The sequence below is a fragment of the Enterobacter sp. BIDMC 26 genome (genome assembly GCF_000534435.1).
Lineage (GTDB): Bacteria > Pseudomonadota > Gammaproteobacteria > Enterobacterales > Enterobacteriaceae > Enterobacter > Enterobacter ludwigii.
In genome coordinates, this window is the sequence record NZ_KI973182.1 from 1,599,657 (window position 1) to 1,657,327 (window position 57,671).

Here is a 57,671-nt window from a genome sequence, read left to right on the forward strand (position 1 = left end):
ACGCGACTGGCTACCCGGTTTTGATTAACGGCTGAACGGCGTTCGCTGCGTGCAAGCCCGCGCTCCACAACATGCTGAATGGCAGACAACACGGTGGTAATCACCAGATACCAGACCGCACCGACCATCAGCAGCGGGATCACCTCCTGCGTGCGGTTATAGATCATCTGAATGGTATAGAAGAGTTCCGGCATCGCCAGGACATACACCATCGCCGTGCCTTTCGCGAGACTGATAATTTCATTAAATCCGGACGGCAGAATCGTGCGCAGCGCCTGCGGCAAAATGATACGCACCGTGCGACGCCAGGCTGGCAGACCGAGTGCCGCCGCCGCTTCATACTGACCATGATCCACCCCCAGAAAACCGCCGCGAATGATCTCGGCGGTATACGCGCTCTGAACCAGCGTCAGCCCCACCACGGCGGTGGAAAACTGTCCCAGCACGTTGATGGTTTCAAAGCGACCCCAGGTAATGGCGGTGAAGGGTACGCCGAGCGAGAGCGTGTCGTAGAGATAGGAAAAGTTATAGAGAATGATCAGAACCACAATCAGCGGCAACGAACGAAACAGCCAGATATACCCCCAGGCCAGGCTGCTCAGCAGCCAGGATGAAGAGAGCCTCGCCAGCGCCAGCAGGCCGCCGATGACCACGCTGAGTGCAGTGCCGATCAGGGTCAACAGCAATGTTTGCCCTACGCCTTCGAGGATAACCGGATCAAAGAACCAACGGGCAAAGACAGACCACTCCCAGCGCGGGTTAAAGGCCACGGACTGAATGACCACCGCAAGCACAAACAGCGCCACCACGGCACCGACAGTCCGCAGCGGATAACGCGCCGGGACCACCTTAATGGTTTCAACGTTGCTCATTGTCATTCCTCATGCTGTTTTACTGAACGCTTCACTGATCAGCGTTTTGGTGAAACGCAGCCGGCCATCAAACGGCGGCTGGCTGTACTCTTCCGGATCGCGGTTCAGATCGAACTGCGGCTGATAGCCCTGGCTGATATAGAGCCTGACCGCTTCCGGCTGACGAAAACCGGTGGTGAGGTAGATCTGGCTGTAACCGGCCTGTACCGCCCGACGCTCCAGCTCCTGGACGACGCGGGCCGCCAGCCCCTGTTGACGCAGCGCCTTGTGCGTCCAGATTCGTTTGATCTCAGCGGTGCGTTCATCAAACGGTTTATACGCGCCGGTGGCGATGATGTCGCCGTCACGCTCAAGGACAATAAACAGCCCCTGCGGGGCCAGGTACCACTCCGTGAGCTCCACTTCCGCGTCTTTAGAGAAGTAGTCGCCATAGCGGGCGGCATATTCACCGAATAATCCATCGATGATGGGCTGAAGATCGGCGTCTTCCGGTGACACGTCCCGAAATTGCTCGCGCATAGCGCCTCCTTAGTCACCCAGTCCTGCCGGGTTCACTTCTGATTGAGGGATACGTTCTACCCCTTCCCCCCAGCGGTTCAGCACTTTGTCGTAATCGCCGTTTTTGATGACCCCGTTAAGTGCAGTCTGTACCGGCTCGACCAGGCCGCTGCCTTTTTTCAGCGTCACCGCAATGTGCGCCGCCTTCGGCCAGCCGCCGTCGACAATCCCAACCCGTTTGGTTTTCCCGGTCAACGCCGCTTTCCATGCGCCAGTCACGTTCGGTCCAAAGAACGCATCTGCGCGGCCTGACTGGAGAGACAGGGTTTGTGATGCATCGTCTTTGGTGTAGATCGGGGTAAACGGCTTCAGGCCTTTCTTCACGTTCTGCGCATTCCACGCCAGCAGGATAGCCTCCTGGTTGGTCCCGGAACCTACGATGATGCGCAGCCCGGCGATGTCCTCCGCCTTCTGCAGCGAGGTAATCGGGCTGGTCGATTTCACATAGAAGCCGAGGGAATCTTTACGGTAAGTGGCAAAATCAAACTTCTCTTTGCGCTCTCTGGTCACGGTGATGTTGCTGATCGCCGCATCGTATTTCCCGGAGGCGACGCCGAGAGGCCAGTCCTCCCAGGAGGTTGGCACCACGTTCAGCTCCAGCCCAAGGCTGTCTGCCACCAGACGGGCAACGTCCACCTCGCTTCCGAGCAACGTTTTATTGTCGTCGGAAAAAACGGTCAGCGGCGGTGAGTTAAGCGCGGCAACCGCCACGGTGAATTTGCCCGGCACGGCGAAGCGATAATCTTTCGGCAGTTGCGCGATGGCGTCGCTGTTTTTGGCGGTGTTGACGGGCGTTTTGTTGGCTTCCAGGCTCACGCCAGTGCCATTAATGTTCACATTCTCTGCCCAGACGGCAGGGGAAAAGGCCAGCGCAAGCGCCAGAATAAGCGATGATTTCTGCATAGCGAGGTTCTCTATTATTGTTGTGTGAACTGGTTTTGCGGTTCGTCTAAACCCAGACTGTCGCGCAGCGTAGTGCCGGGATAGTCGGTGCGGAATAACCCGCGGGCCTGTAACACCGGGACAACCTGGTCAACAAAACGCGGGAACGTGTCTGGCGTTCCACCCTGAATAATGAAGCCGTCCGCGGCGAATGCCTCAAACCAGCCCTGCAGACCGTCTGCCACCTCCTCCGGCGTACCGGAAAAGCGCGGGCGCGGGGATGCCGCTTCGAGTGCAACCTGACGCAGGGTTAAGTTGCGTTCGCGAGCATTACGCTTAATTTCATCGGTCGTGCTGCGAAAACTGTTTTTACCCAGTTCACCGATGTCCGGGAACGGCTCGTCGAGCGGGTACTGGCTGAAATCGTGATGTTCGAAATAACGGCCGAGGTAATTCAGGGCATCGTTAATCGACACCAGAGCCGCGGTTGTCTGATACTGGTTCTCCACGTCCTCCGCGTCTTTGCCAACAATCACGCTGACGCCCTGAAAAATATGTAAGTCCGATGCCCTGCGGCCATTCGATTCAAGCTGGTGTTTCACGTCGCGATAAAACGCTTTGGCTTCCTCTAACGTTTCATGATGGGTAAAAATGGCGTCAGCATGTTTCGCGGCCAGTTTTTTTCCGTCATCCGATGCACCTGCCTGAAAAACAATCGGGCGTCCCTGCGGCGTGCGGCCAATATTGAGCGGACCGGCCACCTGGAAGAAATCGCCGTGGTGATCAAGCGTATGCAGTTTTGCCGGGTCAAAGAACTGCCCGCTCTCTTTGTCGCGCACAAAGGCATCTCCCTCCCAGGAATCCCAGAGTCCTTTCACCACGTCGAGGTATTCATCCGCTATCCGGTAGCGCAGCGCATGTTCAGGGTGTTTCTCGCGCGAGAAGTTTTTCGCCGACCCCTCCAGCGGTGAGGTCACCACATTCCAGCCTGCGCGTCCGTTGCTCAAATGATCCAGGCTGGCAAACTGGCGCGCCACGGTAAACGGTTCGCTGTAGGAGGTCGATAAGGTACCGACCAGACCGAGGCGCGACGTCAGACTTGCCAGTGCGGACAAGACCGTTAACGGCTCAAACCGGTTTAAGAAATGCGGAATGGATTTCTCGTTAATATAGAGGCCGTCGGCGACGAATAAAAAATCAAGCTTCCCCTCTTCGGCTTTTAACGCCGTGGCTTTTACAAAATCAAAATTAATGCTGGCATCGGCGACCGCCGCCGGATGGCGCCAGGCAGACATATTTCCGGAAGCACCATGCAAAATGGTTCCCAGCCGCAGTTGTCGGGTTGCAGACATATTCACCTCTTCAGAATTAAACGTGTTGCAGGGCTTTTTCCGCAAGCTGTGCAAAATAGCGGGCAGCGGGCTCAATTAATGCTTCATCCGGGTTGAAGGCCGGGTGATGTAAACCGAACGGACTGGCGCTGCCAATGCTGACAAACGCCCCGGGGATCTGCTGCAGATACACCGCGAAATCTTCCCCGCCCATATGCAGCTCGGCGTGCTGCGTTTCATACCCAGATTCTCTGGCGACGGCGGTGGCAAATTCGGCCCAGTGCGCGTCATTGACCAGCGCGGTAGGCCCGGCGTACCAGGTGATGTCGATCTGCGCGCTAAACGCGCTGGCAAACCCGGCGGCAATTTCGCCGACGCGTGCTTTCACATTCTGCTGCACTTCCACGCGGTGGGTGCGAAGCGTGCCTTCCAGCTCAACGCTTTCCGGCAGGACGTTCCAGGTATTGCCCCCGGTAATGCGCGTGACGCTCAGCACCACGGAATCAAGCGTGTTGACGTTGCGGCTGGCAACGCTCTGCAACGCCGTTACCAGCTGGCTCGCCAGCACGATGGCATCGTTACCTTCATGCGGACGTGCAGCATGCGCGCCTTTACCGGTAATTCGGATAACAAACCGGTCGACGTTGGCGTAGAACGGTCCACCGCGGGTGGCAAATTCCCCGACCGGCAGCCCCGGCTCGTTATGCATCCCGAAAATGGCACTGACATCACGTAAGGCACCGGCCCGCACCATACTTTTCGCGCCGCCAAAGTTCTCTTCAGCCGGCTGAAAAAGGATCCGCACGCGCCCGTTTAAAGACGCTTCACGCTCTTTAAGCTTTAACGCCGCCCCGAGGATCACACTGGTATGAATATCGTGTCCGCAGGCATGCATCACCCCCGCACGCTGTGAGCTAAACGGCACGCCGCTGCGCTCTTCAATGGGCAAGGCGTCAATATCGGCCCGCAGCGCAATCAGCTTTTTCCCCGTGCCGATTTCGGCCACCACGCCGGTCTGAAGCGCATAAGGCAGCGGCATAATGCCAGCCTTCGTCAGCCACTGACGCAGGCGAGCGGTCGTTTCGACCTCCTGGCCGGACAGCTCCGGGTTCTGGTGCAGCTCCCGGCGCCAGGCAATCAGTTGTTCGTCAAAACGCATACGGCGACCTCCTTGTTAAGCTTCGCCTGCGCCAGCAGACGCAGGGACTGTAGTCGCGTTACGCCATCCGCAACGGGGGTATCAATAATGAATTCATCAATGCCCCATTTTTCGTGCAGGGCGTTCAACTGTTCCAGCACCGATTCAGCTGTTCCCGCCAGCAGCGACTGTGCCCGACGGGCAATGCGCACCGGCTCGCTGCCCGCCTGTCGGGCAAAGGCATAGGCCTGCTCTTCGCTGGCCACGGTGACGCGCTGCCCATTTGCCAGTTCGACGCCCCAGACTTCAACCTGTTGTGCCAGTGCCTCCGCCTCAGCCTGCGACTGGGCGACGATGACCTGCACCGCCACAATCGCATCCCGGGCGCTGTGGTTACGCCAGGTGGTGATGACTTCACGCAGCAGCGCCGGATCCCCGTTCAGGTGAGCAGCAAAGACAAAATGCCAGTCAAGTTTCGCGGCCAGCAGCGCGCTTTCGGTACTGGCCCCCAGCAGGAACCCCTGCGCCGGAACCGGCGGCAGCGGCGTCGCGCGAACGGCCTCGTCCACCGACTGATTTTCCGGCTGGATCCAGTGATGAAGCTGTGTCAGCTGTTCGGCAAAACTGCCTTTTTGCTGTTGATCGAGGCCCTGCTGCAGCGCCCGGGTGGAGAGCGGCAGGCCGCCTGGGGCTTTCCCGACGCCCAGATCCACGCGCCCGGGAGCAAGCGCGGCCAGGAGGTTGAAATTTTCTGCGACTTTGTAAGGGCTGTAGTGCTGGAGCATGACGCCACCAGAGCCCACGCGGATACGCCGGGTTTGCCCGAGGATCCAGGCAATTAACAGTTCGGGTGAAGGGCTGGCCAGCTGGGGCGTGTTGTGGTGTTCGGCAATCCAGAAACGGTGATAGCCCAGATTTTCTGCCTGCTGTGCCAGCGCCAGGGTTCGCGCCAGTGCATCGGCAGCCGTTTCGTTTTCAGCGATGGGGCTTTTATCCAGAATACTGATTCGCCAGGACATGTTGCGTTCTCGTTTGACTTAACATGTCGTCATTATTAAAGGCGTATTTCACCTCTGAGAAACAATTAATTTACATTTGGTTTGCCGGAAATCAGATATATAAATCCATGCTACGCGTGTGACTTAAGCGATGAAATGAGGTTTTCCACCTCACTGCGGCGGGTAATGCGGACAAAATGAATATGGGCGTATTGCGGGTCTACCATATCGCGTGCATAACGTGCGCGGTTGCTGCGCCAGGTTTTGATTGTCCAGATAATAATGGACTCACGGCTCAAGAATGCGCGACGAAAACTCTCACAGTTTCCCGTACCGGGCCACAGTTCCTGTTTGTGCCAGGCGCGCGTGAACGCTCGGGTGACAGCCTGATACAGGGTTCGGGCGAACCCATAATCCACCCACACCACCCGATCCACGTCTCGCCATTTCACAGGACGCGTACGGTTATAGTTGCCATCAAGCACCCACTCCGCTGACGCCTTTAGCGTCGTCTCCAGTTTTTCCAGCAAGATAGCGTCCGGTGTGCCCTGCCAGTCCGGACACCAGTAAAGTCGGTCCATTTCAATGTAAGGAATATCCAGTTCTGCGGCGATACGCTTCGCCAGAGTGCTTTTTCCACTCCCGCTGGTGCCAATCACATTTACTTTCACCCTGTTGCCCCCTGTTGAAGAAAAACCCTTAAAGCATAGCGTTTTCATCTTGTTAACGAAACGCTATTTCGGCGGGTCAGTTTACGTCGAAGAGTGATCTCCCGCTTTTAATTTGCCTTATGGCGTTTATTTGCAGGGCGCCACAAAAACGCAACGATAAATATTTTCATTTTTATTACATCGGACGCATTTTAAAAATAAAAAATACTAAATGCAGGGTATTCCTGAACGCATAACTTTCGTAGAGAATATGCCGACAGTAAAAATAAAAACAAACCTTTCAATCTTGCCTGAATGTTTAACGGGCTCTTTTTTATTGATATATGACCATGGGGTTACTGATGCGGAATAACACTCCCGTTACACAAAACGAGTATTTACTTAACGAAGGTTCGACGCTTATGTCGACCACCAATACGCACAGCCATATTACCTATGCGAACTCTGCCTTTATTGACGCCAGCGGCTATAAAGAAGAGAGTCTTCTCGGTGAGCCGCATAATCTTATTCGCCACCCCGACATGCCTGCTGAGGCGTTTGGCGACATGTGGTTTACCCTGCAACAGGGTGAGACCTGGACGGGGCTGGTCAAGAACCGCCGCCAGAACGGCGATCACTACTGGGTGCGCGCCAACGTCACCCCGGTTTATCAGAATGAAACGTTAACCGGCTATATTTCTGTGCGGAATATTCCTTCGCGTGAAGAGATTACTGTCAGTGAAAAACGGTATGAGAAAGTGCGCAATAATGAATTAAAACATCATCGCTTTTATAAAGGCCTGCTTGTTCGCCACGGTCTGTTCTCTTTTACGTCGCTGTTTAAACGCCTTAGCACCAGTAAAAGGATCCATCTTGGTATTGCGATAACCGCCCTGCTCGCTTGTCTGCAGTTGTTTATATTTGCCGATCGTATTGTTGAGACTGTAGGTCTGGCTCTGCTATTTATTGCCCTGGCCGTTTATCTTCATGCGCAAATTGCAAAGCCGGTAAAATCCATTGTCCAGCAAATGCAGCGGGTGGTTTCAGGACGTAAAGCGGACTATTACCATTTTGACCGCGTCGATGAAATCGGCCTGATGATGCGCATGGTGAATCAGTCGGGTCTGAACCTCCATTCGCTGGTGGACGATGTCGGTGCACAAATCAGCGGTATAAGTACAATCAGCCAGCAGGTGGCGAAAGAAGGTATGGCGTTACAGACGCGTACCGAAGAAACCGCAGACTTTCTGCAGCAAACGGCCTCAGCCGTGGAAGAAATTGCCAGCGCGGTTCAGCAGACGGCTGAAACGGCGAAAGACGCGATCCTGATGGCAGATCGCACCCGCACCAGCGCTCACCGCGGTGAAGCAATGATGAACGAGACTATCGGCATGATGCAGTCCGTGTCGCAGGATAACAGCCAGATCGTCGACATCATCAGCGTCATCGATCGTATCGCCTTCCAGACCAATATTCTGGCACTGAACGCGGCCGTTGAAGCGGCGCGTGCGGGTGATGCCGGGCGCGGTTTTGCAGTCGTGGCGGCCGAAGTGCGCAACCTTGCCCAGCACTCTGCCACGGCGGCCAAAGAGATCAAAACGCTTATAGAGAAAAACGTTTCCAGCGTGAACGCCGGCGTGGAGAAGGTCGAGCAAACTGAATCGCAGCTCACGGTGATGATTGGCAATGTCATGGAGATGTCTTCTCTGATTAAGGAGATAGGCCACGCCACGCAGGAGCAAACGCAGGCGCTGACCCTGATTAACGCGTCCATCTCCCGCATCGGTACAATGACCCAAAACAATACCGGCATGGTGGATAACGTGACGGACGCCGCACACCATCTGACGCAGCGCACGACCCGCCTGCAACAGGCGATTGCCGTTTTTGGCGGTTGAGCAAAGGCGCTGTTATGCGCTGGTTGCTTTGCGCAATCATTAAGCGAAACTGATGATTAAAGCACCACTTCATTAATGGATTTGTCTAAAAACTCACCGCTATTCAGCGTGTTGTGATCCCCGTCTGCTCTGACCACACGATTTCCTTCGACGTGCATCACTTTCGGCACGGTTATATTTTGCGTCGCTTATGAATTGCAGGTAGGATGCCTCGCCATGTTTCGCCTTATCCATACGCAGAATGACTGGGAAGGCAACATGTGTTTGCGCAGAAGCAATCGTTTGTATTGCACTCTGCCAGGCAGGACTATCACGATAATGGTTCAGACAGGCAAACAGGTAACTCAATGAAAACAAGCAATAAAAGCGCAGCCGATCATCACGCTGCTAAACGTCGCTGGTTAAACTCCCATGAAGAGGGCTACCACAAAGCGATGGGCAACCGTCAGGTTCAAATGATCGCCATCGGCGGCGCTATCGGAACGGGTCTGTTTTTAGGTGCTGGCGCTCGTCTGCAGATGGCTGGCCCGGCTCTCGCCCTGGTCTATCTGGTGTGCGGGATCTTCTCTTTCTTCATTCTTCGTGCATTGGGCGAACTGGTACTGCATCGCCCTTCCAGCGGCAGTTTTGTCTCTTACGCCCGTGAATTCCTCGGTGAAAAAGCGGCCTACGTTGCTGGATGGATGTACTTCGTCAACTGGGCAATGACCGGTATTGTCGATATCACCGCCGTCGCGCTTTACATGCACTACTGGGGCGCGTTTGGTGATGTGCCACAATGGGTGTTTGCGCTGGGCGCACTGGCCATTGTCGGCACCATGAACATGATCGGCGTGAAGTGGTTCGCGGAGATGGAGTTCTGGTTCGCGCTGGTAAAAGTGCTGGCCATCGTGGTGTTCCTGGTCGTGGGTACGGTGTTCCTCGGTAGCGGTAAACCGCTCGATGGCAATGCCACCGGTTTCCACCTGATCACCGATAACGGCGGTTTCTTCCCGCATGGCCTGCTGCCTGCGCTGGTGCTGGTTCAGGGTGTGGTGTTCGCCTTCGCGTCCATTGAGCTGGTCGGCACCGCGGCGGGTGAATGTAAAGACCCACAGACCATGGTACCTAAAGCCATTAACAGCGTTATCTGGCGTATCGGTCTCTTTTATGTTGGTTCCGTGGTGCTGCTGGTTCTGCTGCTGCCGTGGAACGCCTATCAGGCGGGTCAAAGCCCGTTTGTGACCTTCTTCTCTAAACTGGGCGTGCCTTATGTTGGCAGCATCATGAATATCGTGGTGCTGACGGCTGCACTCTCCAGTCTGAACTCGGGTCTTTACTCCACCGGTCGTATCCTGCGCTCCATGTCGATGGGCGGCTCGGCGCCGAAATTCATGTCGAAGATGAGCCGTCAGCATGTGCCTTACGCGGGCATTCTGGCGACGCTAGTGGTGTATGTCTTCGGCGTGTTCCTGAACTACCTGGTACCGTCTCAGGTATTCGAAATCGTGCTGAACGTTGCCGCGCTCGGCATCATCGCCTCCTGGGCCTTTATCGTGGTCTGCCAGATGCGTCTGCGCAAAGCGATCAAAGAAGGCAAAGCCGCTGAAGTCAGCTTTAAGCTGCCGGGCGCACCGGTGACCTCCTGGCTCACCCTGCTGTTCCTGTTCAGCGTGCTGGTGCTGATGGCGTTTGATTACCCGAACGGTACCTACACGATCGCCACCATTCCTCTGCTGGCCGTATTGCTGATTGCTGGCTGGTTTGGCGTGCGTAAACGCGTACAAGAAATTCACAGCACGGCGCCGGTTCATCCTGATGATGCCCAACACGACGCCCCGCTGGTTGAAGAGACGTCGCGTTAATATCGACCTGCTGGTTATACAAAGGGAAGGCATTGCGCCTTCCCTTTTTCTTTATGTTGAGGAGCGAAACTTAGAGCGTGATACGAATCACGTCATCAGGCTGGGTGGCTTCCTGCTGACGGGTCGATTTTTGTTTTACCGTCACATACAGGGTTTTGCCATCCGCAGAGAGCGCCAGACTGTTCGGGTAGACCGGGGTGTCGAAGGTTTTGGTAACGTTGTAGGTTTTCGCGTCGATTACGCTCACCTTACCCGCTTCACGGTGTGTCACATACGCTTCGTTGCGCGCCGGGTTAAACAGAACGGCCAGCGATTCAGGCACGGCAATTTTCTTGATGACGCTGCCGTCCTTCAGATTCACCACCAGCACTTCCGGCTGCTTTGAGTCGGTTAAGAACGCACGCTGTCCGGCGGTATCCAGGCTCAGATTCAGGTAGAAGTGCTCCTTACCGTCGTCCTGCACTTTTTTACGGCTGAGGATTTTGTGGGTTGCCGTATCAATCGTCACCAGTTCGCCATCAGCATTGGTGGTGTAAAGACGTTTTGCCTTCGCATCCAGCGCCAGGCCGGTACTGAATTTACCGGTACTGCTGATGGTCTCTTTCAGCTTCAGCGTTGCACCATCCACCACCCAAATCGCGCTCTCCTGGCCTACGCCGGTGATGTAAACGGTGTTTGTGCTGTCATCGGCCACCAGCTGGCGCGGCTGCAGCGGTTTGACGGTTTCACTGCGCTGACGGTTATCCAGCACCAGTCGCCCTTTCACCTCACCCGTTTTGGCATCAATCGCGGTTACCGCGCCGTTGATGGTGTTACCAAACCACAGCGTCTGGGTGGCATTATCAAGGGTGGCACCGAACGGTTTGAGATCGTTATGAATGACCTGCGTCACATCCAGCGTGACCGGGTCAAGGCGATAGACAATCCCGCCTTTGTCCGTTTTGCGGCTCTGCGATGTCGCGACCCACAGCGCATTCTCCTGCTGGCTCACGGCCATTTCATATGCGCCTTTCCCGACCGCTTTGCGCAACATCTCTTCGGCAGCATGAACCTGGAAGGTTCCGGCAAACAGTAACGCCCCTGACAGCAGAGACATACTCAGGCGCGGCGAGCACAGATGACGTAAAGACATAACAATTCCTTTTTTGAACACAGGGTTTACTGCTGACATCACTTCCGGCAGGCAACGTCATGGCATTGCCGTTTTGATAATGAGAATAGTAATCATTTATGAGTTAGATGTGGAGTTTTTCTTTCCTTCCCGGCCTTTCATTAACGCAATGTGCGGTTATAGTTTTCAAAAGATTTACAAAAGATTTAACATATATGGACATGTTCCATTTGGTACGTTTTTTTCCATAACCGGTCTATTTCATGAAAATCATTTCTGCCCGTAAGGCAACGCTTCCACTGCTGCTGGTTCCTGTTATCTCTGCGCCTCTCACTGCGATGAGTGCCGATGAACAGACCATGATCGTCAGCGCCACGTCGCAAACCGTCTCGGAGCTCGATACCCCGGCGGCGGTCAGCGTCGTGAATGGCGATGATATGCGTCATGCTGCGCCACGCATTAACCTGTCTGAATCTCTTGGCAGCGTGCCGGGGCTGCAGATCCAGAACCGCCAGAATTACGCTCAGGATCTCCAGCTTTCGATGCGTGGGTTTGGTGCCCGCTCAACCTTCGGCGTGCGCGGTATCCGTATGTATGTCGACGGTATTCCGGCAACCATGCCGGATGGACAGGGACAAACCTCCAATATCGACCTCTCCAGCGTGGACAGCGTAGAAGTGCTTCGCGGCCCCTTCTCTGCCCTTTATGGCAACGCCTCTGGCGGCGTGATCAACATGACGACCCAGACCGGGCAGCAGCCGCCGACCATCGAGGCCAGCAGCTATTACGGCAGTTACGGTACCTGGCGCTATGGAATGAAAGCCACCGGCGCGATGGGTGACGGGACGCATGCCGGGGATGTGGATTACACCGTGTCCACTACCCGTTTCACGACCAAAGGTTATCGCGACCACAGCGGCGCGCGGAAGAATCTCGCCAACGCTAAACTGGGTGTTCGTATTGATGACGTGAGCAAGCTGACGCTGATTTTCAACAGCGTGGACATGAAAGCCAACGATCCGGGTGGACTGAGTGCCCAGGAGTGGCATGACAACCCTCGCCAGTCTCCGCGTGGCGATCAATACAATACGCGCAAGACCATCAAGCAGACCCAGGCTGGCCTGCGCTACGATCGTCAGCTCAGCACCCAGGACGATCTCAGCGTCATGATGTACGCCGGCGAACGTGAAATGACGCAGTACCAGTCAATTCCTTATCAGCCTCAGCTGAGACCTTCCCACTCCGGCGGCGTGATTGATATGCAGCGCCATTACCAGGGGATTGATACCCGCTGGACGCACCGTGGCGAACTGCTGGTTCCGGTCACCTTTACCACCGGTCTGAACTACGAAAACATGAGCGAAGATCGTCGCGGATACGAGAACTTCGTGATGAACAACGGCGTGCCGGAGTACGGCGTCAAGGGTGACAAACGTCGTAACGAACGTAACCTGATGTGGAACGTCGACCCGTACCTGCAAACCAGCTGGCAGTTAACGCAGAAACTCTCCGTGGATGCCGGCGTCCGTTACAGCTCGGTCTGGTTTGACTCCAACGACCATTACGTGACCCCGGGCAACGGAGACGACAGCGGTGACGCAAGCTATCACAAGTGGCTTCCGGCCGGTTCGGTGAAATATGCCGTGACCGATGCGTGGAATCTCTATGCTGCGGCAGGTCGCGGGTTTGAAACGCCAACCATCAATGAGCTCTCTTATCGTGCGGATAACCAGGGCGGCCTCAACATTGGCCTGAAACCTTCCACGAACAATACCTATGAAGTGGGCAGTAAAACCCGTATCGGTAATGGTCTGCTGACGGCAGCGCTGTTCCGCACCGATACGGATGATGAGATTGTCGTCGATGCCAGCGCTGGCGGTCGTACCAGCTATAAAAACGCCGGTAAAACCCGTCGTCAGGGGGTTGAAGTTTCCCTGGATCAGCAGTTTGCTGAGAACTGGAAGCTGAAAATGGCGTGGACCTATCTGGACGCCACCTATCGAACCAACGTGTGCAGCACCGGCGACTGTAACGGCAACCGTATGCCGGGCATTGCCCGCAACATGGGTTATGCCTCATTTGGCTGGCAGCCGGAAGAAGGCTGGTATGCGGGATCGGATGTGCGCTACATGAGCGATATCATGGCGGATGACGAGAACACGGCGAAAGCCCCGTCCTACACGGTGGTTGGGCTGAATACCGGGTATAAATTCAACTACGGTAACTGGGGAATGGACGTCTTTGGTCGCGTCGATAACCTGTTCGATAAAGAGTATGTCGGTTCGGTTATCGTGAATGAATCCAACGGGCGTTATTACGAACCTGCACCGGGCCGTAACTACGGCGTGGGTCTGTCAGTCTCTTATCGCTTCGAGTAAGCAAAAAGCATTCTTTTTTGCTGAATATTATTTTTATAAATGGAATAACGCTCCTGATGGCAATAAGCCATCAGGAGTATTTAACCAGGAATATAATTCGCGGCAGGATATAGTCGCTCTGCTAAATAATCTCTCAGTTAAAATATTGTCGCTGTAAAAGCGTGTTCGCTTCGTCAATCAACGTCTCGATCGCCTTCTGACTGCCATCAACATCTCTTCGCTCAAGCGCGGACAGGAGCTCGGCGTAGTGATAAGTCGACACCTTGATGTCGTTAAGCTCCTGATGCAGATAGTTCATGCAAGGTCCAATACGCACCCATAGCTGCTCAATTAAGGCGCTGAGTGTCGGCATTTCCGCGTACTGATAAAGCGTAAACCGAAAGATGCGGTTAGCATGCAGCGCCTGCTGAACGTGCCCGTTGCGCATGGCTTCATGGAATGTCTCTGATAGCTTGCGCAACACCTCCAGCTTATTTTCCGTCATATGCTGACAGGCGGCAGCTACCGCCATAGGCTCAAGCTGTTTTCTGATGGCGTTAATCTCGTTATAACGCTCAAGCGTGACCTCAGGAACCAGAAACGCCTGGGCTGGCGTGGCGTGTAATGCCCCAGACGACACCAGACGCAAAAGCGCCTCGCGGACCGGGGTAATACTGGTTCCTAATTTATCAGCAATTTCTTTGGTAATCAGTCGAGCGCCAGGTTTCAGTGAGCCTGTAATTAACGCGCCTTTCAAACTGAGTTCGACTTGCATGGTAAGACTGATCCTTTGCGCTTTTTCTAAATGGTCCAAATCAAGCATGTTCAATTCCTGTAGCTAATACTTAATGCTATTTTTAAACGCCGTTTTTTATAAACGACGCTGTTCCGATATATCCTGTATCGTCATGCCTGGTGATGGGAAGTCTGTAAAAATGTCAAGAAATGCAAAATTTATTTTTTTTCGTTTTCGTGCTCATCTGAACGGAAGGCGCGAAAAGCCATGTCCAGTTAATTAAAGACAATATATCGTATCTTCACAAATAAATATGGCGGGAAACCCCGCCATATTTTAGATTATTTATTGTCACCCGCGACGCGAATCACGACTTTGCCGAAGTTTTTTCCTTCAAGAAGGCCAATCAGCGCCTCAGGCGCATTCTCCAGGCCGTCTGTAACCTGCTCACGGTAGTGAATTTTGCCTTCCTGCACCCAGCGCCCCATCTCATCCTGGAACTCCTTGATGCGATGGCCGTAGTCCTGAGCGATGATAAACCCCTGCATACGAATACGTTTCTTCAGAATCGTCGCCATCAATAACGGCAAACGATCAGGCCCTTCCGGCAGACCCGTCGCATTGTAACCGCTCACCAGACCACATACCGGTACGCGCGCCGAGGTGTTCAGTAAGGGCAACACGGCGTCAAAGACTTTCCCGCCGACGTTTTCATAATAGACATCAATCCCTTTCGGGCAGGCCTTTTCCAGCTGGGCCGCGAAGTCATCGGCATGGTGATCCAGGCACTGGTCAAACCCGAGCACCTCGACGGCATGGCGGCATTTTTCTGCACCACCGGCAACGCCGATCACCCGGCAACCTTTGATTTTACCGATCTGCCCGACCGTCGCACCAACCGGCCCCGTCGCCGCCGCAACCACCAGCGTTTCACCGACTTTAGGCTGGCCGATGTCCAGTAGCCCCATATAGGCGGTAAACCCTGGCATACCCAGAATGCCCAGCGCCCACGAAGGGTGAGATATATTATCGCCCAGTTTCACCAGCCCGCTGCCGTCTGAAATTGCATACTCCTGCCAGCCGCTGTAGCCCAGCACCCACTCACCCGGCGTATAGTCCGGATGATTTGACTGCTCCACGCGGCTGACCGTTCCCCCCACCATGACCGCCCCAATTTCCACTGGCGGTGAATAGGAAGGTGCATCACTCATGCGGCCACGCATGTAAGGATCAAGCGACAGCCAGACCGTGCGCAGCAAAAGCTGTCCTGCCTGAGGTTCAGGAACAGGCTGCTCTTCCAGACGAAAATTCTCCGCGACCGGCGCACCGTGCGGACGAGAAGCCAGAACCCAGCGGCGATTTTGCGAAACAGATTGATTCATCAGGAACTCCTTCTGGTACAAATGTCATTAGAGCCTGGCTCATGATCGGCGTAAACGCTTTAACTTTACGAGCCAGACTGGTTAAGCCGCACAACCAGATAGATACAGGTTTCATTCGTCTCATTAATGAACCGGCAGTCGTTGGGCGGCCCCAGTTCCAGGCAATCACCGGCGTGCATTTCATGACGGGTATCGCCCTCCTGGAAAACCAGTTCGCCAGACTGCAGCCAGATAAGCTGGCGCGCCAGCGCATACGACGAGGCGGGCATAGGGACATCGCTTCCCGCCGGCAGCTCAACCTGAACAAGATCGATGGGCAGATCGGTGCGGGGTGAAACGTGGCGGCGGAGGTAGTGTGTCTGAGGGTCACGCCAGACGGGCTGGTTTTCCAGACGCAGCAGCTTTCCTTCCTGCATTTCTGCTCTGGCGATCAGCGTTGACATGCTGATGCCAAACGCGCCGGATAACCGCGCGAGCAAGGTCGCCGTCGGGCTGCTGTCCCCGCGCTCTATCTTGTGGATCATGGCGCGCGAGACGCCGGCCCGGTCAGCAAGCTCGCTTAATGACCATCCTCGCGACTCGCGTTCAAGGCGAATTCGCGCGCTAATCCTTTGATTCATTGTGTCTGTCATAGTATTCATGACGTCATACTATAGTGTATGAACAGCATTTCAACGCGGTTTTGATAACAAAAAAATCTGGCTTATGTCATAGCCATCCGTCTGTACAGTTGTGTAATATCGTACTCATAACGTAATACTATAGTGAACAACACACTCAGAGGTTCAAACATGATCGTTCGTCATGCCTGCAAAGAAGACTGCGCCGCTATTGGGGAGATTTACAACCACGCGGTGCTGCATACTGCCGCGATCTGGAATGATAAAACCGTCGATACGGATAACCGCATTGCCTGGTTTGAGGCGCGTGCCCTCGCAGGCTACCCGGTGCTGGTGAGTGAAGAGAATGGCGTTATCACCGGCTACGCCTCGTTTGGCGACTGGCGCGCCTTTGACGGTTTCCGGCATACGGTAGAGCATTCTGTCTACGTTCATCCGGACCATCAGGGGAAAGGTATTGGCCGCACGCTGATGAACGCGCTGATTATTGAAGCGCGGACCCTCGGCAAACACGTCATGGTGGCGGGCATTGAGGCGCAAAACCAGGCCTCTATTCATCTTCATGAGACGCTCGGTTTTGTGACCACCGGCCAGATGCCGCAGGTGGGCACCAAGTTTGGCCGCTGGCTGGATCTGACCTTTATGCAGTTGCAGCTTGATGAGCGCAGCGATCCGGACGCTATCTCATGAATCAGTCTCTGACGCTGGCTTTTCTGGTGGCGGCGGGAATTGGCCTGGTGGTGCAAAACACCTTAATGGTGCGCATCACTCAGTCCTCCTCGACCATTCTTATCGCGATGCTGCTGAATTCGCTGGTTGGCATTGTGCTGTTTGTCAGCATTCTGCTGCTAAAACAGGGCTTCGCCGGATTTAGCGAGTTGGCTTCAACGATCCGCTGGTGGACGTTGATCCCGGGGCTGTTAGGGTCGTTTTTTGTTTTTGCCAGTATCAGCGGCTATCAAAATGTTGGCGCAGCGACAACCATCGCCGTGCTGGTGGCAAGCCAGTTGATTGGCGGGCTGGTAATGGATGTACTCAGAAGCAATGGCATCCCCTTGCGCGCGCTGATTGGCCCGGTGTGCGGTGCCGTAATGCTGGTGGTCGGGGCGTGGCTGGTTGCGAGACGCCAGTTCTGACCCCCGGCTCACCGCTACAGAATCGTACCGCCTTTGGTCAGCAATTCCTGACGGGCGTCCATCTCTTCTTTATGTTGCTTACCGTGATGTGCAATCGCGGTACGCAGACGCTGCTGCTGACTGTAGCGATCTTCACGGCTTAACGCTGCGTCATCGCTCAGTTCGATCAGCAGTTCATTCATTCGGCTAATCACTCCCTCTTCGATGGCGGTATCGACACGGGCGATAACTTCATTTAAATGTGACATTGTCACTCCTTGTCAGATGCCCGGCAGGCGCGGTGCCTGCCGGGGAAAAAGTCAGTTCAGTTTCGCTTTGGAGAAATCGCTGCCCATCAGGCTCACGCTGTACCCCGTTACGTTGCTGCGGGTGGCGTAGAACGTTTTGCCGTTCGCCAGCGCAATCCACGGTGCCTGAGCATAGAAGATCTCCTGCGCCTGGCTGTAGAGTTTCGCACGCTCACCCGGGTTGCTGGTCAGTTTGGCTTTCTTGACCAGATCATCATACCCCTTATCGCACCAGCGCGCGGCGTTCGATCCGGTTTTGATGCTGTCGCATCCCAGCAGTACATCAGCAAAGTTATCCGGGTCGCCGTTATCGGACATCCAGCCAAACAGCGCGGAATCATGCTCCCCTTTACGCATACCGGAGAGATACTCGCCCCACTCGTAAGAGACAATTTTGGCCTTCACGCCGACTTTCGCCCAGTCGCTCTGAATCATCTCCGCAATACGCTTCGAGTTAGGGTTATACGGACGCTGCACAGGCATTGACCACAGCGTCACGTCCGCACCCTTCTCCAGACCGGCCTGTTTCAACAAAGCTTTCGCTTTTTCAGGATCGTAGCTGTAGTCCTTCAGATCGTTATTAAAGCCCAGCATATTCGGCGGAATGGGGGATTTCGCCACCGTACCGGAACCCATAAAGACCGCATTCACGATGGCTTTTTTGTCCGTCGCATAGTTCAGGGCCTGACGCACCAGCACGTTATCAAACGGTTTTTTCTCGGTATTGAACGCCAGATACCCCACGTTCAACGCCTCCACGGCGTGCAGCTTCAGGTCTTTATTTTTGTTAATAACATCAAACTGAACCGGTGACGGCGCCGGAATGATCTGGCATTCGTTGGTCTGCAGCTTCGCCAGACGCGTTTCTACGTTTGGCGTGATGGAGAAAATAAGGTGTTTCGTCGGAACCGCACCTTCCCAGTAGTTCGGGTTAGCGACGTAGCGGATCAGCGAATCCACTTTGTACTGTTGCAGAACATACGGCCCGGTACCAATCGGCCAGGTATCGACATTCTCAGGCGTCCCTTTTTTCAGCATCGCGTCAGCGTATTCAGCGGAAAGAATAGAGGCGAAATCCATCCCCCAGTCAGCAAGGAATGCGGCGTTTGGTTCGCTCAGCGTAAACTGCACGTGATAATCATCAACCTTTTTGACGTCCTGAATCAGCTTGTCCAGGCCTACGTCATTAAAGTATTCGTAATTACCCTGCGAGACATTGTGATAAGGATGCTTAGGGTCTTTCTGACGCATGACGGAAAAAATAACGTCATCCGCATTAAAATCACGGGTCGGCTTGAAGTATTTATTGCTGTTGAACTTGACCCCTTTACGCAGCGTAAAGGTATAAGTCTTACCGTCCGGGGAAATTGTCCAGGACTCTGCCAGCGACGGTACCGGGGTGTTTTTCACCGGGTCGAAATTGATCAGGCGGTTATACAGGACCTGAGAGCTGGCCACGAATGACGGGCCCGAGCTGGCGATCTGCGGGTTGAAAGACTCCGGTGATGCTTCAGAGCAATAAATGATGGTGTCATTATTCGCCGCCCATGCGGCACCTGCTGGTAAGAGAGTGCTCAGCGCGAGGGCGAGCAGCGTTTTCCCTGTAGACATGGTTATAACCCTGGCAGTTTTATTATATTGGACTGTAATAACAGCACAGCCGCTATAACCTGGCAAATAACGAATCACTATCAGGTTATTCTAAAGCAACGTTTTCCGCTGGTTTTACAGCCAGTGCGCCAGAGGTTGATTTGCCTTAAGTGCTATTATTCGTCAAGCACAACCGCACCTTTCTATGCCACAAGAAATCGTCCCTTTTGGCGTCTCTTCCTCCGTTTGGTTGCTTCCCGATTTCGTTAAAGTAACGGTGTGAAGAAGTATATGGGATCAAATCGTGGCAAAAACTCTTTTACGCAGCGGTAATCTGGATGACTTTCAGGCCGTTGGCGGCGGCGGACAAGCCGTTTTTGAATCAGCGTTACAAATCCGGGAAGCGCTCCGGTTACGCAAACAACAGGCGATTGTCGACTGTCTGGCTATTCCGCAGGTCAATGATGGTGGCGACCGTGTCGACTGGTATTCGCCGGTCGACGGTTGTGTAACCAGCTGGAAAGCGGCGAACGAAGACGATCGTTATCGCGCCCTGCGCTATCTGGAAAATACGCTGGCCAGCGTTGAATCGCTGAGTAAGAAGTGCCTGCAGTCGCCAAAAACAGCGCAACAGCTTTTCGGCTCCCTGCTGTCGAAAGCATTTCAGTTTCCCGGCGAAAATTTCCTTTTCCTGGTTGATGGAAAGCCGGTCATAAGCTTCTGGGGGTTTGTAAACCTCAATGAGAATGCGCGTGACGACGTACTCGACTGTTTACGTGAATCGCTGATCCCTGAGCCAGCCCCGATTGTCATTGAAGACCCTGAACCCGAGCCGGAACCGACCCCAGTCCTGACCTTTGAACAGGCCGATGAGCCGCTGATCGCCCCGGCCACGGTGGTGCGCATCACGCCGGACGAACTGTATACGCCTGAGCCTGCGCCGGTCACTGTGCCACCTGTGGAAGAACCCGAGCCAGAGCCTGCGATCGTAGCCAAAAAACGCCGCGTTCCCCTGTGGACGCTTCCGGTTGCCGCCGTGATCGTTGCCGCGATTGCCACCCCGTTGCTGTGGCCAAAACAGGCCCCTTCTGCCGAGCCAGTGGCTGTCGTTGCCCCTGAACCTGTCGCCATTGCGCCAAAGCCGATTACAGCCGTTGAGCCACTGCCGATGAAATTACCGCTGCATCAGGCAGAGGTGATCGCGAGCAAAGAAAAAGAGCCGGCACCCGTTGCCGCCCCAGCGCCTGCGCCGGTTGTGATTGCGGCGATCCCGAAAGACGCCATGGTCATGGAAGCAAACCAGGTGAAAGCGGGGTCGACGCGTTTTCTGAACGGAACATGGCGTGCGATCCTCGACGTGAAAGATCCGATTACCGGCAAACCACCGTCGCTGCGCTATCAGATCCAGAACAATAAAGGCTTCGCTCGTGTTGTTCACGGTGACAATGTTGTCTGCCGCGTGGAGGTTTTCTCCGGGCTGCACAGCAATGGCGAACTGATGATCAAGAGTCGCGGTAATGCCCGCTGCACAGACGGTTCACGCTACCCGATGCCGGAAGTTGCCTGCAAAGCAGGTACCAGCGATGTCGCTGAATGTAATGCCCGTTATGATGCCAAAACCGTCGTTCCACTGACGTTCAAGAAAGCAGGTGCCTGACCCTATGCTGGTAAATCTTTGCGACTATAAACAGAGCGTCACGCTTATTGCCAACAGCGGCGTGCAATTCCTCGATTTTGGCCTGACTCCGCAGGACACCGCCAGCAACGGGCGCTTCGTACGTAAAACCGCCAACGGTCCGCTTCTGCGTCTCGATTTCGATCTCGTCAACGGGCGTTACACGCTGCCGGGATTGAACGGCGGACAGCCTGAAGTGGTGAAACCGGAAACCACGATCCCACTGCATCAGTCCCTGACGGTGCTGGATGGCGTCTGGCTCCCCATTCCCTTCCTGCGCTTCAATCCGCCACGTACCTTTGTTGACGGGCCGGATAACTGGGCGCGCGTCCAGGTGCGTAAACTTGAAACGCCTGATGCGGCAGGCAATACGCACCGCGTCACGCTCGCTCTCGACAGCCAGATTGCAGAGCATGCTACTGCCGCGCTGTCCCCGGTTGAAAATGACATTCTCAACGGCACCCGTTTCGGACTGGCATGGCGTGACGATGAGGTGGAAAGCTTCCTCGACCAGACCTGGATTGACGGCTGGCTGCGCGAGGCGTTTACCCACTATGCGACCGACGTTGAAAACCGCGCGGAACGCGACCTGCAACAGGCAATGCGCAGCTTTGAGTACCAGGCACACTGGCTCAACCTGCTGTCCATGCTCGGTGAACAGCTCACCGTGCCGGAAGTGAAATTTGTCACCCATACCCTCAGTACGCCGGCTATTCCGGTCGACCTGATCCTCGACGTCGGAAATACCCATACCTGCGGCGTTATTATTGAAGATCACGGTGATGCGAACGACGGTCTGCGCCAGACGGCCGAACTGCAGGTGCGCTCGTTAAGCGAACCACAGTTCCTCAATGAGCCGCTGTTTACCAGTCGTCTGGAGTTTTCAGAAGCGCGTTTTGGCAAGCAGCACTTCTCGGTGGAAAGTGGGCGTGAAGATGCCTTTGTCTGGCCGTCTATTGTCCGCGTGGGCGATGAAGCCCGCAAACTGGCTACGCACCGTCTGGGCACGGAAGGTAATAGCGGTATCTCCAGCCCGCGTCGCTACCTGTGGGATGAAACCCCGGTGGTCCAGGACTGGCGCTTTAGCCAGATGAACAGCAAAACCCAGCGCGAACCGCTGGCGACCGCGTTCCCGCTGATGAACCTGATGAACGATGACGGTGAACCACTCTTTACGCTGCCGCAGGACGAGCGACTGCCGGTCTTCTCCCCGCAGTACAGCCGCAGCACGCTGATGACGCATATGCTGTGCGAACTGCTGGCACAGGCGCTGGGGCAGATCAACAGCGTTGCCACACGCCTGCGTCTGGGTTTTCCGGCCTCGCCACGCCAGCTGCGTACGCTGATCCTGACCCTGCCCTCGGCGATGCCGAAGCAGGAATGCGAGATCTTCCGTCGCCGCATGTTCGAAGCGATCGCTATCGTCTGGAAAGCGATGGGCTGGCACCCGCAGGACGACGATTTTGCCACCCGTAAGCACCAGGAAAAAAGCGTGGTGCCGGTACCTGCAATCCAGATGGAGTGGGACGAGGCCAGCTGTGGTCAACTGGTGTGGCTGTACAACGAAGCGATCTCGCATTTTGGTGGTCAGACGGAAGCGTTCTTCGCCTCCCTCGCCCGCCCGGATCGTGAACCTGAACCGGGCGTGCAGCCGGGGCGCTCGCTGCGTGTCGCCTCTATCGACATTGGCGGTGGCACAACCGACATGGCGATCACCCATTATCAGCTGGATGACGGCTCCGGTAACAACGTCAAAATCACGCCGCAGCTGCTGTTCCGTGAAGGGTTTAAAGTGGCCGGTGACGACACCCTGCTGGACGTCATCCAGCGCTATGTGTTACCCGCCCTGCAAACCCAGCTGCAGAAGTCCGGCATCGCCGATGCCTCTCTGCTGATGGCCTCGCTGTTTGGTGACTCAGGACGCATCGATACCCAGGCGGTATTGCGCCAGCAAACGGCGCTTCAGCTCTTTATGCCGATTGGTCACGCCATCCTTGCCGCGTGGGAATCCAGCGACATCGACGATCCGCTGGCAGGCTTGCATGCCACCTTTGGCGATCTGCTGTCGCAGAAACCGACCCGCAACGTGATGAATTATCTGCAACAGGCCGTCGATCATGCCTTGCCGGCAGGTTCAGAAGCCTTCGATCTGTTTGCCGTTCCGCTGCACGTGAATTTCCGTGAAATGCAGGATGCGATGCTGGCAGGCCAGTTCACGCTGGCGTCACCCCTGCATGCGGTGTGCGAGGCCATTTCACATTACAGCTGCGATATTCTGCTGATCACGGGGCGTCCGGGCTGCCTGCCTGGCGTTCAGGCGCTTATTCGCCACCTGCAGCCGGTGCCGGTTAATCGCATCGTCTGGCTGGATAAATACCAGGTTCATGAATGGTACCCGTTCAGCCAGCAAGGACGCATTGGTAATCCAAAATCGACCGCCGCCGTCGGCGCGATGCTTTGCAGCCTGGCGCTTGACCTGCGACTGCCGCGCTTTAACTTTAAAGCCGCGGATATCGGTGCATATTCAACAGTTCGCTATCTGGGCGTCCTGGATAACACCGTAAACACCCTGCGTGAAGAAAACGTCTGGTATCAGGATATCGACCTGGATAAACCGGGTGCGAAACTCGACGCCCGTCTGCACTTCCCGCTGCGCGGAAATGTGACGCTCGGTTTCCGCCAGCTGGCGAACGCGCGCTGGCCGGCAACGCCGCTCTATACGCTTAGCATCAACTCGGCCGAACTGGCCAAAGCGATTGCGGGTGACGGCGTGCTGAACGTGCGGCTCAAACTTTGCGGCGGCAATAAGCATGAAGGGCCTGAATCCTTCGCGCTGAGCGATGCCTGGTTGCAGGACGGGACGCCGGTTCCGCCTGATGCTTTAACCTTCAAACTGAATACTCTGGCCGATCGCCGTCATAGCGGCAGCCACTACTGGATCGACAGCGGGAGCGTATACCTGAAATGACTGCGACGATGACCACCACTCAGGCCTTAATCGGGTGGATAAATGAGACGCGCCTGAACGCCCCTGTGCTGGATAACGAGGCCGATGCCCTTCTTGCGCGCATCAACGCGACGCAGGCACGGGAGCAGGCCATTGACCGCGCCCTGTCCCGCCCGGGCAGTATTGGACTTTACGGTCATTCTCAGAGTGCTAAAGCGCATCTGCTTTTATCGCTGTGCGGCAGCGGTAATGGCCGCCTGAACGTTACGCCAGGCCAGCGTACATTTGACTATTTTTCGCACATTAATCCGGGACATACCCTGACCAACATGGCCGTGCGCTTCACCCGCGGAAATGCAGAGGTGATGGATGAGGCGTTCCCGCTGCGCCTGAGCCTGGTGACAGAGGCAGAGCTGGTTCAGCTGTTTATCGCCCGCACCACGCTGCAGCCGGACATCCGCGCCGTGGATAAAGCGGTCATTGAGACGCGCCTGGAGAAGTGGCGTGGCCTGCGCCAGCCGCAGGGCGTTCCCGGTATTACGGCTCAGGACGTGGGTGCCATCGCCCGCTTCTGGCAAAGCTCAGTACCTGCCGCGAAACAGCAAATTGATGATGCCCTGTGGCATCAGTTTGCACAGCTGGTCCCTTCGCTCGATCTCAGCACGCGTGCCAGCGTCTGGTCGCTGCTGTGGGGTGAGCAACAGGAGTTGACCCAGCAGTGGTTAAAGCTCGCTCATGTCCTGCATCAGACCAGCCATGCCGGAGCACTCGCCGCCCCGCTCAGCCTGCTGGTCGATAACTTCGGACTGCCGGGCGAAGGGTTCCTGACTCACGGCACCTTTACCCTTCCGGAGGCCCAGGAGACGCTGCTTCATCCGCTGAACAACGGCGAGATGCTTAACGCCATCAGTATCCCTGTCGATACGCTCGCCTTCCTGACGCGTGAGCTGGTCTTGCCGGTCGAAAGCTGCGCCCTGGATAATGTCGATATTATTGATATTCCGGTCTTTTCAGATAACAGCGCCGATACACTGAACCAGGCTAAATGCCAGTGGTTGCTGGAGCATTATCGCCAGCAGCTGCAACCGGACGTGCTTGTTATCTGCAATGCGACAGCCCAGCACGAGCAAACGGCTAAAAAAGCCCGGGTGCTGATGAACTGGGTCAAAGAGACTCAGCCGGTTGAAGAATCCGCCCTGCCGGGGCTGGTGTGGGCGATTACGCCTCACGACGCACGTTTTACCACCCGTCAGAACCTTGATGAAACGGTACAGCACCTGTTGGGCAAACCGGGTGTGCGCTGGGGGACACTGCAGGCGCTGGACAGCCACAGCATGCAGCGCGTGATCGAGTGGTTGTCTCAGGCCACGTTACCCGCTCAGCGGCAGAAGCGTCTTAGCACGCTGAAAGCAATGCTGCGCCAGGAACTCTCGGCCCTGATGAAGGGGTATCTGGCACCGCTGGTTGAGGAACCCGGCGCCAGACGAACTCAGGCCGAAAACATGGTGCGCGTTCTGCAAAGCTCCGCCGCCCGCCACGGTGAACTGCTTGAAGGTCTTCTGCCGCCGCTTAAAGCCTTTGAAACCCTGCTGGCCGTTCAGCAGCCCCGCGAGGAGCAGGTGAACGGACTGTTTACGGATACCATTGACCTGTTTGCCGAGCATGCCCAGGAGAACGCCAGCCCATTCCAGACCAAAGACAAAGCTCGCCTGGCACATAAAGTCTGGATAAACCATCTGCGCCAGTGGAGCCGCAACGATGCCACTGCCGCGCGCCTTGGGCTGGAACCCGCTGTTTTGCAGCAAATTGCCGACGTTCTGGTGGTGGCCAGCTACCGACTGAACCTGCCACAGCAGTTGCAGAACATCGTTGAAACCGACAAGAGCAGCGCTGCTCAACTGCATGCCGTAATGGGCAACTTCATTGGCTGGCTGGGCTACGATCGGACACCCGCAGAGGCACGCCCGGCGAGCCGCATCCGTAAAGGCCAGGCAATCTTTGTCACACCGGTGGTCAACAGTACCGCGCCGCGCCTGACGCGTCTGGGAGAACAACCCGTACATGCGGCAACGGTGTATGTCTATGACTGGCTGGTCGCCCTCTATAGCCGGGCAATAGAGAACATCGATTTCCACCACCCGCACGATGTACAGCCTGCCGCACGCCAGGCCTTACAAGCCCTGTTACGTTAGCGCTCCTGGCCCGCAGAGATGCGGGCTATTCTTTCAGGTCGTGGTCATACACTCTGCTAACGTCTGCGCCAGTGCCGACGGATTTTCCCAGGACATGGAGTGTCCGGCCGCTGGGATGATTTTCACTTCAACGCCCCGCTTTTGCAGAGAGTCCACATCATCATCAGGCAGGGACCACTCGCCGAAAATCAACGTCACCGGGCAGCGCAGAGACAAAAACTGAACCTCCCATTCCGGCTCTACCCCTTCCACCAGGCTGGACGCGCCACGCCACACGGCATACGGCGCATTGCTTTGCAGACTGCCCGCCCAGGGTGAGGTTTCTGCATTGAGCAGCGCATCATACCCCTGCGCCAGGAACTGTTGTTCCGTCTGTGCAGCGATAGAGCGGCTGAACATGCCACCCCCGGCGTGAAAATTGGGTTCCGACACCATCAACCCTTTTACGCGTGGCGCCATCAGTCCTGCTGCCTCGATAGCAATGCTGCCACCCATACTATGACCATATAGCCAGAAGCTATCGAGTTTGAGATAGTCCAACAGTTCAGCCACCACTCGCGCCTGCTCGCTGGTGCGATAACGATACTGCACGGGTTTGTCGCTGTAACCGCTGCCGGGGAGATCGATAAGAATGGCTCTGCGCGCACCAAACCGGGCGTCAGAGACGATACGAGGATATTCATAAGAAGAGGCGCAGCCTAACCCGTGAATAAACACCACAGGATCGCCAGAGCCGGGAAGATCGTGCCAGCGCACAACGCAGCCGGCCTGCTGCGAGTAAAAACTGTTCATAAGCACTCCTTTAACGATTCACTGTGTATTTATACAGTCTTCGTGTCTGGAATGCTATGTTCATCTTTTAAAACGGGAAGCGTGCTTCAGAAAAGCGAGATCAACAGCGCAACGGGAAAGCTCATTGGCCAGGTTGACCCCACCAGAAAAGCACTGAGCAGTCGGATACGTTTGCGGTCTTTAGAGAGGAACCAGGTAATTAATGCACAGACAGAAGCCATGATTGCGTAAAAAACCAACATCTTTTGATACAACGTCATTCTGTTTACCAGAGCCGAAAAAATAACCGCACGCAATATGCGTCATATGTTGATACAGATCAAGTTTTTTCGTTACAGAATAACCATTTGAATACTATGGATAATGTACTGAAAGGAGAGAATGCCCGGCGCTGAATGCGACCGGGCATGGGGGCTTAGTGCTTTATCATCACGTGGCGAACAACGGTATAATCTTCAAGGCCGTACACCGACATATCTTTGCCGTAGCCGGATAACTTCATCCCGCCGTGCGGCATTTCGCTCACCAGCATAAAATGGGTATTAACCCAGGTGCAGCCGTACTGCAGACGCGCGCTCATCCGGTGGGCACGCCCTACATCGCGGGTCCAGACCGATGACGCCAGGCCGTACTGCGAATCGTTCGCCCATGCCAGCACCTGCGCTTCGTCATCAAACTCGGTGACACTTACAACCGGGCCAAACACTTCACGCTGAACGATAGCATCGTCCTGTTTTGCCCCTGCCAGAAGGGTTGGCTGGAAATAGTAGCCTGCCCCCTCTTTTTTGCTGCCGCCGGTCACCACGCGAATATGGCTCAGGGCTTTAGCCTCATCAACCGCCTTACAGACGCGTGAAAGATGGGCTTCGGAACTGAGCGGGCCCAGCTCGGTGGTTTCCTCCTCCGGCGCACCCATTTTCAGGCTCGCCACCGCGGCACCCAGTTTTTCCACCAGCGCGGCACAAACGCCTTTCTGCGCATAAATACGACAGGCTGCCGTACAATCCTGCCCGGCATTGTAGAAACCGAAAGTACGTACCCCTTCAACAACCGCATCAAGATCGGCGTCGTCGAAAACGATAACCGGGGCTTTGCCGCCCAGCTCCATATGGGTGCGTTTAATCGAGGACGCCGTGTGTCCAATAATATGTTCGCCGGTGGCAATAGAACCGGTGAGCGACACCATACGCACCTTTTCGTGGCCGGTCAGCGGATCGCCGACCGTTTTTCCGCGGCCAAACAGAACGTTCAGAACGCCTGCCGGGAAGATGTCTTTCGCCAGTTCCGCCAGCTTGAGGGCCGTCAGTGGGGTAATCTCCGAAGGTTTGATCACCACACAGTTACCCGCGGCCAGCGCGGGTGCCAGCTTCCATGCCGCCATCATCAGCGGATAGTTCCATGGCGCAATGGAGGCGACCACGCCCACCGGATCGCGGCGTATCATCGATGTGTGACCGTCAAGATATTCGCCGGCAGCCAGCCCGTTCAGGCAGCGGGCGGCGCCGGCAAAGAAGCGGAAAACGTCGACCACAGCCGGAATTTCATCTCCCAACGCACAGTGCAGCGGCTTACCGCAATTGAGCGATTCGAGACGGGCAAACTCTTCGCCGTGGGCTTCAATCACGTCAGCCAGCTTCAGCAGACACTCGGCACGCGTTTTAGGCGTGGTTTGTCCCCATTCAATGAATGCGCGATCGGCGGCCTGGACCGCCGCGTCGACCTGCGCTGCTGACGCTTCAGCAATCTCCAGAAGTACCTCTCCGGTGGCAGGGTTATAGACCGGCTGTTTTTCCCCGTCTCCGGCGACCAGTTCACCATTTATCAGCAGTTGTGTTTGCATAGCATTGTCCTGTTGAAATCAATGTTATTTCCCGCTTCCGGCACTGTTTTCGCCGTCGCGGGTGAGCCACCAGGCTCCCAGAATGGGTAGGGTTGTGACCAGCATCACCAGCAGTGCAACGACGTTGGTGACCGGCACGTCGCGCGGACGCCCGAGCTGATTAAGCAACCACAGCGGTAACGTGCGCTCGTGTCCCGCGGTAAATGTTGTGACGATGATTTCGTCAAACGAGAGTGCAAACGCCAGCATCCCCCCGGCCAGCAACGCCGAACCGAGATTCGGCAGGACCACGTAACGGAAGGTTTGCCAGCCGTCGGCCCCCAGATCCATTGACGCCTCGACCAGACTCCAGGAGGTGCGTCTGAAACGGGCAATCACGTTGTTAAACACCACCACCACGCAGAACGTGGCGTGACCAACCACGATGGTGAAAAAACCCGGCTCAAGGTCAATGGTTTTAAATGCCGTCAACAGCGCCAGACCGGTGATAATCCCCGGTAACGCAATCGGCAACAGCAGCAACAGCGAGATCGCATTTGTGCCAAAAAACGCGCTTCGCCACAGCGCCGCTGCAGCAAGCGTGCCAAGCACCAGCGCGATAGCCGTCGACAGCGCAGCGATTTGAAGTGACAACGTCACTGATTCAATGATGTCGCCACGCCCCGCTGCCACGGTGAACCACTTCAAGGTCAACCCCTGCGGCGGAAAACTGAACGCGGCGTCTTCGGTGTTGAAGGCGTAGGTCGCAATAATCAGCAGCGGGAAATGAAGGAAGATAACGCCTCCCCAGGCTGCCACTTTCAGGAACAACGGTGCGCGTTCAGAGTGCATCGAATGCTCCCAGACGTTTCACGAACGCCAGATAAAGAGAGATGAGGACAATTGGCACCAGGGTGAAGGCCGCGGCCATGGGCATATTGCCGATAGCACCCTGCTGGGAATAGACCATATTGCCAATAAAGTACCCCGGCGGCCCCACCAGCTGTGGAACAATGAAATCGCCCAGCGTCAGGGAAAAAGTGAAGATTGACCCTGCCGCAATGCCCGGGATTGCCAGCGGCAAAACGACGTAACGAAAAGTCTGGCGTGGTCGCGCGCCGAGATCGGCTGAAGCCTGCAGTAACGACGCGGGCAGCCGCTCCAGCGCCGCCTGTACCGGCAGGATCATAAACGGCAGCCAGATATAGACGAACACCAGAAAACGCCCCAGCCCGGAGGTGGAAAGCGTGTTTCCGCCAATGGCCGGAAGCGTAAGGATTGCGGTCAGGATCGGCTCCAGCCCCAGGTGGCTCAGAAACCACTGCGCTACCCCGTCTTTCGCCAGCAGCAGCGTCCAGGCATAGGCTTTAACAATATAGCTGGCCCACATTGGCAGCATCACGGCGATATAGAAGAACGCCTTCCACTTGCCGCGGGTGTAACGTGCCATGTACCACGCCATCGGAAACGCGAGGATAGCGCTGGCGATGGTCACCGCAATGGCCATCATCAGCGTACGCAGAATGATGTCATAGTTTGCCGGATTAAAAAGCGCCAGGATATTAGCAAACGTCAGGTCCGGCGTGACCGCCATGGTGAAATCGTCAAAGGTATAAAACCCTTGCCATAAAAGCGTGAGAAGCGATCCCAGATAAACGATGCCAAACCACATTAGCGGCGCGAGCAGCAGCAGGAACAGACCAAGCGATGGCTTACGCCAGAACAGTGCGGTAAGGCGGCTCATGCGGCTACGGTGGGCGGGAGGCGGCGCGACACGCGTGTTCATGTCACCTCTCCTCTTGCAGGCGAACCATGGCATCACGTGACCACGACGCCATCACCGCCTGTCCCGGCGTCACGCCGTTCAGCGTTGCGGCATCGCTAAAATTGGCCTGGCTGACCAGCAGTTTTGTACCGTCAGCGAGTTTTAGCTCAAGACGCGTTGCCGCCCCCTGATACTGTACTGCCTGCACCACGCCCTCAACCTGAACCTCACCGCTCTCATTGAGGCGAATATGTTCCGGCCGTAAAGAATAGATGCCTTCCATCCCGCACACGTTGTGTGCCATACCGGCGTCAAACACGTTCGAGGTCCCGACAAAGCTCGCCACGAAGGGCGTTCCTGGACGCATATAGAGATCGCGCGGGGTGTCGACTTGCTCAATGCGGCCATTATTGAAAACCGCGACCCGGTCAGACATCGACAGGGCTTCCCCCTGATCGTGAGTGACGAAAATAAAGGTGATGCCGAGCTCCTGCTGCAGCTTTTTCAGCTCGAACTGCATCTGCTCACGCAGTTTAAGATCGAGCGCGCCGAGCGGTTCATCCAGCAGCAATACCCGGGGTTCATTGACCAGCGCCCGCGCGATGGCGACACGTTGACGTTGCCCGCCGGAAAGCTGCGAAGGCTTACGCGTGACAGCAAAGCTTAGTCCCACTTTTTCCAGCGCTTGACGCGCCTGCGCATGCCGCGTTTTCTTGTCGATACCTTTGACCATGAGCCCGTACGCGACGTTGTCGAGGATCGACATATGCGGGAACAACGCATAATCCTGGAACACGGTATTCACATCGCGTTCCCAGGGGGGAAGTGCGCTCGCCTCTTTACCGAAGATTTTGATTGCGCCGCCTGACAGCTGCTCAAAACCGGCTATCAGACGCAGGCAGGTAGTTTTGCCGGAGCCCGAAGGCCCCAGCATGGAGAAAAACTCTCCGTCATGAATAGCAATGGTGACCCCATCCACCGCCCGCACGTCACCGTACAGACGGGAAACGTCATTAAACTCTACTGCGTACGTCATGTTCTGCTCCTGCGATTAACGGCCGCCCATGATAGCGATGTAATCCTGTGTCCAGCGGCTGTAAGGAACGAATTTGCCGCCTTCTGCAATCGGGGTTTTCCAGAACATGATTTTGTCGAAATAGTTGTAGCCGTTCGTTTCGCAGCCTTTATCGCCGAGCAATGTGCTGGCTTTACACCCTTCCGGCACCACAGGCAGCGAGCCAAACCAGGCCGCCAGATCGCCCTGCACTTTAGGCGTCAGCGACCAGTTCATCCATTTGTAGGCGCACATTGGGTGCTTGGCCTGCGCGTGCAGCATGGTGGTGTCCGCCCAGCCGGTTACCCCTTCTTTCGGGAAAACAGTGGCAACAGGCTGGTTCTCCGCTTTCAGGGCATTGGCCTGATAGGGCCAGGCGCTGGAGGCCACTACGCCTTCATTTTTAAAGTCGCTCATCTGAACGGTGGTGTCATGCCAGTAGCGGTGGATCAGCGCATGCTGGTCACGCAATACCTTCAGTACGGCGGCATACTGTTTTTCTGTTAGCTGGTACGGGTCGGTGATACCCAGCTGCGGCTGCGTGGCTTTGACAAACAGCGCCGCATCGGCGATGTAAATCGGGCCATCATAGGCCTGCACGCGGCCCTGATTGGTTTTACCGTCAGGTAAATTCTGTTTCGTAAAGACGACGCTCCAGCTGTCCGGCGGCGTCGGGAACGTTTTGCTGTTGTACATCAGCAGGTTTGGCCCCCACTGATACGGCGTGCCGTAGACGTTGCCGCCGACGTTAAACCATTCACCTTTGACGATCCGCGGGTCGAGGGTTTTCCAGTTTGGGATAAGGTCGGGGTTAATCGGCTGAACGCGTTTCCCCATGATCAGGCGCAGTGAGGCATCGCCCGAGGCAGTGACCAGATCGTATCCTCCTTTCGCCATCAGGCTAACCATTTCATCCGAGGTGGCCGCGGTTTTAACGTTCACCGCGCAGCCGGTCTCTTTTTCGAACTGCGTGACCCAGTCATAATTTTTATCGGTTTGTCCCCGTTCGATGTACCCGGGCCAGGCAATAATATCCAGTCGTCCTTCCCCGTCGCCGATAGCCTTCGGTGGCTCTGCGGCGTGCGCTGTCATGAGGGTCATGCCGAGCGCGCACAGGCTGCTGCGGGCAAATTTTTTGCTCATAAGAATTACTCCTGTCGCAATGAAATTTAGCGGCAGCCGTGCCGTAAAAATATCTCCCTAATTAAACGTAGACCGCGCAAATGCGCCGCACCGTGCGGCTTAAAGAAATTTCATCAAGGTGTGACCGAGGGCGCATTCCCCGTTAACTGGATTATAGACAAGGAGTTAGCGTTGAGAGGCGGTATGCAGATTTCCTATGATGCGGTACTGCGGAATATTCGCCGTACCGCCATCAGGATAAGGAATGATTATTTTAGAAAGGTGCGGAGATTATTATTCGAGCATGCTGCTAATTAATTTCCCTAACTGAATCACAGCCTGTTCTTCCCGCTCCCCCCACGCCCAGGAGGTATTAAACCGGAAGAATGGTGTCCAGGCGTCAGAGGTCGAAAACATCTTACCGGGGGCAATACTGATGTGGTGCATTAGCGCTTTCTCACTCAGCAGCCCGGCATCCAGCTGCGCCGGGAGTTCCAGCCACAAAAAATAGCCGCTGTCGTTGTGATGAATTTTGACGCCTGCCGGCATATGGCGCAAAAGCGACTGCCACGCCTGCTGTTTGCGTTCGGCCAGCGTGCGTCGCAGGCGGCGAAGATGGGCGTCATAGCGTTTTGTCGCAAGGTAATCCACCAGCGCCAGCTGCATGGGTGAACTGGTCGATAAGGTGCTCATCAGCTGTAGCTGCTGAATGCGTCGCGCATGTTTACCTGCCGCCACCCAGCCGATGCGAAACCCCGCCACCAGACATTTCGAGAAGGACGAGCAGTGGAGCGTCATATCGTCACGATCCCAGGCTTTCGCTGGCAGGGGTTTCTCCCGGCCAAAATAGAGTTCGCTGTAGACATCATCTTCGATCAGGGTGACGTTGTGCCTGGCGAGAAGCGCGACCAGGTGCGCTTTTTTTTCTGCGCTGAGCGTGAAGCCAAGGGGATTTTGACTGTTGGTCATGAGCCAGCAGGCTTTGACAGGATACTCATTGAGCGCCTGCTCAAGCGCATTCAGATCGATCCCTTCGCGGACGTCCGTCGCCACCGACAGCGCTTTGAGTTTCAGGCGTTCCAGCGCCTGTAGCGCACCGTAGAAACAGGGGTTTTCGACAATCACCCAGTCACCAGGCTCGGTAACGGCCTGCAGGCTAAGATTCAGGGCTTCGAGTGCGCCTGCGGTAATGACAATCTCATCCGGCGAGATATTCATTCCCTGCTGCGCATAGCGGCGAGCAATGGCGTGGCGAAGGTCAACGTTACCCGGAGGCAGGTTCTCAATTACGCTCATTGCTGTGGCGGTTTTACTGACATTGGCCAGCGAACGGTTAAGTTGCTGCAACGGGAAAAGCCGGGGGTCGGGGAAGGCCGAAGCGAAAGGAACAACCGACGGGTCGCGGCTGGCCTGTAATACGTCGAAGATATAGGTGTTGATATCTACCACTTCGTCCCGCATCACCTGGGCAGGCGGCGCAGGTTGGTGTGCGGTCGGGCGCGAGGCAACGTAATAGCCCGACTGCGGCCTGGCGACGATACGCCCCTGGCTTTCCAGCATCTGATACGCGTGGCCAACGGTCATAAAACTCATGCCGCTGCTCGCGACCTGCTCTCGCAGAGAAGGCAGCTTATCGCCCGGCAACCATACGCCAAGCTCGATCTGCGAGATAATTTGTTGCGCCAGACGCTGGTATTTTTTCATCAGATTCTCCTTATGACCGACAGTGTATATCAGCAGGAGAAAAAGAGAAGATTTTGCTAACTGTTATAGTTAGCCAGATGCATTACTTACGCAGTTCGGTGACGTTACGCTGAGCGTGGCGGGCAGCGGCCAGATGATCGAGGGTAATCATCGACGATTTGCAAAAAATGCATTTTGCACCGAACGGGTTTTTCTCAGACACATCAAAAGCTGAGGTACGGTACTGCGAACCATGGCAGCATGGGCAGCGGAAATGGATATAAGAAGTCATAGGATTCTCCTGTAAACGTAAAAACGTTAATTGCTTAATGGGCCCTTCAGGCGATAGTGGTTTGAAACAAAAACTAATCGGAGTGTAGAAAAAGACCCAAGAGAGGCTGCGGAGAGGCACAACGTGATGAGAACTGCTTTATAAAACTACGTCAGATGTTTATTTGGACTCAAACCCAGAGGGCCATTAACGCATGTTGTTGATAACAAGGCAAGCTGTTTAATGCATAAATTTCATAAAAATAATTTTTTTATTCTTTCATACAAGCTATATCAGATGTGCAAAGCGTGATGTTTTCATGAACTGTTATAGGTAAATTTCGCTTTTCTGCGTCTGCTACTCGTTATTTCGCCCCTATACCATAACAGCACACCGTTTGACATTGAGGTTGTGCATGTTTGGTTTAGATGCTTTTCATCTCGCACGAATACAGTTTGCCTTTACCGTATCCTTCCACATTATTTTCCCGGCAATCACCATCGGTCTGGCGAGTTATCTCGCTGTGCTAGAAGGCCTGTGGCTGAAAACCAAAAACCCGGTCTGGCGTTCGCTGTACCATTTCTGGTCGAAGATTTTTGCCGTTAACTTCGGTATGGGCGTGGTCTCCGGGCTGGTCATGGCCTACCAGTTTGGGACCAACTGGAGTGGGTTTTCACAATTTGCCGGCAGTATTACCGGCCCGCTCCTGACCTACGAAGTGCTTACTGCCTTCTTCCTCGAGGCAGGATTCCTCGGCGTTATGCTGTTCGGCTGGAATAAAGTCGGGCCGGGTCTGCATTTCTTTGCAACCTGCATGGTGGCGCTGGGGACCGTTATCTCAACCTTCTGGATCCTCTCATCAAACAGCTGGATGCAGACGCCACAGGGCTTTGAAATCGTCAACGGACAGGTGGTGCCGGTAGACTGGTTTGCCGTGGTGTTTAACCCCTCCTTCCCGTATCGCCTGCTGCATATGTCGATAGCGGCCTTCCTGAGTAGCGCCCTGTTTGTCGGCGCATCCGCAGCCTGGCATTTGCTGCGCGGAAACAACACCCCCGCCATCCGCGCGATGTTTTCCATGGCGCTGTGGATGACCCTGATTGTGGCTCCCCTTCAGGCGATGGTGGGTGATATGCACGGGTTGAACACCCTGAAGCACCAGCCCGCTAAAATAGCAGCCATTGAAGGCCACTGGGAGAACCCACCGGGTGAACCCACCCCGCTGCTGCTGTTTGGCTGGCCGGATATGGAACAGGAGCGCACCCGCTTTGGGCTGGAGATCCCGGCGCTTGGCAGCCTTATTCTGACGCACAGCCTCGACAAACAGGTTCCGGCACTGAAAGAATTTCCAAAAGAAGACCGGCCAAATTCCACCATCGTCTTCTGGTCATTCCGCATTATGGCGGGCTTAGGCATGCTGATGCTGCTGCTTGGGGTGACGGCACTCTGGTTACGTTATAAAAAGCGCGTGTACGCTTCGCGTCCCTTCCTGTGGTTTGCCCTCCTGATGGGACCCACCGGGCTGATTGCCATCCTGGCCGGATGGGTCACTACCGAAGTGGGCCGCCAGCCTTGGGTCGTCTACGGGCTTCAGCGAACGAAGGATGCGGTTTCTGCCCATGGTGACTTGCATATGAGCGCGAGTCTGCTGGCCTTCTTCGTCGTCTACACCTCCGTATTTGGCGTGGGTTACAGCTATATGGTCCGCCTGATTAAAAAAGGACCTCAGCCTCATGAATCGTTTGCCACCGAGTCCGATGGACGTCCCGCACGCCCGCTTTCTGCCGTTACTACTGAACATAAGGAGCAACCATAATGGGTATCGATCTTTCCATTATCTGGTTTGTTATCATCGTCTTTGCCACGCTGATGTATATCGTGATGGATGGTTTTGATCTGGGGATAGGTATCCTGTTCCCGGCTACGCCTGATGCCGACGATCGCGATGTGATGGTGAACAGCGTTGCGCCGGTCTGGGACGGCAATGAAACCTGGCTGGTGCTCGGCGGTGCAGCGCTGTTTGGCGCGTTTCCGCTGGCCTATGCGGTCATTATTGATGCCCTCACTATTCCGCTGACGTTAATGCTGATCGGACTTATTTTCCGGGGTGTGGCATTTGAGTTTCGTTTTAAAGCCACGCCGGCACACCGCCCTTTCTGGGACAAAGCGTTTATCGGCGGTTCGATCCTGGCGACCTTTACCCAGGGCATGACGGTGGGCGCAGTGATCAACGGCTTTAGCGTCACCGGGCGTGCCTACAGTGGCGGACCGTTCGACTGGCTGACCGTTTTTAACCTGTTCTGCGGCGCAGGTCTGGTGGTGGCCTACGCGCTGTTAGGCTCGACATGGCTGGTGATGAAAAGCGAAAACGCGCTGCAACAGCGAATGCGACGGGTATCCAGAACGCTACTGATCCTGCTTCTGGTATTCATTGCAGCAATCAGCCTCTGGACGCCACTGGCGCAGCCGGCCATCGCCGCGCGCTGGTTTACCCTGCCGAATCTTTTCTTCCTGCTGCCCGTGCCGGCGCTGGTGGTGATCCTGAGCCTGTGTCAGTGGCGTTGCCTGAATAACCCAGAGAGCCATCATCTGCCGTTTATCCTGACGTTAGGGCTGATTTTTCTCGGCTTTAGCGGACTTGGGATCAGCATCTGGCCGCACATTATTCCCCCGTCAATCACGCTCTGGCAGGCGGCGGCTCCGACACAAAGTCAGGGCTTTATGCTGGTGGGCGCGTTGTTGATCATTCCCGTGATTCTGGTCTACACCTTCTGGAGTTACTACGTGTTTCGCGGAAAAGTACAGCATGGAGAGGGTTATCACTGATGCAACAACCTTTCTGGAAAAGAGTCATGTGGCTGGCCATTATCTGGGGCGGCAGCGTACTGGCACTGGCGGCGGTCAGTATGCTCTTTCGCATGTTAATGACGGCCGCAGGGTTTAAGTCGCACTGATCGTATTGCGGGCAACGACAACGTTGCCCGGTACCCGCCCGCACTTTCAGATAAACCCCATTAACGCACGGCAGAGTATCGTTACACTGAAAAAAAGATTCACAGTATCTATCGTCTGAGAAGAAAAATGAAAAAGCTCATTGCGTTAAGTGTTATCAGTCTTGTCCTCACCGGGTGTGTTAATCCTGGTAAAGCCTCCGTTCAGCCGGACCAACTTAAGAGCCACCGTTTTGTGCTGGAGAATGTGGACGGGAAAGCCGTTAAGGCCACGACAACGCAACCAGAGATCAGCTTCAAAGCCCTGTCTGATATCAGTCTGGTTAATAACATTAGCGTTTCCGGCGTAATGTGTAACACGTTTAACGGACAGGGGAAATTGTCCGAAGGTGAGCTCAAGGTCAAAACGCTCGCCATGACGCGCAAGCTCTGTACCGAACCACAGTTGAACGAACTGGATCAGGCCATTGGCGACATGCTGCGCAAAGGGGCGCAGGTCGACCTGACTGAAGACCAGTTAACGCTGGCGACAGCCGATAAAACGCTAATGTTTAAGCGTGCGGAGTAATCAGTAGTTTCCGCAGGATCCTACGGCAAGCGACTGTTCACTGCAGCGTTTGCCGTTTGGCAATGCGCACATCCCGATAGCTGAGCCGTCAAGCTGGCGGGCAACAGACAGCGAGCCGCCAATCATCGCGCAGTTGGCTTGTCCAGAGCTGGACATCGCCGCTTTCATCCCCGGCGTTACGTGTGCCGCCGTTGCCTGCTGAACAGGTTCACTGCTGCATGCCGATAATAATAACGCGGCACACCCGACCCAAAATGCTGAACGCATGCTCTCTCTCCCCCATTAATAATGCGAAACCTATGCATAATAGGCATCACATGCCGTGTCGTCGAGAGCGAAAGTGCGTATTTATGCGCTCCTGAAACAATTTCTCGCAATTTTTTCGCCAAAAGATTGATCTACTCATTGATGTCGAGAATACCGAGGACACAAAAGCGAAAATCGTAAAATCCGACCTTTGCTAAACTAAGGGAATAATATTCAAAGCCCGTTGTGTTTTTTTCGGGCTCCTTTTTTTGCGCAATGTAAGGGTGTTGTCCTATGCAAACTATTGACGGTAATGGTGCAGTCGCGTCCGTCGCGTTTCGCACCAGTGAAGTTATCGCCATCTACCCAATTACGCCAAGTTCTACGATGGCCGAACAGGCCGATGCCTGGGCGGGCAACGGACTGAAAAACGTCTGGGGCGACGTCCCAAGAGTCGTGGAAATGCAGTCTGAGGCTGGCGCTATCGCGACCGTCCACGGGGCGCTGCAGACCGGTGCTTTGTCGACGTCATTCACCTCGTCGCAGGGATTATTGTTGATGATCCCGACGCTCTATAAACTGGCAGGACAACTTACCCCGTTTGTGCTTCACGTTGCCGCACGAACCGTTGCGACACACGCCCTCTCCATCTTTGGCGATCACTCAGACGTGATGGCCGTTCGCCAGACCGGTTGCGCCATGCTGTGCGCCAGCAGCGTTCAGGAAGCACAGGACTTCGCGTTAATTTCGCATATGGCGACGCTGAAGAGTCGCGTGCCCTTTATTCATTTCTTTGATGGTTTTCGTACCTCTCACGAAATCAATAAAATCGTTCCGCTGGCTGACGACACGCTCCTCAATCTTCTGCCGCAGGCGGAAATCGACGCACATCGCGCCCGTGCGCTGAACCCGGAACACCCGGTGATCCGCGGGACATCGGCCAACCCGGATACCTATTTCCAGTCCCGGGAAGCAACGAACACGTGGTACAACGCCGTTTATGATCACGTTGAGCAGGCGATGGATGATTTTGCCGCGGCCACCGGACGGCAATACAAACCGTTTGAATACTACGGCCATCCGCAGGCGGAACGGGTCATTGTGCTCATGGGGTCAGCCATTGGCACCTGTGAAGAGGTGGTGGATGAACTGCTGACCCGTGGTGAAAAAATCGGCGTGCTCAAAGTGCGGCTCTACCGACCGTTTTCCGCGCGACATTTGCTCTCCGCCCTGCCGGAAAGCGCGCGCACCGTGGCGGTGCTCGATCGCACTAAAGAGCCTGGCGCCCACGCAGAACCTCTGTATCTGGACGTCATGTCCGCGCTGGCTGAAGCGTTTAATTGCGGTGAGCGCGAAACACTGCCGCGCGTGATCGGGGGTCGCTATGGGTTGTCCTCCAAAGAGTTTGGCCCGGACTGTGTGCTGGCGGTGTTTAATGAGCTGAGCGAGGCTAAACCAAAACCGCGCTTTACCGTCGGTATTTATGATGACGTGACCAACCTCTCTCTGCCCCTGCCGGAAAACACGCTGCCTTCCACCGCAAAACTTGAGGCGCTGTTTTATGGACTGGGCAGCGACGGTAGCGTCTCCGCGACCAAGAACAACATTAAGATCATCGGGAACTCCACGTCGTGGTATGCCCAGGGGTATTTTGTCTACGACTCCAAAAAAGCAGGCGGGCTGACCGTTTCCCACCTGCGCGTCAGCGAGCACCCTATCCGCTCGGCGTACCTTATCTCGCAGGCTGATTTTGTGGGCTGTCACCAGCTGCAGTTCATCGATAAGTACCAGATGGCAGAGCGCCTGAAACCGGGCGGTATTTTCCTGCTCAATACGCCATATAGCGTGGATGAAGTCTGGTCGCGGCTACCGCAGGAAGTGCAGGCGGTGCTGAACCAGAAAAAAGCCCGCTTCTACGTCATTAACGCTGCAAAAATTGCCCGCGAGTGTGGCCTTGCCGCGCGAATCAACACCGTGATGCAAATGGCCTTCTTCCACCTGACGCAGATCCTGCCGGGAGACAGCGCGCTAATGGAACTGCAGGGGGCGATTGCCAAAAGCTACAGCAGTAAAGGTCAGGAGCTGGTCGAGCGTAACTGGCAGGCGCTGGCGCTGGCGCGCGAGTCTTTATTTGAAGTACCGCTGCAAGCGGTTGATCCATCCAGCCCGAACCGTCCACCGGTGGTTTCTGACGCGGCACCGGATTTCGTGAAAACCGTGACGGCAGCCATGCTGGCCGGGCTGGGTGATGCCCTTCCCGTCTCCGCGCTGCCGCCGGATGGCACCTGGCCGATGGGCACCACGCGCTGGGAAAAACGCAACATCGCCGAAGAAATCCCCATCTGGAAAGAGGAGCTGTGTACCCAGTGCAACCACTGCGTAGCAGCCTGCCCGCACTCGGCCATTCGTGCCAAAGTGGTCTCCCCGGAAGCGATGGAAGACGCCCCGGCCAGCCTGCATTCACTTGATGTGAAATCCCGTGATATGCGCGGACAGAAGTATGTTCTGCAGGTCGCTCCGGAAGACTGCACCGGATGTAATCTGTGCGTTGAGGTCTGTCCGGCGAAAGATCGTCAGGATCCGGACATCAAAGCCATCAATATGATGTCGCGCCTCGAGCATGTCGAAGAAGAGAAGGTAAATTATGACTTCTTCCTGAACCTGCCGGAGATCGACCGCAGCACGCTGGAGCGTATTGATATTCGTACCTCGCAGCTCATTACTCCGCTGTTCGAGTATTCAGGCGCCTGCTCCGGCTGCGGTGAAACGCCGTATATCAAGCTGCTCACGCAACTGTACGGCGACAGAATGTTGATCGCTAACGCCACGGGCTGTTCATCAATCTATGGCGGTAATCTGCCTTCCACGCCGTACACCACCGACGCCCATGGCCGCGGTCCGGCATGGGCGAACTCGTTGTTTGAGGATAACGCCGAGTTTGGTCTGGGCTTCCGTCTGACCGTTGACCAGCACCGCGCACGCGTGATGCGGTTACTGGAACAGTTTGCTGGCCACATCCCGGCGGAGCTGAATGAGGCGTTGCACGCCGATGCAACGCCAGAACGTCGTCGTGAGCAGGTTGCGGAACTGCGCAACGCTCTGCAGGGCGTGGAAGGTGCCGGGCAGCTGTTGACCGACGCTGACGCGCTGGTGGAAAAATCAATCTGGCTGATCGGCGGTGACGGCTGGGCGTATGACATCGGCTTTGGCGGGCTGGATCACGTGTTAAGCCTTACCGAAAACGTCAACATTCTGGTTCTGGATACGCAGTGCTATTCCAACACCGGTGGCCAGGCGTCAAAAGCTACCCCGCTTGGCGCAGTAACTAAGTTTGGTGAACACGGCAAGCGCAAGGCGCGTAAAGATCTCGGCGTCAGCATGATGATGTACGGCCACGTGTATGTCGCGCAAATCTCGCTGGGCGCGCAGCTGAACCAGACGGTGAAAGCCATTCAGGAAGCGGAAGCCTACCCGGGTCCGTCGCTGATCATTGCCTACAGCCCGTGTGAAGAGCATGGCTACGACCTGGCACTCAGCCACGATCAGATGCGCCAGCTGACCGCAACCGGTTTCTGGCCGCTCTACCGGTTCGACCCGCGCCGCGCCGATGAAGGTAAATTGCCTCTGGCGCTGGATTCACGTCCGCCTTCCGATGCGCTGGCCGAAACGTTAATGCAGGAACAGCGCTTTCGTCGCCTCAACGCGCAACAACCAGAGGTGGCCGAGCAGTTGTGGAAAGATGCCGCCGCCGATCTGCAAAAACGGTATGATTTCCTGGCGCAAATGGCCGGAAAAGCGGAAAAACCCACCCGCGACTGACGCTCCTTCTGCCCGGCTCGTCCGGGCATTTTTTTGCCATAAAAAAAGCCCGATGTATTCACACCGGGCGAGTCCAGATAATTAATGAATATCACGTTAAATCACTAAATGACATTCACATAAATTATGGATGAAAAATCTTAAAGGCATATAACGCCGCTGAGGTTATCTGATTTAATGGGCAATTAATAATTTTTATTTAATATGATTAGCTTTAAATCATTCATAAAACCAATGACTATTTCCGCCGCATAATCCGGTTAAGAATTAACTTAACTCGTAACAATTATATTTTATTGTTCTTGGCCAGGAGTGATTTAGCATGAGACAGCTTTCTCGTGCGGAAAGTTCAATACGTAATTAAATAAAAACAACTGCAAAGGAATTCCAAAATGCAAAGAAAAGTACTGGCCCTGATGATTCCAGCGCTGTTAATGGCTGGCGCTGCGCATGCTGCAGAAATTTATAATAAAGACGGCAACAAATTAGATCTGTACGGAAAAGTAGATGGTCTGCATTACTTCTCCGACGATGCCTCTAAAGATGGCGATCAAACTTACATGCGTCTGGGCTTCAAGGGTGAAACCCAGATCAACAACATGATGACCGGTTATGCCCAGTGGGAATACAATATCCAGGCCAATAACACTGAAGGGTCTGATAACCAGTCATGGACGCGTCTGGCCTTCGCCGGTATTAAAGTCGGTGACTATGGCTCCTTCGATTACGGTCGTAACTACGGCGTTCTGTACGACGTGGAAGGCTGGACCGATATGTTGCCTGAATTCGGTGGTGACTCTTACACCAATGCAGACAACTTTATGACTGGCCGTGCCAACGGGGTCGCAACCTACCGTAACACTGACTTCTATGGTCTGGTACAGGGTCTGAACTTTGCCCTGCAGTATCAGGGTAAGAACGAAGATGCCAGCAACAACCAGGAAGGCACCAACAATGGTCGCGACACGCGCCATGAGAACGGTGACGGCTTCGGTATCTCCACCACCTATGACTTTGGCATGGGTATCAGCGCGGGTGCTGCCTATACCTCTTCTGACCGTACCAACGAGCAGGTGATGAATACCACTGCCGGTGGCGATAAAGCGGATGCCTGGACTGCAGGCCTGAAATATGACGCCAACAATATTTATCTGGCGGCAATGTATTCTGAAACCCGCAATATGACCCCTTATGGCGATAATACGGATGCCGTGGCCAATAAAACGCAAAACGTTGAAGTGACCGCGCAATATCAGTTCGACTTCGGCCTGCGCCCGGCAATTTCTTATCTGCAGTCTAAAGGTAAAGACCTGGCCAACGGTCAGGGCGATCAGGATCTGGTTAAATATGCTGACGTAGGCGCAACCTACTACTTCAACAAAAACATGTCCACCTACGTTGATTATAAAATCAACCTGTTGGATGAAGATGACAGTTTCTACAAAAATAACGGCATTAGCACGGATGATGTCGTTGCATTAGGTCTGGTTTACCAGTTCTGATCCCAAGAGCCCGCATCGTGATGCGGGCTCGTTATTTTCGTTGCGACGCCTGAAGCCAGCCCTCCTCTTCTCTCCCATCATATTTCCCTCTCTTCGCGCCTCTCGGCTCAGTGAATGTGTGAATCATCTCAAAAGGAAAATTTATGACTATGTCGTTAAGGGTAAGTTTAAAGAAACCCGTGTACACTCACCTTATAGACTTTGCTTCATTAAGGATAACTGCATTGTTTGGTCGTGTATCAGTTGCCGTACTTACCCTTCTGGCGATTATATGGATGGCGTTAATTTTTGATTTTGGTGGTGTCGTTGGGCATCTCGGCGCGCTGTTGAACCATCTGGATGGCAGTTAAGGTTTCCCCCAAACAATACGCCACCAGCAGGGCCGGTGGCGGGAAACGTATCAACGGACTATTTTTTGACCGGCTGAGGCTTTTTATCACCTGACTCAGGCGCCTCACGCGGATCGTCTTTCTCAACATACAGCATATTTCTCTCCTGTTTCGGATACCCACTCCCCACTATAGGCCGCATTGTTAAAATCTGGCCAGGCGGCAGTTATGCTTCTTTTTGACGAAAAGAGAGGTAGCCGAAAACCCCGCTGTCGCCATCCGCGGGATGATTAACGCCGTCCATCACCGCCACTTCGGCAAAATCAAAGGGGGTCACATTTTCAAAACAGGCCACATTCACGCCGTATTCGTTGGGATTTGAACGCCGCTGATGGAAGGTATAAATCCCGCAGACCGAGCAGAAGAAATGGCGGGCTGTTCCTGTGTTAAAACGATATTCCGTGAGCTTATCCGCCCCTTTTGTTACGGTAATGCCCGACAGCGGTGCCGAGACCACCACGGCGCCCCGCATCCGGCAAAAAGAGCAGCTGCAGCGCCGGGCGGTATTTAATCCGTCTGAGAGTTCAACGGTAAACGTCACCGCGCCACAATGGCACTGTGCATGACGAATATCAGCCATCGGTTACACCCCCTTTCTCACGAGCTCGGCAGCCTTAACGAAAACCTCATCTTCAACGCCATCGCCTTTCTGTCTGCCGAGTCTGACCAGTTCACTCACAATACTGTCGCGATGGATGGGTTGCTGTGCTGAAACAAGACCGATAACGGCGGCGCCAATTGCCAGTCCCACTAATCCCGTTTGTTCATCTTTGTTCTTCATGTTTGTGCTCCCTTGTACAACACAAAAAGCGTAGCAGGATTGTGGTAAAACGTGGCGTTGTCACGGATGCTATTTATGCTGTGATACAGGGCGTAACCCCTTAGCTAACAGGTGATGAGGTCGAGGTGTACGTGTCAGAATCGCGGCGCGAGGCCGTATTTGGGCGCATTAATGTTCGCGGCCCAGACCTTGATGTCGTTTTGAAGAAGTAAGGTGAAATCCGATTTCAGATGGTTAACCATGCCGTTAACGCTCTGCGCATCTTTCACCGAAAAATGCTCTATCCGGTTCTGCCCGACCTGAACACAATAATACGTGGCCGGAAGCACTTTGCCATTCACGTTAAGTTCTTGTCGGGTCCCGCCACAGCGCCCTTCGGTGATATAGGAGACCAGCAAATTTGCTGATTTCCGCTCAGGCTGAGAGATGCTCAACATGACCGGGAAACCGTCTGAAGTCTGGGTCATATCGTAAAGAACAGCATTTTTTATATACCAGGTATTATATTCCCGTTCCTGAAAAGCTGACCTCGAAGGCGCAGAAACGACCACCAGCATTGCCAGTGTAATAGTTTGAATTTTCATGAGATGTTGTCATCCGTGTCGTTGCACACATTATTCAGATCGTGCAAAAAACAGCAACACCTTAAGAATATTCCTACTACTATTGGCAGTCGTTTTTAGTTATCTACCGTGGTCAGCGCGTTATTGCATTCCGTTTGTACACGCTCAGTACGTTAAAACAGGAAAGAGTTGGTACACCGCCACCATCGCTGAAATACTGACGATGACACTGACAATGAAGTAGGTTTTGAAAGGCTGCTTTTGCGTTTTATGGCGAAACAGTTGCTGACCTATAATCGCCCCGGGCCATCCGCCGATAAGGCCAAATACCAGCAGTGTGGCTTCCGGCACTCTGCGCATGGCCCTTCGCGCCGCCATTTTGTCGGCGCCATACATCGCTAACGTCAGTACGTTGATAAGCAGGAGCCACAGGATAAACGGATGCGAGGTGAATAGACTTCCGATTGCGGCGATCAACAGAAGCAAATAACAAAAGCGATTGAGGGTCATAGCACAAGCCACTGGAATGTTCAGAGTATGTCGAAGCCGCATTATACGCGATATCACAAAGCAAGGTTGCTGCCGTCCACAATTCAAAATCCTGTAAAACGTGCTGGCATTCGGCGCAACAATCCGTACCATACACGGCACACTTTCGCATGCTGGTGGTTAACCGCAGGCGCTGACCCGTCTTTTATTGCCAGTCAGATGGGGCACTAAAATGCGCAGAGGGTGTTTGAAATCTAAGCTTCATAGAGTGAAGAGATGAACAGCAAAGAGAGGGCAATGCTGACAGAAGCTGCCCCTCTAAACCGTTTGCCCCACTGGTGCCCCATTTGAAATTTGAGTACAGATTAAATGCAACAAAATCAAGACATTAATAAGAAAGAGCAATACAACCTGAATAAACTGCAAAAGCGTCTGCGCCGTAACGTTGGTGAAGCCATTGCAGACTTCAATATGATTGAAGAAGGCGACCGCATTATGGTCTGCCTGTCAGGTGGTAAAGACAGTTACACCATGCTGGAGATCCTGCGTAATCTTCAGCAAAGCGCGCCGGTGAAGTTTTCCCTGGTGGCGGTTAACCTCGATCAAAAGCAGCCTGGTTTCCCGGAACACATTCTGCCGGAATACCTCGAAAAACTGGGCGTTGAGTACAAAATCGTAGAAGAAAATACCTACGGGATTGTGAAAGAGAAGATCCCGGAAGGCAAAACCACCTGCTCGCTCTGCTCTCGTCTTCGCCGCGGCATCCTGTACCGTACCGCGACAGAACTGGGTGCAACCAAAATCGCACTCGGCCATCACCGCGACGATATCCTGCAGACGCTGTTTCTGAACATGTTTTACGGCGGCAAGATGAAAGGCATGCCGCCAAAACTGATGAGCGATGACGGCAAACACATTGTGATCCGCCCGCTTGCCTACTGCCGCGAGAAAGATATCGAGCGGTTCTCTCAGGCCAAAGGGTTCCCGATCATTCCATGTAACCTGTGCGGCTCTCAGCCGAACCTGCAGCGTCAGGTGATTGGTGACATGCTGCGTGACTGGGACAAACGCTACCCGGGCCGTATCGAAACCATGTTCAGCGCGATGCAGAACGTGGTGCCTTCTCACCTCGCGGACGTTGAGCTTTTCGATTTCAAAGGCATCAACCATGAGTCGGAAGTGGTAAATGGCGGCGATCTGGCGTTTGACCGGGAAGAGATCCCCGTGAAACCTGCTGGCTGGCAGCCAGAAGAAGATGACAATCAGTTTGAAGAACTGCGCCTGAATGTCGTGGAAGTGAAATAGTGGAATAATGCAAACGCGTCTCAGACCACCGTCTGAGACGCGTTTAAACCTTATTTCAGCAGACGAACACGACAGGTTTTACCCTTGATTTTCCCGTTCTGCAGCTGTTTCCAGGCCTTATGGGCAACCGACTGGCGAACAGCAACATAAACATGTGCAGGATGTACCGCAATCTTGCCGATATCAGCCCCATCCAGCCCCACGTCTCCGGTCAGCGCACCGAGCACATCACCCGGACGCATCTTGGCTTTTTTACCGCCATCAATACACAGCGTTGCCATTTCTGCTTCCAGCGGAACGAGACTGACATTGCCCGGTGCATTCACCCAGTTAAGCTTAATCTGCAGCATTTCAGACAGAATATTGGCGCGCTGCGCCTCTTCCGGTGCGCAGAAGCTGATGGCCAGACCGCTGTTTCCGGCACGCGCAGTACGGCCGATACGGTGAACGTGTACTTCAGGATCCCATGCCAGCTCGTAGTTCACGACCAGTTCAAGCGATTTAATATCCAGACCGCGCGCCGCCACGTCGGTGGCAACCAGCACGCGGGCACTGCCGTTGGCGAAACGGACCAGCGTCTGATCGCGATCGCGCTGTTCCAGATCGCCATGCAACGATAACGCGCTCTGCCCTGCGGCGTTCAGGGCGTCACAGACCGCCTGACAATCTTTTTTGGTGTTACAGAACACCACGCAGGAAGCGGGCTGATGCTGACTGAGCACCTTCTGCAGGAGCGCGATTTTTCCGTGCTGGGACGTTTCATAAAACTGCTGCTCGATAGCAGGCAGCGCATCAGCACTGTCAATTTCGATGGTGAGCGGATTTTTCTGCACGCGGCCACTGATTGCGGCGATCGCTTCAGGCCAGGTCGCCGAAAATAACAGCGTCTGACGGTCTGCAGGCGCGAAACGGATCACTTCATCGATAGCATCGCTGAAGCCCATATCCAGCATCCGGTCTGCCTCATCCATGACCAGCATGTGTAATGCATCCAGCGAGACCGTACCTTTTTGCAGGTGATCGAGCAGTCGGCCAGGCGTCGCCACAATGATGTGTGGTGGATGCTGAAGCGAATCACGCTGTGCGCCAAACGGTTGTCCGCCACAGAGGGTTAAAATCTTGGTATTAGGCAGGAATCGCGCCAGACGACGCAGCTCGCCCGCGACCTGGTCCGCCAGTTCGCGGGTTGGGCACAGCACCAGAGACTGCGTCTGAAACAGCGCAGCATCAATATGCTGTAGCAGACCCAGACCGAAAGCCGCCGTTTTTCCACTCCCTGTTTTAGCCTGAACGCGTACATCACGCCCCTCAAGAATGGCGGGCAATGCGGCCGCCTGAACAGGCGTCATGGTGAGGTATCCCAACTCGTTGAGGTTATCGAGTTGGGCGGCGGGCAGTACATTCAGGGTTGAAAAAGCGGTCACAATAGTCTCTCGTGGTCATCTTTGCGGTCAGATGGCGCGTATCCTCGCAGATCTCGGGGTTCGATGCGACAATTTAATCGGTTCTTCATCGGGCGGCGGGTCAGGCATGGGTTGCGGACGCGGAACAGGATCGGGCATCGGCGTCGGATCGGTGGGGATCGGATCGGACTGACGTGAATACTGCAGTTGCAGAGCGAGTAAGATGCTCATCATTCCCTCCAGGTTTTACTGACGTCCCTTTTAGGGTAGACGCTGGGGAACAGGAGGCAAAAAAAAGCCGACTAGTTAAGTCGGCGTCGTACGAATCAATTGTGCTATGCAGTAATTCAAAAAAGGAAGTAAGACAATATGGAGCGCAACGCCCATCGCTTGACGTTGCATTCACCTGCGGGAGTAATATTGCACCTTACGGGGTCATTGTTTATTGACTTCGCTCAATTAAAAGAGCGTTTTGATCTCCGTAAAAGCTGAAAAAAGCGTAAATTTACAGCCATTTACTACGATGCAACCACCATGCAACACCACCGATCAAAACAACTAACATGACGCAAAATGCGGTAAAGCCATAATGGGCCGCTCCGCCGGGAATTCCGCCCAAGTTCACGCCAAACAATCCCGTCAGGAATGTGCTCGGCAGAAAGACCATTGCCATCAGCGACATCGTATAGGTTCTTCTTGCCAGCGACTCCTGCATCACCTGCGCGATCTCATCCGCCATGACGCCCGTGCGGGCAATACAGGAATCGATTTCATCAAGTCCGCGCCCCAGCCTGTCGGCAATATCCTGCATTCGGCGTCGCTGATCGTCATTCATCCAGTTGAGCCTTTCGCTGGACAGACGCGCGTATACGTCCCGCTGTGGCGTCATATAGCGGCGCATAACAATTAACTGCTTACGCAGGAGCGCCAGAAAACCGCGCGGCGGGATCTGCTGATCGAGCAGGTTATCTTCGAGGTCGATGATTTTATCGTGCAGCTCTTCGATAAACTCACTCGCATGGTCAGTCAGCGCGTCGCAGACGTCCACCAGCCAGCTTCCGCAATCGGTCGGCCCGGTGCCCTCTTTCAGATCGTTCACAATATCATCCAGCGCCAGAACTTTACGCTGACGGGTGGAGACAATCAGACCATCGTCCATATAAACACGCATCGCGACCAGCTGGTCAGGACGTTCATCGGTGCTGCCATTAATGCAACGCAAAGTGATGAGCGTGCCGTCCCCCATTCTGCTCACACGTGGCCGCAGGCTTTCACCCGCCAGCGCATCACGCACGTTGTTCGGCAGGAGCGGCGTCGTGGCCAGCCAGTCGGCACTGTCCGTATGGGTATAGTTAAGGTGTAGCCAGCAGGGATGCTCATTATCAATGACATCGTTGTCTTCCAGCGGTCGGGCACCGCCACGACCATCCAGCACCCAGGCAAAAACTGCATCAGGAACGTTTAGTTCTGATCCTTTTATACTCTCCACCGCGCCTCCCCCTTTTCAGCTCTTTCGTTGTCAGTCTAGCTTTCATCAGGGGTTAAGCAACAACTATGTTTCGCATCGCGCTGAATTCGCTCAGGAAATAACCGTATTCCGCCAGGCGCCTTTTCAGACCGCACGGGAGGGTAATTCAGTGGCGAGAAGTCCGGATAAAAGAGCCCGGTTGACCAGGCTCTTTTCGTGCATCAGAGGGAGTGACCGGGACGCGATTGGAATGACAGCGGGCCAGCATGAGAAGGCGTGGATTCAGCCTGATACCCCTTTTCGAGCCGGAAGTTACGCGTCCGCGCCTGCAGTTCACTTACCTGATTACGCAGTACATCAGAGGATCCGTTGAGTTCTTCTGCCATCGTAACGTTACTTTGCGTGACCCGTTCCAGCTCAGACAAGGCCAGCGTAATCTGGGAAATGCCTTTCTCCTGCTCTGACGTCGAGGTGAAAATGTCATCCATCAACTGGCTGACATTGCCGGAGCCGGTCACAATTTCTTGCATATTCTTTTCAGCTTCGGACACAACGGTCACGCCCTGAGTAACGTTATTGCTGGTCACTTCAATCAGCGTTTTGATGTTTTTGGCGGCATCCGCGCTGCGGTGGGCCAGGTTTCGCACCTCTTCTGCCACCACCGAAAACCCTTTTCCGTGGTCACCGGCTCTGGCCGCCTCAACGGCCGCGTTTAGCGCCAGGATATTCGTCTGGAAGGCAATGCCGTCGATCATTGAGATAATCTCCGTCATTTGCTGTGCACATTCGGTAATGGATTGCATATTGGTGGCCACCTGACCCATCAACTCGCCACCTTTACGCGCCTGCAGTGTCGCCCTGTTTGCCTGCTCGCTGGCCAGTCGGGTGTTATCGGCATTATTTCGGGTACTTGCTGCCATCTGCTCCATGCTGGCAGCCGTTTGCACCAGCGATGCAGACTGCTGCTCTGTTTTCACCGAAAGCTGCGCGCTACGCGCGGAGAGTTGATCGGACAAGGTCATGGCGGTTTGCGACGAGGCTCTGATCTCGCGTACCAGGGTCGCGATGTTGCTGGAGAGGCTGTTAATCCCGGGGATTAAACGCCCTGCACAGTTATTGCCAAATTCAGGGATAGTCACGCCAAGATTGCCTGCAGTCACTTCTTCAATACTTTTTTTCACCGTATTGATCGGCGTCACAAGATACTTTGTCATGTAGCCCCAGAGCAAAAATAGCGCAACGAAATTAATGATATTGAGTGAAATAAAGAGAGAGGATTTGCTGGAAAATAGAACAACGACACCTGCATCAACCAGGAAAAGACATAAAAGGAACCCGGCAATGAAGGTTCTGACACTAATATTTCTTAGCATGATTATATCCACGATTTTATATTTAGGTCGGCATTAAGATTTATAGCATTCGTGTTGTTGTTTGTCCTGACGAACAACGCTGGTTTCACCTTTCGCCGTTAGCCACCTGAGATTTAACTTAAGTCAGATAAAAACAGGGTATTAGTGAAAATGTTATATGCAGCATCCTGTGATACTGGTTTCCTGCCACTTTAAGCGATACCATCGCCTGCGATGAGACAATATGGCCGCGCTCATATTTAAGGAGCTTTGCTGCAATTATTCGCCTTTGTTTAGCAATGCTTAATAGGTGCCGGAAAGAATATATTTTATATTCACCGCCAGCCTTAACGTTTTAATATGACCGGTCGTTTTGCACGATACATAACTCATATTATTTGAATGCGCATGTACGTTGCCAGTTAAAGACGTGCCCGGCAGGCGAAATCGGTAACCCTCTTTGGCGTGGGATTGCATAATGCTCAATATATCGTGGGACCCTGTGTTAATAGCCCTCTCGTATCTGGTGGCCTTTATCGCCTCATTTGTGGCCCTGGACAGCGCCGGAAAAATCCCGCTTTCCAGCCGTAAAACGGCGATGTTCTGGCGTATCGCCGGAGGCGTCACGCTTGGGATCGGGATCTGGTCAATGCACTTCATCGGCATGCTGTCGATGCAAATGCCGATGATAATGAGCTATAACCTCTGGTTAACCCTCGCCTCACTGGGCGTGGCGGTGGTTGCGTCCACGGTCGCCATCAATATTGCCGTAACGGGTAAAACCCTTTCCCCTTTTCGATTGATCGTTGCCACGGTGCTCCTGAGTGCTGGCGTGGTCTGTATACACTTTATCGGTATGGCCGCACTGATGCTGGACAGCCATATTCTCTGGGATCGACGCATTGTTGCCGTGTCCGTGTTGATTGCCGTTATGGCCTCCGGCGCGGCACTGTGGCTGGCATTCCGCCTGCGGGATATGCGCAAAGGAGTGTTTATCAATCGTATTCTCGCGGCCTGCGTGCTGGGTGTCGCCATCTGTGCGATGCACTACACCGGCATGCGTGCTGCCCATTTTCAGGAAATGACGCATACCCTGCCCGGCGGTATCAGCGAGTTGGGGTTATCGGTCTGGGTTTCTGTCACCACACTGTGCCTGCTCGGGGGTATGTTAATGATTTCGCTCATCGACTCGCACCGGCGGACGAACCGACTGACCGACAACCTACGCCAGCTTAATCGTCAGCTTGAACTGCAGGCGCGGTTTGATGCGCTTACCGGTCTCGCTAATCGCCACCAGATGGACATTCGGATGCAGGATTGCCTGCGCAGCGCATTGCTCAGCAAGAAGCCATTCGCCGTGATTTTCCTCAACGTCGATCATTTCAAACGCATCAACGATACCTGGGGCCACAACACCGGGGATGAGTTGTTAATCTCTCTCGCGCAGCGCATTACCGCCCGCCTTACCCGCGAGATGACCCTCGCCAGGCTTGGCGGCGACGCCTTTATCCTGCTGGTTCCCGAGTGTGACGACGATAGACTCAACGCGCTGCTCACGACATTGCTGGAGGATATGCGCCGCCCGTTTTCACTTTGTGGACACACGCTGAGCACAACAATCAGCGCGGGGGTCAGCCTCTACCCGCAGGATGGCGAGACGCTGCATGAGCTGAAGCTAAAAGCCGATGCGGCCCTGAATCGCGTCAAAGAGGATGGACGAAACGGCTGGGCCGTCTACCGGAACGAGATGTCAACGGCTATTCCGGCTAACCCCGGCTTCCTGCAGGAGTTAACTCAGGCGCTGGAACGCGATCAGTTTGAACTGTGGTATCAGCCGACCTGGCATGCAAAAGACACCACTATTCACGGTTTTGAAGCCCTTCTGCGCTGGCGGCACCCTGAGCAAGGGGTGTTGCTGCCTAATCTGTTTTTACCGTCGCTGGAACAAACGGGGCTGATCATCCCGGTGGGGAACTGGGCGATTGAAGCGGCATGCCGTCAGCTTCATTTCTGGACAGAACAAGGTTTCAGCCAGTGGACATTGTCCTTTAACCTCTCCCCCGTCCAGTTCGAACAGCCGGATATCTTCCACATCATTTCGTCGATGTTGCATAAATATAATCTGTCGCCCTCCCGGCTTATCCTTGAGGTGACGGAAAGTACCGCACTGAAAAATCTCGACCGCAGTATTGAATTACTCAATGCGTTCAATCAAGCCGGGATTACCGTCTCGATTGATGATTTTGGCACCGGCTATTCCAACCTGTTGATGTTGAGCGTTCTGCCCGCTAAAGAGCTAAAAATCGACAAGAGCTTTGTGCACTCGATGCTGGTAAATGAAAAAAGCCGCAAGCTGGTGGAAACCATTATTAATATCGCCAGGACCATGGAAATGAATGTGGTTGCAGAAGGGATCGAGACGCAAGAACAACAGGTGGTGCTGACGGACCTCGGCTGTGATTACCTGCAGGGGTTCCTTTTCTCCCGTCCTTTACCTGCCGAACAGGTTCCCTGGCTGCTGCTGCAAAAAAACTCAGACAAACAAATTATACCCATTGGTAAAATTCACGCGGAACCCGCATATATTTCACAAAAAAATCATGCCTGACCGGGTTAAGTAGAGTATGTTTCAAAGGAGTCCACTCCCGTTAATTCTGTCATGATCCTCAGGCACATGGTGCCGATGTACAGGAATACGCTATGTCGCAAAATTGTTTTGATGCGCTGAATTTAATTAAAACCCCCGTGTGGCTCATTTCACCTGCTTCAGAACAGATCATTTTTGCAAATGCGGCCGCCGCTCAGATCATGGGCGATAAATCCCTGGATGACCTACGCAAAGGTACCTATTCCGCCAATGCGCATCACGTGCTGTCGATGTATGTGCCTGAACTGAAGAGTGAGCAGGAGATCGTCGAAATCTGGACCATCTCCCGCGATGGACATGAAACCGCGCTGAGCTGCCGTCTCTCGCTTGCCCATTTCGTGCCCCAGGGGAATGTTATTGTTTTTGAAGGGCTGACGCAGCAGGTTCTCTCCGGGCTTAAGGCCAGCCGCTCCGCGACCTACCAGCGCAAAAAACAGGGATTTTACGCGCGCTTTTTCCTGACCAACAGCGCGCCAATGCTGCTTATCGATCCGTCCCGGGATGGCCAGATTGTGGATGCCAATCTGGCGGCGCTGACTTTTTACGGTTATGCGCATGATGAAATGTGCAGAAAACATACCTGGGAAATCAATACTCTGGGGCGGGATGTGATCCCCGTGATGACGGAGATTGCCGCGTTGCCGGGCGGCCATAAGCCCCTCAACTTTATCCACCGTCTGGCCGATGGCTCCACCCGCCATGTTCAGACCTATGCCGGGCCGATTGAAATTTACGGTGACAAATTGATGTTGTGCATTATCCACGATATCACCGAGCAAAAAAGGCTGGAGCAGGAGCTGGAACACGCGGCACTGCGTGATTCCATGACGGGCCTGCTCAACCGGCGTCAGTTCTATATCATCACCGACCAGGCCAATACCCATCATCTTCCCGCGCAGCAGCAATTTAGCCTGCTGCTGGTGGATACCGATCACTTCAAAAATATCAACGACCTCTTCGGCCACCTGAAAGGTGATGAGGTACTGATCTCGCTCTCGCGCACGCTGGAAGCCTGTAGCCGCAAAGAGGACCTGGTCTTCCGCTGGGGCGGTGAGGAGTTCGTCATCCTGCTGCCGCGCACCCCGCTCGACACCGCCCTGCAAATCGCCGAAACTGTGCGCGATGCGGTCGCCCGCATCACGATCCCGGGTTTACCTCGCTTCACCGTCAGCATTGGCGTGGCGCGACATAATCCGGGCGAGAGTATGGATGAACTGTTTAAACGTGTGGACGATGCGCTTTATCGCGCCAAAAGTGATGGGCGTAATAAAGTCCTGGCGGCATGAAACTGGTGTATCTTCGTAAGCCCCGTTACAATGCCCCTCTCGAATAAATGGACCACAGGTGGGTAGATGTGCAATGGGAAAAACAGAAATAATACTCACCATAATTATTTTATTCGTTATTATATTTGGCTTGTGGTTTATTTTCAGCGGTGAGATCTGGTTTCTGGTGGAATACCTTGAGAACAGTATCTACCCCACCTTCGATGCGCTATGACGCATGTTTAATTCCTTGTTTCACTTACCGAATTTGTCAGGTATCAGCACCGGTAAGAGGTGCGTAAAATACGCAACGTTATCCTCCAACAAGTTGATAACGAATCATTAAATCATTTGCTTATTTCGCCCGTTCTCTGACGGGCTTTTTTTATTTCCGGCAATTCAGCTGTGCCAGGCTATATCTTAAACATCGTTAAACCTAAAGGTGAGAAATGATGAGCAAGAAAATCCTGATGTTGGTCGGCGATTACGCCGAAGATTATGAAACAATGGTGCCCTTTCAGGCTTTACAGATGATTGGCCATCAGGTGGACGCTGTCTGCCCGGACAAATCCCGTGGCGACTACATCATGACGGCGATCCATGATTTCGACGGCGCCCAGACCTACAGTGAAAAGCCGGGCCACCGTTTTATCCTCAATGCCGATTTTTCCGCCGTAAAAGAGCAGGATTATGACGCGCTGCTAATCCCGGGCGGACGAGCCCCTGAATATCTCCGGCTAAATGATGACGTGCTGAAACTGGTGCAGGCCTTCGACGCCGCGCGCAAACCGATTGCTGCGGTTTGCCACGGACCGCAACTGCTCGCTGCTGCCGGCATATTAAAAGGACGAACCTGTAGCGCCTATCCCGCCTGTGCGCCAGAAGTCCGCCTCGGCGGCGGGCACTATGCCAATATCGGTATCGATCAGGCGCACGTAGACGGTAATCTGGTCACTGCCCCCGCCTGGCCTGCGCATCCGCAATGGCTGGCGAAATTCAGTGCATTGCTAGAATAACGTTGCCCTGCTCCCGCCAGCAGCGCCTGACGGGAGCAATCCGCTGGGAATAATGTGTCGCCCGGCGATTTAGCGATCCTGCCGCTCCCACTGCGCTTCCCGCTCACGCGCTTTTCTGCGGGCTTCCTCTTTTTCACGATACAGTGGCGGATAGTAGATGTTCCCCCAGTCCCATTTACCGAACCAGAGACTCATCAGCGTACTAAATATGATAATAAGTACGGTATAAAACAGAACGGTTCCGCTTTCACCACCGTGGCTGAACAGATCGATGACCAGCGAATGCTGCGCATCGCTAAACCACTGCGGATGGTCATCAAGCATCATGAAAAACAGGATCCCAAAGAGTAAATCCCCGACTTTAAATCGTTCATGAAATTTCGTGCGCCAGTTTGCATTATGTTTTTCATAATAATTCAGCAGGAACTGGTTGTTTTCCTTCAACGCTAAATCAAGTACTTCGCCTGAAGGAACTTCACCCGACCTCTTCTGATAATCACTCTGCGCGCGCAAGAAATCCGGGAAGATTCTGCTGTAGATGAACTCATTGAGTAATAGCCTGACGATATTGGCTATAAAAGGCATCAGGGTGGTGGCAATCAAACCTAAGGCGGCGAGCGCCACGCAGAAAAAACCCAGATGTTCGGTCCAGTTAAGTGTCTGAACAGGCCAGGTCAATATTCCTTGCCCGCTGTATGCCAGCAGCGCCAGATCGGCGAAAAGGACAATATAGATGAAGCGGATAATCCATTGCCATTCCCAGATTTTATCCATAATCCCTAACCCTGCCGGGAAAGACGCTTTCTCTTTCTTTTCATCCGTCATCATTTACCTCCCCTTTGACTCACGGAACAAACATCCCTCGTTCAATAAAGAAAAACTGGCGCAAATGCGCCAGCTCTTAATTTAACGTTCACAACGAAGCCCGTCGGTTACCGGCTCGTCAGTGTTTCTCAATATACATCGTCCGGCTATAAGCCACGTCTTCCGGGTTATTAATGGGGTAACCTTTCACCCATGGTTTGATCAGGCGGCCGTTGGTGTACTGGTAAATAGGTGCGATTGGCGCTTTTTCCGTGAGGATTTTCTCCGCCATGTTGTAGTCTGCGTTACGAGCTTTCGCCGTGTTTTCGAGCGTCGCCTGATGGATAATTTTATCGTACGCCGGATCGTTGAAACGCGAGATATTGCCGCTGT

Annotated in this window: 51 protein-coding genes and 2 pseudogenes (2 of these 53 cut by a window edge); 21 read left to right on the forward strand and 32 right to left on the reverse strand. The window is 54.4% G+C overall.

Annotation, left to right across the window (positions count from 1 at the left end):
* The 6 genes and pseudogenes from L462_RS15720 to L462_RS15690 all read right to left on the reverse strand — a co-directional run.
* Window positions 1–872: the 5' portion of an amino acid ABC transporter permease gene (locus L462_RS15720; RefSeq protein WP_020884042.1), read on the reverse strand. Its footprint begins 55 nt before the window's first position; only the first 872 of its 927 coding nucleotides appear in the window; it begins with the start codon at window positions 870–872; the stop codon falls past the left edge of the window.
* 9 nt (window positions 873–881) lie between these two features.
* Complete coding sequence (locus L462_RS15715) at window positions 882–1,391, reverse strand: GNAT family N-acetyltransferase (RefSeq protein ID WP_020884041.1); 510 nt, start codon at window positions 1,389–1,391, stop codon at window positions 882–884.
* Between the two features lie 9 nt (window positions 1,392–1,400).
* Window positions 1,401–3,664 (reverse strand): annotated as a pseudogene (locus L462_RS25480) (NtaA/DmoA family FMN-dependent monooxygenase).
* Window positions 3,665–3,680: 16 nt separating this feature from the next.
* A complete protein-coding gene (locus L462_RS15700; protein WP_032678237.1) occupies window positions 3,681–4,802 on the reverse strand; it encodes an amidohydrolase in 1,122 nt (373 codons plus the stop codon).
* Complete coding sequence (locus L462_RS15695) at window positions 4,781–5,800, reverse strand: LLM class flavin-dependent oxidoreductase (protein ID WP_032678238.1); 1,020 nt, start codon at window positions 5,798–5,800, stop codon at window positions 4,781–4,783. Before L462_RS15695 ends, L462_RS15700 begins: the two co-directional genes overlap by 22 nt.
* A gap of 110 nt (window positions 5,801–5,910) precedes the next feature.
* Window positions 5,911–6,450, reverse strand: coding sequence for an AAA family ATPase (locus tag L462_RS15690; protein ID WP_032678239.1), 540 nt, complete (start codon window positions 6,448–6,450; stop codon window positions 5,911–5,913).
* A gap of 341 nt (window positions 6,451–6,791) precedes the next feature.
* Here L462_RS15690 and L462_RS15685 point away from each other — a divergent pair, with 341 nt between their 5' ends.
* Together L462_RS15685 and ansP are read left to right on the forward strand one after the other, a co-directional pair.
* Window positions 6,792–8,327: a methyl-accepting chemotaxis protein gene (locus L462_RS15685; RefSeq protein ID WP_032678240.1), complete on the forward strand. Its 1,536-nt coding sequence runs from the start codon at window positions 6,792–6,794 to the stop codon at window positions 8,325–8,327.
* A 347-nt stretch (window positions 8,328–8,674) separates the two neighbouring features.
* Window positions 8,675–10,171 (forward strand): L-asparagine permease, encoded by a 1,497-nt coding sequence (gene ansP / locus L462_RS15680; protein WP_032678241.1) that lies wholly within the window; start codon window positions 8,675–8,677, stop codon window positions 10,169–10,171.
* Window positions 10,172–10,241: 70 nt separating this feature from the next.
* On the opposite strand, the gene L462_RS15675 is transcribed toward ansP, so the two are convergent.
* Window positions 10,242–11,303 (reverse strand): 7-bladed beta-propeller protein YncE, encoded by a 1,062-nt coding sequence (locus L462_RS15675; protein ID WP_032678242.1) that lies wholly within the window; start codon window positions 11,301–11,303, stop codon window positions 10,242–10,244.
* A 242-nt stretch (window positions 11,304–11,545) separates the two neighbouring features.
* Here L462_RS15675 and pqqU point away from each other — a divergent pair, with 242 nt between their 5' ends.
* Window positions 11,546–13,660, forward strand: coding sequence for a TonB-dependent receptor PqqU (gene pqqU / locus L462_RS15670; protein WP_032678243.1), 2,115 nt, complete (start codon window positions 11,546–11,548; stop codon window positions 13,658–13,660).
* Between the two features lie 133 nt (window positions 13,661–13,793).
* Here the strand turns inward: pqqU and L462_RS15665 are convergent, their stop codons facing one another.
* From L462_RS15665 to L462_RS15655, 3 genes are all read right to left on the reverse strand, one after another.
* Window positions 13,794–14,462: a GntR family transcriptional regulator gene (locus L462_RS15665; protein ID WP_020884031.1), complete on the reverse strand. Its 669-nt coding sequence runs from the start codon at window positions 14,460–14,462 to the stop codon at window positions 13,794–13,796.
* 254 nt (window positions 14,463–14,716) lie between these two features.
* The gene (locus L462_RS15660; protein WP_032678244.1) at window positions 14,717–15,757 is read right to left on the reverse strand and encodes an NADP-dependent oxidoreductase; all 1,041 of its coding nucleotides are present in this window, start codon (window positions 15,755–15,757) and stop codon (window positions 14,717–14,719) included.
* 65 nt (window positions 15,758–15,822) lie between these two features.
* Complete coding sequence (locus L462_RS15655) at window positions 15,823–16,398, reverse strand: helix-turn-helix domain-containing protein (RefSeq protein WP_032670344.1); 576 nt, start codon at window positions 16,396–16,398, stop codon at window positions 15,823–15,825.
* Between the two features lie 150 nt (window positions 16,399–16,548).
* On the opposite strand from L462_RS15655, the gene L462_RS15650 reads away from it, so the two are divergent.
* Complete coding sequence (locus L462_RS15650; RefSeq protein ID WP_020884028.1) at window positions 16,549–17,067, forward strand: GNAT family N-acetyltransferase; 519 nt, start codon at window positions 16,549–16,551, stop codon at window positions 17,065–17,067.
* On the forward strand, window positions 17,064–17,513 hold the full coding sequence (locus L462_RS15645) for a DMT family transporter (protein WP_014170257.1): 450 nt from the start codon (window positions 17,064–17,066) through the stop codon (window positions 17,511–17,513). The genes L462_RS15650 and L462_RS15645 overlap by 4 nt, the downstream gene beginning before the upstream one ends.
* Window positions 17,514–17,527: 14 nt before the next feature.
* Here L462_RS15645 and L462_RS15640 read toward each other — a convergent pair whose 3' ends face one another.
* On the reverse strand, window positions 17,528–17,761 hold the full coding sequence (locus L462_RS15640; protein ID WP_020884026.1) for a YdcY family protein: 234 nt from the start codon (window positions 17,759–17,761) through the stop codon (window positions 17,528–17,530).
* 51 nt (window positions 17,762–17,812) lie between these two features.
* On the reverse strand, window positions 17,813–19,411 hold the full coding sequence (locus L462_RS15635; RefSeq protein WP_025204114.1) for an ABC transporter substrate-binding protein: 1,599 nt from the start codon (window positions 19,409–19,411) through the stop codon (window positions 17,813–17,815).
* Between the two features lie 283 nt (window positions 19,412–19,694).
* Between L462_RS15635 and L462_RS15630 the strand changes: the two genes are divergently transcribed.
* From L462_RS15630 to L462_RS15620, 3 genes are read left to right on the forward strand one after another with little or no spacing between them, the layout of a single operon-like run.
* Window positions 19,695–21,047, forward strand: a complete 1,353-nt coding sequence (locus tag L462_RS15630; protein WP_032678245.1) for an SrfA family protein — start codon at window positions 19,695–19,697, stop codon at window positions 21,045–21,047.
* Between the two features lie 4 nt (window positions 21,048–21,051).
* On the forward strand, window positions 21,052–24,033 hold the full coding sequence (locus L462_RS15625) for a virulence factor SrfB (protein WP_032678246.1): 2,982 nt from the start codon (window positions 21,052–21,054) through the stop codon (window positions 24,031–24,033).
* Window positions 24,030–26,204 carry a virulence factor SrfC family protein gene (locus L462_RS15620; protein ID WP_032678247.1) on the forward strand — a complete coding sequence of 725 codons (2,175 nt, stop codon included), beginning with the start codon at window positions 24,030–24,032 and terminating at the stop codon, window positions 26,202–26,204. The genes L462_RS15625 and L462_RS15620 overlap by 4 nt, the downstream gene beginning before the upstream one ends.
* A 33-nt stretch (window positions 26,205–26,237) precedes the next feature.
* Here L462_RS15620 and L462_RS15615 read toward each other — a convergent pair whose 3' ends face one another.
* The 9 genes from L462_RS15615 to L462_RS15580 all read right to left on the reverse strand — a co-directional run bounded on the left by L462_RS15615 (window position 26,238) and on the right by L462_RS15580 (window position 34,731).
* Window positions 26,238–26,996 (reverse strand): alpha/beta fold hydrolase, encoded by a 759-nt coding sequence (locus L462_RS15615; RefSeq protein ID WP_032678248.1) that lies wholly within the window; start codon window positions 26,994–26,996, stop codon window positions 26,238–26,240.
* Between the two features lie 86 nt (window positions 26,997–27,082).
* The gene (locus tag L462_RS0123440; protein WP_032670341.1) at window positions 27,083–27,256 is read right to left on the reverse strand and encodes a GhoT/OrtT family toxin; all 174 of its coding nucleotides are present in this window, start codon (window positions 27,254–27,256) and stop codon (window positions 27,083–27,085) included.
* A gap of 155 nt (window positions 27,257–27,411) precedes the next feature.
* A complete protein-coding gene (patD, locus tag L462_RS15610; protein WP_032678249.1) occupies window positions 27,412–28,836 on the reverse strand; it encodes an aminobutyraldehyde dehydrogenase in 1,425 nt (474 codons plus the stop codon).
* 24 nt (window positions 28,837–28,860) lie between these two features.
* Complete coding sequence (locus tag L462_RS15605) at window positions 28,861–29,667, reverse strand: ABC transporter permease (RefSeq protein ID WP_032678250.1); 807 nt, start codon at window positions 29,665–29,667, stop codon at window positions 28,861–28,863.
* Entirely contained in the window at window positions 29,657–30,559 is a 903-nt protein-coding gene (locus tag L462_RS15600; RefSeq protein WP_175392646.1) for an ABC transporter permease, read from the reverse strand. Before L462_RS15600 ends, L462_RS15605 begins: the two co-directional genes overlap by 11 nt.
* A 43-nt stretch (window positions 30,560–30,602) precedes the next feature.
* Window positions 30,603–31,616 (reverse strand): ABC transporter ATP-binding protein, encoded by a 1,014-nt coding sequence (locus L462_RS15595; RefSeq protein WP_032678252.1) that lies wholly within the window; start codon window positions 31,614–31,616, stop codon window positions 30,603–30,605.
* Between the two features lie 15 nt (window positions 31,617–31,631).
* Window positions 31,632–32,777, reverse strand: a complete 1,146-nt coding sequence (gene ydcS, locus L462_RS15590; protein ID WP_020884016.1) for a putative ABC transporter substrate-binding protein YdcS — start codon at window positions 32,775–32,777, stop codon at window positions 31,632–31,634.
* Window positions 32,778–33,050: 273 nt separating this feature from the next.
* Window positions 33,051–34,460 (reverse strand): aminotransferase-like domain-containing protein, encoded by a 1,410-nt coding sequence (locus tag L462_RS15585; RefSeq protein WP_020884015.1) that lies wholly within the window; start codon window positions 34,458–34,460, stop codon window positions 33,051–33,053.
* A gap of 82 nt (window positions 34,461–34,542) precedes the next feature.
* On the reverse strand, window positions 34,543–34,731 hold the full coding sequence (locus L462_RS15580) for a cold shock small protein YmcF (protein ID WP_020884014.1): 189 nt from the start codon (window positions 34,729–34,731) through the stop codon (window positions 34,543–34,545).
* 394 nt (window positions 34,732–35,125) lie between these two features.
* On the opposite strand from L462_RS15580, the gene L462_RS15575 reads away from it, so the two are divergent.
* From L462_RS15575 to hslJ, 4 genes are all read left to right on the forward strand, one after another.
* Window positions 35,126–36,526: a cytochrome ubiquinol oxidase subunit I gene (locus L462_RS15575; RefSeq protein ID WP_032678253.1), complete on the forward strand. Its 1,401-nt coding sequence runs from the start codon at window positions 35,126–35,128 to the stop codon at window positions 36,524–36,526.
* Complete coding sequence (gene cydB, locus L462_RS15570) at window positions 36,526–37,536, forward strand: cytochrome d ubiquinol oxidase subunit II (RefSeq protein ID WP_032678254.1); 1,011 nt, start codon at window positions 36,526–36,528, stop codon at window positions 37,534–37,536. The genes L462_RS15575 and cydB overlap by 1 nt, the downstream gene beginning before the upstream one ends.
* Window positions 37,536–37,664: a DUF2474 domain-containing protein gene (locus L462_RS15565; protein ID WP_014170274.1), complete on the forward strand. Its 129-nt coding sequence runs from the start codon at window positions 37,536–37,538 to the stop codon at window positions 37,662–37,664. The genes cydB and L462_RS15565 overlap by 1 nt, the downstream gene beginning before the upstream one ends.
* A 127-nt stretch (window positions 37,665–37,791) precedes the next feature.
* Window positions 37,792–38,229: a heat shock protein HslJ gene (gene hslJ / locus L462_RS15560; protein WP_014170275.1), complete on the forward strand. Its 438-nt coding sequence runs from the start codon at window positions 37,792–37,794 to the stop codon at window positions 38,227–38,229.
* On the opposite strand, the gene L462_RS15555 is transcribed toward hslJ, so the two are convergent.
* Window positions 38,230–38,496 (reverse strand): putative hemolysin, encoded by a 267-nt coding sequence (locus L462_RS15555; RefSeq protein WP_014170276.1) that lies wholly within the window; start codon window positions 38,494–38,496, stop codon window positions 38,230–38,232.
* A gap of 273 nt (window positions 38,497–38,769) precedes the next feature.
* Between L462_RS15555 and nifJ the strand changes: the two genes are divergently transcribed.
* From nifJ to L462_RS15540, 3 genes are all read left to right on the forward strand, one after another.
* Window positions 38,770–42,294 carry a pyruvate:ferredoxin (flavodoxin) oxidoreductase gene (gene nifJ / locus L462_RS15550; RefSeq protein ID WP_032678255.1) on the forward strand — a complete coding sequence of 1,175 codons (3,525 nt, stop codon included), beginning with the start codon at window positions 38,770–38,772 and terminating at the stop codon, window positions 42,292–42,294.
* A gap of 392 nt (window positions 42,295–42,686) precedes the next feature.
* Window positions 42,687–43,796, forward strand: coding sequence for a porin OmpC (gene ompC, locus L462_RS15545; RefSeq protein ID WP_032678256.1), 1,110 nt, complete (start codon window positions 42,687–42,689; stop codon window positions 43,794–43,796).
* A gap of 143 nt (window positions 43,797–43,939) precedes the next feature.
* Window positions 43,940–44,146, forward strand: coding sequence for a hypothetical protein (locus tag L462_RS15540; RefSeq protein WP_032678257.1), 207 nt, complete (start codon window positions 43,940–43,942; stop codon window positions 44,144–44,146).
* A 58-nt stretch (window positions 44,147–44,204) separates the two neighbouring features.
* Here the strand turns inward: L462_RS15540 and L462_RS25485 are convergent, their stop codons facing one another.
* From L462_RS25485 to L462_RS15520, 5 genes are all read right to left on the reverse strand, one after another.
* A complete protein-coding gene (locus L462_RS25485; RefSeq protein ID WP_223263916.1) occupies window positions 44,205–44,282 on the reverse strand; it encodes a hypothetical protein in 78 nt (25 codons plus the stop codon).
* A gap of 69 nt (window positions 44,283–44,351) precedes the next feature.
* Window positions 44,352–44,765, reverse strand: coding sequence for a GFA family protein (locus L462_RS15535; protein ID WP_032678258.1), 414 nt, complete (start codon window positions 44,763–44,765; stop codon window positions 44,352–44,354).
* A gap of 3 nt (window positions 44,766–44,768) precedes the next feature.
* Window positions 44,769–44,966 (reverse strand): hypothetical protein, encoded by a 198-nt coding sequence (locus L462_RS15530; protein WP_014170281.1) that lies wholly within the window; start codon window positions 44,964–44,966, stop codon window positions 44,769–44,771.
* A 134-nt stretch (window positions 44,967–45,100) separates the two neighbouring features.
* Entirely contained in the window at window positions 45,101–45,550 is a 450-nt protein-coding gene (locus tag L462_RS15525; protein ID WP_020884006.1) for a hypothetical protein, read from the reverse strand.
* Window positions 45,551–45,694: 144 nt separating this feature from the next.
* Window positions 45,695–46,039: a DUF1294 domain-containing protein gene (locus tag L462_RS15520; protein WP_020884005.1), complete on the reverse strand. Its 345-nt coding sequence runs from the start codon at window positions 46,037–46,039 to the stop codon at window positions 45,695–45,697.
* Between the two features lie 90 nt (window positions 46,040–46,129).
* Here L462_RS15520 and L462_RS24260 point away from each other — a divergent pair.
* Both L462_RS24260 and ttcA read left to right on the forward strand, forming a co-directional pair.
* Window positions 46,130–46,246 (forward strand): annotated as a pseudogene (locus L462_RS24260) (site-specific integrase); the annotation flags it as partial.
* A 141-nt stretch (window positions 46,247–46,387) separates the two neighbouring features.
* Window positions 46,388–47,323 (forward strand): tRNA 2-thiocytidine(32) synthetase TtcA, encoded by a 936-nt coding sequence (gene ttcA / locus L462_RS15515; RefSeq protein WP_032678259.1) that lies wholly within the window; start codon window positions 46,388–46,390, stop codon window positions 47,321–47,323.
* 50 nt (window positions 47,324–47,373) lie between these two features.
* On the opposite strand, the gene dbpA is transcribed toward ttcA, so the two are convergent.
* The 3 genes from dbpA to L462_RS15500 form a co-directional block, all read right to left on the reverse strand.
* Window positions 47,374–48,747, reverse strand: a complete 1,374-nt coding sequence (gene dbpA / locus L462_RS15510) for an ATP-dependent RNA helicase DbpA (RefSeq protein WP_032678260.1) — start codon at window positions 48,745–48,747, stop codon at window positions 47,374–47,376.
* Window positions 48,748–49,231: 484 nt separating this feature from the next.
* Entirely contained in the window at window positions 49,232–50,215 is a 984-nt protein-coding gene (gene zntB / locus L462_RS15505) for a zinc transporter ZntB (RefSeq protein WP_032678261.1), read from the reverse strand.
* A gap of 200 nt (window positions 50,216–50,415) precedes the next feature.
* Complete coding sequence (locus L462_RS15500; protein WP_072031442.1) at window positions 50,416–51,567, reverse strand: methyl-accepting chemotaxis protein; 1,152 nt, start codon at window positions 51,565–51,567, stop codon at window positions 50,416–50,418.
* 457 nt (window positions 51,568–52,024) lie between these two features.
* Between L462_RS15500 and L462_RS15495 the strand changes: the two genes are divergently transcribed.
* From L462_RS15495 to L462_RS15485, 4 genes are all read left to right on the forward strand, one after another.
* Window positions 52,025–54,154, forward strand: coding sequence for a putative bifunctional diguanylate cyclase/phosphodiesterase (locus L462_RS15495; protein ID WP_032678263.1), 2,130 nt, complete (start codon window positions 52,025–52,027; stop codon window positions 54,152–54,154).
* A 92-nt stretch (window positions 54,155–54,246) separates the two neighbouring features.
* Window positions 54,247–55,479: a sensor domain-containing diguanylate cyclase gene (locus tag L462_RS15490; RefSeq protein ID WP_032678264.1), complete on the forward strand. Its 1,233-nt coding sequence runs from the start codon at window positions 54,247–54,249 to the stop codon at window positions 55,477–55,479.
* A gap of 73 nt (window positions 55,480–55,552) precedes the next feature.
* Complete coding sequence (locus L462_RS25055; protein WP_032678266.1) at window positions 55,553–55,693, forward strand: Ecr family regulatory small membrane protein; 141 nt, start codon at window positions 55,553–55,555, stop codon at window positions 55,691–55,693.
* A gap of 217 nt (window positions 55,694–55,910) precedes the next feature.
* The gene (locus L462_RS15485; protein WP_025204027.1) at window positions 55,911–56,474 is read left to right on the forward strand and encodes a DJ-1/PfpI family protein; all 564 of its coding nucleotides are present in this window, start codon (window positions 55,911–55,913) and stop codon (window positions 56,472–56,474) included.
* A gap of 69 nt (window positions 56,475–56,543) precedes the next feature.
* On the opposite strand, the gene L462_RS15480 is transcribed toward L462_RS15485, so the two are convergent.
* Together L462_RS15480 and L462_RS15475 are read right to left on the reverse strand one after the other, a co-directional pair.
* Window positions 56,544–57,248, reverse strand: a complete 705-nt coding sequence (locus L462_RS15480) for a hypothetical protein (protein WP_254067918.1) — start codon at window positions 57,246–57,248, stop codon at window positions 56,544–56,546.
* Window positions 57,249–57,417: 169 nt separating this feature from the next.
* Window positions 57,418–57,671, reverse strand: partial view of a peptide ABC transporter substrate-binding protein gene (locus L462_RS15475; protein ID WP_032678268.1) — the final stretch only. 1,363 nt of this gene lie beyond the right edge of the window; 254 of the gene's 1,617 nt are visible here — the last part of the coding sequence; its start codon lies beyond the right edge, outside the window; it ends in the stop codon at window positions 57,418–57,420.

Bases quoted from the DNA above. Each gene is read 5' to 3' on its own strand.
- L462_RS15520 (WP_020884005.1), bottom strand. From the start codon at position 46,039: ATGACCCTCAATCGCTTTTGTTATTTGCTTCTGTTGATCGCCGCAATC.
- L462_RS15665 (WP_020884031.1), bottom strand. From the start codon at position 14,462: ATGCTTGATTTGGACCATTTAGAAAAAGCGCAAAGGATCAGTCTTACC.
- ansP (WP_032678241.1), top strand. From the start codon at position 8,675: ATGAAAACAAGCAATAAAAGCGCAGCCGATCATCACGCTGCTAAACGT.
- L462_RS15485 (WP_025204027.1), top strand. From the start codon at position 55,911: ATGAGCAAGAAAATCCTGATGTTGGTCGGCGATTACGCCGAAGATTAT.
- L462_RS15620 (WP_032678247.1), top strand. From the start codon at position 24,030: ATGACTGCGACGATGACCACCACTCAGGCCTTAATCGGGTGGATAAAT.
- L462_RS15640 (WP_020884026.1), bottom strand. From the start codon at position 17,761: ATGTCACATTTAAATGAAGTTATCGCCCGTGTCGATACCGCCATCGAA.
- hslJ (WP_014170275.1), top strand. From the start codon at position 37,792: ATGAAAAAGCTCATTGCGTTAAGTGTTATCAGTCTTGTCCTCACCGGG.
- L462_RS15500 (WP_072031442.1), bottom strand. From the start codon at position 51,567: ATGCTAAGAAATATTAGTGTCAGAACCTTCATTGCCGGGTTCCTTTTA.
- L462_RS15615 (WP_032678248.1), bottom strand. From the start codon at position 26,996: ATGAACAGTTTTTACTCGCAGCAGGCCGGCTGCGTTGTGCGCTGGCAC.
- L462_RS15490 (WP_032678264.1), top strand. From the start codon at position 54,247: ATGTCGCAAAATTGTTTTGATGCGCTGAATTTAATTAAAACCCCCGTG.
- L462_RS15495 (WP_032678263.1), top strand. From the start codon at position 52,025: ATGCTCAATATATCGTGGGACCCTGTGTTAATAGCCCTCTCGTATCTG.
- L462_RS15675 (WP_032678242.1), bottom strand. From the start codon at position 11,303: ATGTCTTTACGTCATCTGTGCTCGCCGCGCCTGAGTATGTCTCTGCTG.
- ompC (WP_032678256.1), top strand. From the start codon at position 42,687: ATGCAAAGAAAAGTACTGGCCCTGATGATTCCAGCGCTGTTAATGGCT.
- L462_RS15530 (WP_014170281.1), bottom strand. From the start codon at position 44,966: ATGAAGAACAAAGATGAACAAACGGGATTAGTGGGACTGGCAATTGGC.
- L462_RS15625 (WP_032678246.1), top strand. From the start codon at position 21,052: ATGCTGGTAAATCTTTGCGACTATAAACAGAGCGTCACGCTTATTGCC.
- L462_RS15575 (WP_032678253.1), top strand. From the start codon at position 35,126: ATGTTTGGTTTAGATGCTTTTCATCTCGCACGAATACAGTTTGCCTTT.
- L462_RS15585 (WP_020884015.1), bottom strand. From the start codon at position 34,460: ATGAAAAAATACCAGCGTCTGGCGCAACAAATTATCTCGCAGATCGAG.
- cydB (WP_032678254.1), top strand. From the start codon at position 36,526: ATGGGTATCGATCTTTCCATTATCTGGTTTGTTATCATCGTCTTTGCC.
- L462_RS15645 (WP_014170257.1), top strand. From the start codon at position 17,064: ATGAATCAGTCTCTGACGCTGGCTTTTCTGGTGGCGGCGGGAATTGGC.
- L462_RS25485 (WP_223263916.1), bottom strand. From the start codon at position 44,282: ATGCTGTATGTTGAGAAAGACGATCCGCGTGAGGCGCCTGAGTCAGGT.
- L462_RS15555 (WP_014170276.1), bottom strand. From the start codon at position 38,496: ATGCGTTCAGCATTTTGGGTCGGGTGTGCCGCGTTATTATTATCGGCA.
- L462_RS15580 (WP_020884014.1), bottom strand. From the start codon at position 34,731: ATGACTTCTTATATCCATTTCCGCTGCCCATGCTGCCATGGTTCGCAG.
- ydcS (WP_020884016.1), bottom strand. From the start codon at position 32,777: ATGAGCAAAAAATTTGCCCGCAGCAGCCTGTGCGCGCTCGGCATGACC.
- L462_RS15605 (WP_032678250.1), bottom strand. From the start codon at position 29,667: ATGCACTCTGAACGCGCACCGTTGTTCCTGAAAGTGGCAGCCTGGGGA.
- L462_RS15685 (WP_032678240.1), top strand. From the start codon at position 6,792: ATGCGGAATAACACTCCCGTTACACAAAACGAGTATTTACTTAACGAA.
- L462_RS15715 (WP_020884041.1), bottom strand. From the start codon at position 1,391: ATGCGCGAGCAATTTCGGGACGTGTCACCGGAAGACGCCGATCTTCAG.
- L462_RS15660 (WP_032678244.1), bottom strand. From the start codon at position 15,757: ATGAATCAATCTGTTTCGCAAAATCGCCGCTGGGTTCTGGCTTCTCGT.
- L462_RS15525 (WP_020884006.1), bottom strand. From the start codon at position 45,550: ATGAAAATTCAAACTATTACACTGGCAATGCTGGTGGTCGTTTCTGCG.
- L462_RS15695 (WP_032678238.1), bottom strand. From the start codon at position 5,800: ATGTCCTGGCGAATCAGTATTCTGGATAAAAGCCCCATCGCTGAAAAC.
- pqqU (WP_032678243.1), top strand. From the start codon at position 11,546: ATGAAAATCATTTCTGCCCGTAAGGCAACGCTTCCACTGCTGCTGGTT.
- L462_RS15535 (WP_032678258.1), bottom strand. From the start codon at position 44,765: ATGGCTGATATTCGTCATGCACAGTGCCATTGTGGCGCGGTGACGTTT.
- L462_RS15540 (WP_032678257.1), top strand. From the start codon at position 43,940: ATGACTATGTCGTTAAGGGTAAGTTTAAAGAAACCCGTGTACACTCAC.
- nifJ (WP_032678255.1), top strand. From the start codon at position 38,770: ATGCAAACTATTGACGGTAATGGTGCAGTCGCGTCCGTCGCGTTTCGC.
- L462_RS15635 (WP_025204114.1), bottom strand. From the start codon at position 19,411: ATGTCTACAGGGAAAACGCTGCTCGCCCTCGCGCTGAGCACTCTCTTA.
- L462_RS15480 (WP_254067918.1), bottom strand. From the start codon at position 57,248: ATGGATAAAATCTGGGAATGGCAATGGATTATCCGCTTCATCTATATT.
- L462_RS25055 (WP_032678266.1), top strand. From the start codon at position 55,553: ATGGGAAAAACAGAAATAATACTCACCATAATTATTTTATTCGTTATT.
- L462_RS15655 (WP_032670344.1), bottom strand. From the start codon at position 16,398: ATGAATACTATGACAGACACAATGAATCAAAGGATTAGCGCGCGAATT.
- L462_RS15565 (WP_014170274.1), top strand. From the start codon at position 37,536: ATGCAACAACCTTTCTGGAAAAGAGTCATGTGGCTGGCCATTATCTGG.
- L462_RS15700 (WP_032678237.1), bottom strand. From the start codon at position 4,802: ATGCGTTTTGACGAACAACTGATTGCCTGGCGCCGGGAGCTGCACCAG.
- L462_RS0123440 (WP_032670341.1), bottom strand. From the start codon at position 27,256: ATGACGTTGTATCAAAAGATGTTGGTTTTTTACGCAATCATGGCTTCT.
- L462_RS15595 (WP_032678252.1), bottom strand. From the start codon at position 31,616: ATGACGTACGCAGTAGAGTTTAATGACGTTTCCCGTCTGTACGGTGAC.
- L462_RS15600 (WP_175392646.1), bottom strand. From the start codon at position 30,559: ATGAGCCGCCTTACCGCACTGTTCTGGCGTAAGCCATCGCTTGGTCTG.
- patD (WP_032678249.1), bottom strand. From the start codon at position 28,836: ATGCAAACACAACTGCTGATAAATGGTGAACTGGTCGCCGGAGACGGG.
- L462_RS15650 (WP_020884028.1), top strand. From the start codon at position 16,549: ATGATCGTTCGTCATGCCTGCAAAGAAGACTGCGCCGCTATTGGGGAG.
- ttcA (WP_032678259.1), top strand. From the start codon at position 46,388: ATGCAACAAAATCAAGACATTAATAAGAAAGAGCAATACAACCTGAAT.